This window comes from Thermoanaerobacterium sp. CMT5567-10 (genome assembly GCF_030534315.2).
Lineage (GTDB): Bacteria > Bacillota > Thermoanaerobacteria > Thermoanaerobacterales > Thermoanaerobacteraceae > Thermoanaerobacterium.
This window is the reverse complement of the sequence record NZ_CP130558.2, coordinates 173,015-230,685: the sequence shown is the minus strand read 5'-3', so window position 1 is coordinate 230,685 and position 57,671 is coordinate 173,015. Positions and strand designations below refer to the sequence as shown.

The window sequence follows — 57,671 nt, the reverse complement described above, 5'->3', positions numbered from 1 at the left end:
AAGGTTTGAATCAGGTACAGGTCAATGAAAAAGCAGGCCTTACGTTTGCAGCGGCTTTAAGATCCATATTAAGACAAGATCCTGATATAATAATGATTGGTGAAATAAGGGATAGAGAAACTGCAGAAATAGCCATAAGGTCATCAATTACAGGGCATTTGGTTTTGTCTACGTTACATACAAATGACTCTGCAGGCGCGATAACGAGGCTAATCGATATGGGGATAGAACCTTATCTTGTTTCTTCATCGATTGTTGGCGTTATTGCACAGAGGTTGGCGAGGAAAATATGCAATAACTGTAAGATAGAGTATGAGGCATCTCACAGAGAAAAGCTTATTCTAGGACTAGATACGGAAAAATCTCTTAAATTGCATAAAGGTAGAGGATGTGCCGTCTGTAATAAAACAGGGTATAGAGGCAGAGTTCCAATATATGAAATAATGATGATGACACCTAAGATAAAGGAGCTTACAAATGAAAAGGCTTCGGCAGATGTGATTGCAAATGAAGCTGTTTCAAACGGCATGAATACACTTAGAGAAAGTGCAAAAAAGCTTGTTTTAGATGGTATTACCACAATTGATGAAATGCTTAGACTGACGTATGATGATAGTTATTAAATGAACTTTGATAAGTTATAGATGACTATTTTTAAATTACTTGTTTAAGGTGATAAGATGAAAACAATTGAACTATTGACGTTAGTTGTAAAAAACGGTGCATCTGATTTACATGTAACGGTAGGTGTTCCTCCTGTATTAAGAATCAACGGGCAACTTATAAAGCTTGATTTGCCACAGTTGACGCCGCAAGATACGGAAGAAATCACAAAGGACTTGCTTTCAAGCGATGAACTAAAAAAACTTGAAGAGACAGGTGACATAGACCTTTCGTATTCTGTACAAGGGCTTGGAAGATTTAGAATAAACGCCTATAAACAGAGAGGTACATATAGCCTTGCGATAAGGTCTGTGGCACTAAGAATACCGACTATCGATGAATTGGGGCTTCCAAAGGTTATAAAAGAACTTTCATTGAAAACTCGTGGCCTTATACTTGTAACAGGTCCAACAGGCAGTGGAAAATCTACAACGCTTGCTTCTATGATCGATCTGATAAATGATGTGCGAAATTGCCATATATTGACTCTGGAAGATCCGATAGAGTATTTGCATAAACACAAAAAAAGCATAGTTAACCAGAGGGAGATAGGTCACGATACATTGTCTTATGTTAGTGCATTAAGGGCTGCTTTAAGAGAAGATCCTGATGTTATACTTGTAGGTGAGATGAGAGATTTAGAAACGATACAGATAGCTATAACTGCCGCTGAAACAGGACATCTCGTACTATCTACATTGCATACCATAGGCTCTGCTAAGACTATTGACAGGATTATAGATGTTTTTCCACCACATCAACAGCAGCAGATAAAAGTACAGCTTTCGAATGTATTAGAAGGCATAATTTCACAGCAGTTACTGCCTAAACTTGATAATTCAGGACGTGTTGTGGCAGTAGAGGTAATGATAGCGACTCCTGCTATAAGAAATTTGATTAGAGAAGGTAAATCATTCCAAATCCAATCAATGGTTCAAACAGGAAGTAAATTTGGAATGATGACAATGGATATGTCTATATCACAGCTTTTAAAAAAGAATTTGATTTCGATGGATGATGCATTGACATACTGTGTAGACAGGGAAAACTTTTCAAAATTGGCATTGTAGATATACAAATGTTTGAAAGGATGGCTAATATGCCAACTTATATATATAAGGCAAAGGATATTGATGGAAATCTCATAACAGGCTCACTTGAGCTTGATACATTGTCATCTTGTATAGATAATCTAAGACAGAAAAATTATTACATATTAGATGTTAAAGAAAAAGAAGATAAAAAAGATGTCTTTGAAAGCATAAGTTTTGCACGTAAGGTAAAGGTAAAGGACATAGCGGTTTTTTGCAGACAGTTTGCAGTTCTTATTAATGCAGGGATTCCAATAGTGACATCACTGGCAACTATGGCAGAGCAGGTCGAAAATAAAAAGCTAAAAAAGGCATTGTCAGATGTATATGAAGATGTACAAAAAGGGAAAAGCCTTTCTGAGTCAATGAGAAAACATCCTGATGTATTTCCAATGCTTTTATTTAACATGATAGAAGCAGGTGAAGTAAGCGGTACTCTTGACAATGTCTTAAATGAGATGGCGGATCATTTTGAGAAAGAAAATAATCTAAACCAGAAGGTAAAATCAGCATTGGCATACCCTATGATTGTTTCTATCGTTGCAATATTTGTAGTTATATTTCTTGTGACAAATGTTCTTCCTACATTTGTAAGCATGTTTAAAAATGCAGGTGCACAATTGCCGATGCCTACTTTGATACTTTTAGGGTTAAGTGAATCTATTTCGCATTATTGGTATGTGTATTTAGGCGACATTTTGTTGTTAGCCTTCATGATTGCAAGAGTTTTAAAGACAGAGAGGGGAAAAGAATTTTACGATGCACTTATACTGAAGATACCTATATTTGGGCCTTTAAATATAAAAATAATAACATCTAGGTTTACACGTACACTGTCAACACTTATAAGTTCAGGAATACCGCTTATTGAGGCATTGTCTGTCGTAGAAAAAGTTGTGGGGAATTCAATTGTTGCAAATGGGCTTAAAAAAGCTGAAGAAGATATAAAAAGGGGAAGTAGCCTTGCAGAGCCTTTGAAAAAGATGAATATATTTCCACCCATGGTGATTCAAATGGTAAGAGTAGGGGAAGATTCAGGATCTCTCGACAGTATATTGAAAAAGACGGCAGATTTTTATGACAGTGAAGTTGACACGGCTGTGTCACAGATGACAACTTTGATAGAGCCTTTGATAATAGTCCTATTAGCATCGGTAGTCGGGTTCATAGTAGTATCAATTGTGATGCCTATGTTCCAGATGTATAACTTTGTAGGTCAATAGATAATTTATTGGGAAGGGGGTGAAAAACATGGCATGGTTTGTAAAGGCATTAAATAAAGATGAAAAAGGTTTTACATTGATAGAATTGATTGTAGTAATAGCAATACTAGGAATACTTGCAGCAATTGCAGTACCGAGATATACAGGTACTTTAAATCAAGCGAAAATTAATGCTGATAAAGCAACGGCACAAACTATTGCAGAAGCGGCAGCAAGATGGATAACTGATCACGCAGATGAAAACACACAATTAACAACTGATAAATTAGCAACTGATGGATATCTAGATTCTGACGTTAAACCACAATCTGATAGTGAAGATGATTTCGCTATAAAAATAGACAAGGGTACTAACACTGTAAGTGTATCAATAGGTCAGAATGGTGCAACGTTAGCCACGTCAAAGTACGAAATAATTCAGTAGTTTTTGGGCACTTTAAAGTGCCCCCTATTCTCATATTAGGAGGCAAAAATGTTTATTTTATACCTGCTTATTTTTATATTTGGCACTACAATAGGAAGCTTTTTAAATGTCGTTATATACAGACTTCCAAGGAATGAATCGATAGTGTATCCTCCATCCCATTGTACAAAGTGCAAAAGCGAATTAAAGCCCTATGACTTAGTGCCTGTATTTAGTTACATTATATTGAAAGGTAGATGTAGATACTGTGGTGATAAGATATCCATAAGATATCCTATTGTAGAGCTTACAACAGGACTCATATATTTTATATTATTTATATATTTTGGTATATCTATAAAGTCATTGTCTTACGCATTTTTAGTGTCATTATTGATTGTCATAACATTTATAGACATAGAGCACAAGATTATACCAAACAAAATAATTTTGATAGGCTTGATAGCTGGGGCAATATTTAGAGTGTTGATGTTTAATTATGGAGTATGGGATTATATTGTAGGCTTTTTTTTAGGAGGTGGAGTGCTTCTACTTATATCCTTATTGTCAGGGGGAGGAATGGGGGGAGGAGACATAAAGCTTATGGCATTGATTGGTCTTTTCATAGGATGGAAGCTTACAATATCCACATTATTTATAGCTGTTTTACTAGGTGCCGTTGGAGGTGTATTATTGATTGCCTTAAAAATCAAGACGAGAAGGGATTACATCCCATTTGGACCGTACATAAGCACTGCTTGTATTATCTCTATATTATACGGATATGATTTGCTGAATCTATACATAAAACTTATAAGAGGATGAAAACATGTGGAGAGTTTTAAAAGAAAATGAGAATGGATTGACTTTGATAGAGTTAATAACAGTAGTGTCGATATTTTCTATCATCGTATTGATAACACTCCCTAAGACAGATTTTTTCAGTTCAAAGACATCCCAGATGCGTTTAAGAATGGTGGCGAATGAACTTATAAGCGATATAAGATACGTCCAGTATAAAAATATTCATGAAAATGAAAGTTTGTATTTAATACTACAATCGGACCATAAAGGATATTACATAAAGAAAACTGGTACAATGGTTAAAAAGGTAAAAACAAAAATATTACCTGATGGTATTACTGTATATTGGAATATTAATGAAAACCCTTTAGAAATATCTTTTTCAGATCAAGGTGCTCCAACACCAGGTGGCTGTACAATAAGTTTATTAAATTCAAAAAAAAGGATAGACATAACCATTTTACCTGCTACAGGAAGAGTAATGATAAAGGGGAATTATTGAGGTGAAGTAAGTTGAAATATTTAAAAAATTCATTTGGCATGACACTGATTGAAGTGCTTGTTGCAATAGCGCTATTTTCGATTGCGGCTATACCTCTCTTAGGAGTATTTCATGAGTCAGTAATTACAAATGCAGATTCAAAAATAAGAACTAAAGAAGCTACTATCGCACAAAGTATAGCAGAAGACATAAAGGCAGGAAACACAAATGTGTCTAATTGGAACATACCAAGCGACTATTATCTGATAGAAGATCCAAATCAGTCAAAAGTTGATATGGGAAATGGAGTTACAAAGTACAAAATTAGTATTAGCAAATTGCAATCAAATATGCAACCTTTTGTACTATATGCTGTCGCACCATCTGCAGAAATAACTGGCTATACACCACCTAATATTTATTCTGACAATGGTAATTATGATGATGAAATAAATAGATTGAAAGACATAGTTACTTTAGTAATAGTCGTTGTATGGGCAGCTTTATTTGCTTCTTTTGTTGTACTTCCTAAGTTAGGGTTAAGTGGTGTGATAACAATTGTTAATAATATAATTGATTCATGGAATAAAAATATTAGGACATTAAAAGATATAGCAACAAATGCTGCAAAAAGCGTGAATTTAAAAATTCCTTGGTGGTTAAAATGGTGGTAACAAAAAACAACAATGGTTTTACATTGGTAGAATTATTGGTGACTTTAGCATTATTAGGAATTGTAATTTCGATTTATTCTTCTTTATATTATTCAGGATACAAATCGTATAAAAATACACAATATAATATTGACATTGAACAAAATGTCAGATATGCCATGAATTATATTGTAAATCAGTTAGACAAAGGACCATCATCAATAAATATAATTGATAATGGTCATGGCCTTGTTATAGATGGCAATTATATACAGCTAGACACCAAAGATAATAAGATATATTTAGATCAAAATCGTGGACATGAAATTGCAACAAACATTGTTGAATTTAATGTAATATTAAAGAATAATAAGGTGTTAAATATTGAGATTGTAGGTCAAAATAGTGACGGCACTGGTAGATTTTCATTGACTACTGATATTTTCCCAAGAAAGAGTGTTATAAATGTCCAATAGCAAAGGTTCTGCGCTAATATTTACTTTGATGGTTATTTTAATACTAACCGTTTTAGGCGTTTCTATTTTAGAACTTTCATTAACTGAATTTAAAATTTCGGCTTCATATGGCAATGATGTTTTATCAAGATATGCTGCTGAGGCAGGGCTTGATATTTTAAAATCAGAGTTTAATACAAATCTACTTACTGCGTTAAAAAACAATGCACAAAGAATTATTGATAATAATTACGATATGGAAAAAGGAACTTATAAGGTTAGTATGGATCAATTGTATTCTTTGATATTTAACGATACGAAAAATTATTTATACAGTTACGTTTTTAATAAATATTTAAATGAAGGTAATGTTGCCTTAGGAAATACAGGACAAATTTACAAGATAAGTAGTATTTCATTTAATCAAGAAGAAGGAATGCAATATAATATTCATGTTGAAACTGTTGGTATCTATAGAAATATAAAAAGCTATGGACACGCAGACCTTATTTTAAATCTTCAGGCTACTAGTAATCCAATTACTATTAGCAGTTGGACAATTGACAATATACCACCATCAAATTAAAGGAGAGAATATATATGGAATTAAGAAATTACATGGAAGAAGCAGTAAAAGATACTCTTGACAGTGTATTAAAGGACTTAGATGTGTGTAAATGTGAAAAGTGCAAGCTTGATATAATGGCATTAACACTAAACAATTTACCACCTAAATATTATGATACAGAAAGAGGTGAGCTGTATACGAAGATTAATGAGCTAAAACGGCAATTTGAGGTGGATATTATAAGCAAGATTACACAAGCAGCATATTTCGTAAACGAGCATAAGCACCATGGAGAGGATCATGTATGATCGGTTTTGACATAGGCAGTTTTTACACCAAGATAGGTAATTTTGATAAAAAAAATACAAAATTAAATAATATGATTATCGAAAAGACACCTCATAATTGTATAAATAATGGATATATAAAAGATATTAATATACTTTTTCAATTTTTAAATGAAATTTTGAAGAAGAATTTTCCTAAAGAAAAGAAGCTATTTTTTTGTGTTTCAAGTACGGATATCATAATAAGAGAAATTATAATGCCTATGATGAAAGATGATGAATTAAAAAGCGCTTTAAAATACGAAATTGATCAGTACATACCCAATACAGATGAATACATCGTCGATTATAAGCAAATTGATAATGATGTAGATAGTAAAAAAACAAAAGTCATGATTGTAGCAGCGCCAAAAGAAATGATATCTGAATATGTGAAGTTGACAGATATGCTAAAAATGCGTTTAGAAGTAATAGATGTGTACAGCAATTGTATTTATAAGTCAGTAAATAAATTATGTAAACTTAAAGGCAGTGTTTCGATTGTAAATATAGGTGCTGCGTATACAGATATTACACTGCTAGATGAAGGAAAGTATGCTTTCAGTAGAATAGTACAATTTGGTGGCAATGATATAACTGAGATAATTGCAAATATGTACAATATAGATTTTAGCTCTGCGGAAGAATATAAAAGGACAAAACCTTTTTTAATAGATGATGAACAGTATAGCGATTTAAAAGAACATATCAAGGAACATTTAGATAACAAACTAATCGAGATATCAAGGATTTTTGATTTTTTTGAGTCATCATATCATAAAAGCTTGAATGAGATACAATTAATAGGAGGGACTTCAAAGCTCATTGGACTCGGCAAATATATTGAAGAATATTTTAAAATACCTGTTTCAGCCAGTGATGATGATTTATATACATATTTTATGCCTGTATTAGGATCGATGATTAGGGGTGAATAACTTGAAAGATATAAACCTGATACCTGAGGAAATAAAATTGCATGAATTGAATAGAAAGAGAAGGACAAAAAATCTGATTGGCTTTGTTGTGGTGTTATGCATTATAATGGCTATTTTACTTTTACCCCAAATATACATACGGAACCTCGAATCAGAAAAGGCAGTTCTTAATAAACAATTGAACAATATAAAGGACAAAAAAGATTCATATTCTGAGCTTCAAAATAAAATGAAGTACTATTCGTCAAAACAAGACATTATAAAGAGATTATCGAAAAAGAAAATTGATATTACAGAAATACTTGACGATATTTCATCTAATGTTCCAGATAATGTTTCAATGACAGATATAAAATTTAGTGGTAATGTGATTGTGATAACAGGTGATACATACATGAATAAATATTTATCAGATTTTATGCTTAATATGAGAAAGCTGGATTATGTAGACGATATAAGTTTGCTTGATACAAAAAAGTCTGATAATGGTTTAATTCAATATACTTTGCAAATTATGCTTAAGGTGGTATAATAATATGAAATTGACAGCAAGAGAAAAAGTACTTATAGTCGTTTTGCTGATAGTTGCATCGTTTAGTCTGTATTATCAATTTATTTTAACAACACAGATTGCAGTTATCGATAAATTAAAGCAAGACGTAGTAAACTTAAAAGCGGAAGTGACCAGTTACAATAAAATAAATTTAAATAATATAAAAGACAGTTTAATTAATATTAATCAAAAGATAGAGATTAGCAATGAAGAACTGCCTGATTATGAGAATATAGAGGAATTTATTGTTTCTCTTGATGATGTAATTTCATCTACTGGCGTAAATTTTGAAGAGATAAATTTTAATTCAAATCAGGGTCAAGAGCAGAGTGTAAATAATCAACAAGCTAAAAGCAGTAACAATAAAAATAACTATACGGAAATACCTGTTAATATTAAGGTCACTGGTGGTTATGCAAATATTACTGCTTTCATAAGAGATATTCAGACATTAAAAAGAATTAACGATATAAAATCCTTGGAAATAACCAGTGATAATAAATCTAATGGATTATTACTTAATATGAATATTGTAATTTATTCAATGAATAAAAAAGGGGGAAGTTACTTAGAAGCGCCTTCTATAAAAGGAAAGTCAGATCCTTTCAAACCGTTAATTGAGGAAAATCAAAATCCTCAAAGTTCGAATACTAATCCTAGTGGTCAAAATTCAGTTCAAGGAATTGATATAAATAAGATCATAACAGATAGCATAAACAGTGCATTAAACAGTAGTCTAAAAGTAGCGCCTACTGTCACACCAAACCAACAATAATGAATATTTTATAACATTGAAAATTGGAGGATAAAAGTTTCAATGAAAAATATTGCATTAACAGGATTTATGGCAACAGGAAAGTCAGTTGTAGGTAAGAAGGTTGCAGATATTTTAAGCTTTGGATATATTGATACTGATTGTCTGATTGAAAAAATTTGTGGGATGAAAATACCAGAAATATTCGACAAATACGGAGAGAAATATTTTAGAGGGATCGAAAAAGTTGCAGTTAAAAGAGCATCAAGATTAAAAAATCATGTCATATCTACAGGTGGTGGTGTTGTATTAGATCCGTCAAATATAGTACAATTGAGAAAACACGGTTTTGTTATCTGCTTAAAAGCGAGACCGGAGATAATCTTAAGAAATTTAGGTGATGCTGATAACAGACCAATACTTGCGACAGATGATGTATATGGAAAGATAAAAATGCTTTTAGACGAAAGACAGCATTTTTATGAATTTGCTGATTATACAATTGATATATCGGAAATGGGAATAGACGATGCTGCTTTGGCAGTTGTTGAAGCATATTCTAAGTTAAAAACTAGATAGAGACAAGTTGAGGGCAGATGATTATGAAAATAGTTGTAAAAGTAGGAACAAGTACATTGACATACGAAAATGGGCAGCTTAATTTAGAAATGATGGAAAAAATATCAAGACAGATTTCTAATTTGCAAAATAGAGGCGATAAAGTAATACTCGTTACATCAGGTGCAATTGGTGCTGGGATGGGAAAACTTAATATAACGAAAAAACCAAAAACGTTGCCTGAAAAGCAGTCATTAGCAGCAATAGGTCAAGGCTTGCTTATAGAACTATATGAGAAATTTTTTAATGAGTATGGCAAGACGACAGCACAGCTTTTGCTGACAAAAGATGATTTTTCTATAAGAGATAGGTATTTGAACATTAGCTATACATTGTCAAATTTATTAAAGTATAATGTAGTACCTATTATAAATGAAAATGACACGGTTACTGTTGATGAGATAAAAATAGGCGATAATGATACATTATCAGCACTAGTTGCAAGTATTATTGAGGCAGATCTTCTTATTATATTGACGGATATCGATGGGTTATATGACAAGGACCCTAAAGAACCTAATGCAAAATTAATAGATGTCGTAGAAGAATTTTCAGATAAGCTGTTTGAAATAGCTGGAGGAACTGGTACAAATTTTGGCACTGGCGGTATGTATACAAAAATTCAGGCAGCAAAAATATGCTATAATTCAGGTGTTAAAATGGTTATAGCTAATGGTAAACTTGATAATGTGTTAAATAGAATTGCCAATGGGGAAAAGATAGGCACCCTGTTTATGACAGCTCAAAATCCCATTAGCAATCGAAAAGTATGGATAGCATTTAATGCACATTTGTCTGGTAAGCTGGTTATTGATGACGGAGCAAAACAAGCTATATTAAATAAAGGAAAAAGCTTATTACCTAGCGGCATAATATCTACTACCGGTGAATATTCTGTAGGTGATTGTGTATCGATAGTTGATATTGATGGTAAAGAAATTGCAAGAGGTTTGATTAATTACACAATAGCAGAAGTTGATAAAATAAAGGGATTAAAATCTACTGAGATTGAGAAGATTTTAGGTTATAAAAATTATGATGAAGTTATTCATAGAGACAATCTAGTTGTTATGAGCTAGTTTATACTGTATAATAAAATATTGTTTAAGGAGGCTTAGTACATGGAAGTTGAAATAAAGGCTGATATTGCTAAAAGTGCGTCAAGAAGATTAGCTATGCTTGATGAAAATGTTAAAAATGAAGCTCTTAAAAATATGGCTGATGAGCTTATAAACAGTAAAGACAGAATATTAGAAGCAAATGAGAAGGATATTTTAGCAGCAGAAAATAAAGGCGTTAAAGAATCTTTGATAGACAGGCTTAGATTAAACGAAAAGCGTATAGAAGGCATGGCCAATGGACTTTTAGAAATATCTGCATTACCGGACCCTGTTGGAGCTATAGAGGAAATGTGGAAAAGGCCAAATGGACTTCAGATTGGTAGAATGCGTTGTCCTATTGGTGTAATAGGAATAATTTACGAGTCAAGGCCAAATGTCACAGCCGATGCTGCAGGGCTTTGTTTAAAGTCTGGGAATGCAGTTATATTGAAAGGCGGCAGTGACGCATTAAATTCTAATATAGCTATTGTTGAAGTGATTGCTAAAGCTGCAGAAGAATCTGGAGTTCCAAAAGGTGCAATACAACTTATTGAGAATACAGACAGAGAAGAAGTTAACCGCATGATGAAATTAAATGGCAAGATCGATTTGCTTATACCAAGAGGTGGTGCTAATTTAATTCAGAATGTCATAAAAAATTCTACAGTTCCGGTTATAGAAACCGGTGTTGGCAATTGCCATGTTTTTGTTGATTCATACGCTGATTTAGAAAAGGCTCTCAAAATTATTGTAAATGCAAAAACTCAAAGGCCAGGCGTATGCAATGCCATTGAGAAGGTTCTTATACATAGAGAGATGGCAGAAAAGTTTTTGCCAATCATGGTAGAAAAACTTACATCTTTAGGTGTTGAAATACGTGGCTGTGAAACAACTAGATCGATATGTCCTGATGTAAAAGAAGCAAATGAAGATGATTGGAAAACAGAATATCTCGACTTGGTACTTGCCGTTAAGATTGTAGAAGATGTTGACAGTGCTATTGAACATATAAATAAATATTCCTCTGGACATTCTGAAAGCATAGTGACAGAAAATTATACAAATGCAATGAAATTTATAAAATCTATTGATTCTGCAGCAGTGTACGTCAATGCTTCAACTAGATTTACTGATGGTGGAGAGTTTGGGTTTGGTGCTGAAATAGGCATAAGTACACAAAAGATGCATGCAAGGGGCCCTATGGGTCTTAAAGAATTGACGACATACAAATACGTGATTTTAGGAAATGGGCATATAAGAGAATAAACTTTAAAGTGAGGTTTTTGTGATGAAGAGAGTTCTTATTATACATGGTCCAAATTTAAATTTGACTGGCAGTAGGGAAACGGATATTTATGGAGAAGTTAGTTTTGAAGAAATAAATAATATCATAAAAAGAGAAGCTTCAAAACTTGATCTGGCAGTAAAGATACAGCAATCGAATAGTGAAGGAGAGATAATAGATTTTATTCATTCTGCAAAGAATAATTTTGATGCAATAATAATAAATCCTGGTGCTTATTCACATTATAGCTATGCGATAATGGATGCTATAGGCGCTATAGATATTCCTGTAATAGAAGTACATCTTTCTAATATACAAAAACGTGAAGACTTTAGACACGTTTCAGTGACTGCAACAAGGTGTCTTGGGCAAATATCGGGCTTTGGACCGTACAGCTATGTCCTTGCTTTAAATGCAGTTAAATTATTAGAAGACAATCTAAAGGAGTGATAATTTGAATAATAGATTAGATGCAGCAAAAAGGCTGTTGATTGAAAAAGAGTTGGATGGTTTTATTGTGTTTAAACCTGTAAATGTAACATATTTAACTGGATTTACAGGTGATGATAGCATAGCGATAATAAGCTTAAACGAGTCTTATTTTATAACTGATTCGAGGTATACAGAACAAGCGTCTCATGAAATCGAAGATTTTAAAATAATTGAACACAAATCGGATATATTTGAATCAGTAAAAGACTGTGTAAATATGATGGGCATTAATAAACTTGGATTTGAAGAAAACTATATTATTTTTGAACAGTACAATAAATTGAACAACATGTTGAATGTAGTTATGAAGCCAGAAAATAGCTTTGTAGAAAGTCTAAGAGAAATTAAGGATGATACTGAAATAGAAAACATAAAAAAAGCTCAATTTATTACAGATGAAACTTTCAAATATTTTATTAATTTTGTAAAACCTGGAATGAAAGAAAAAGATGTTGCCATAGAGATGGAATATTACATGAAAAAACTTGGAGCAGATGATAAATCATTTGATTTTATAGTCGCTTCGGGGAAAAGGTCCTCAATGCCTCATGGAAAAGCTTCAGATAAGGTTATTGAAAATGGGGATTTTGTTACTTTTGATTACGGCTGCAAAGTAAATGGATATTGCTCTGACATGACTAGGACAATTGTCGTTGGCAGGGCCAATGAAAAGCAGAGAAAAATTTATAATACTGTTTTAGAAGCTCAAATCAATGCAATTAATAATCTAAAATCGGGTATGATAGAAAAAGATGGAGACTATCTTGCAAGAAAGGTAATTATTGAGAGAGGCTATGGTGATTACTTCGGCCATTCTTTAGGACATGGTGTTGGCCTTGAAATACATGAAAAGCCGTTTATGGGGCCGAGAGGAACTAATTTATTAAAATCAGGCATGGTTGTCACAGTGGAACCAGGGATATATATTCCTGAACTCTATGGCGTTAGAATAGAAGATATGGTATTATTAAAAGAGGGTGGCGTTATTGATTTGACAAATTCGCCAAAAGAACTAATTGAAGTTTAACAAATGATGGAGGGATTTTAATTGGTATCAGCAGGAGAATTTAGAAAAGGAATGACTATTGACATTGATGGTCAGGTTTTTACGGTTGTTGATTTTCAACACGTAAAACCAGGTAAAGGAGCTGCTTTTGTTAGAACAAGGTTAAAAAACGTAATAACAGGAGCTGTCGTTGAAAGAACCTTTAATCCAACTGAGAAAGTTGACGAAGCAGTAATAGAACGAAAGGATATGCAGTATCTTTACAATGATGGAAACCTTTATTATTTCATGGACACTGAGACATATGAGCAAATTCCTTTAAATTACGATAAAGTTGAAGATGCAATGAAATTTTTAAAAGAAAACATGATAGCAACTATAAAATTCTATAAAGGAGAGGCATTTTCAGTAGAACCTCCTACTTTTGTAGAGTTGGAAGTAGTTGAAACTGAACCTGGATTTAAAGGCGATACTGCAACAGGTGGTTCAAAACCAGCTAAAGTTGAAACAGGAGCTATAATACAAGTGCCTTTATTTGTCAATCAGGGAGATGTAATAAAGATAGACACAAGAACATCAGAATATCTGGAAAGAGTATAGTTTTAGCCATTTTAAAAAATAATAGTAAAGGAGGAGGTATGTAAGATGGAGTATTTATATGAGCGCATATCCTATTTACGAGGTCTCGTGGATGGCTTGGAGATTGATGAAAAGACTAAAGAGGGCAGAGTATTGATTGCTATAATCGATGCACTGGAAGACTTTGCAGATGCTATAAATGACTTAGAAGCCTCGCAATCAGAACTTGATGATTATGTAGGCGCCATCGACGAAGATTTGTCAGAAGTGGAAGATGAAATTTACGATGATGAGTCTGACGACGAATATGATTATGTTGAAGTTGAATGTCCAAAATGCCATATGCTTATGAGCGTAGAAGATGAACTTCTTGATGATGAAGATGCAGAAATAGTATGTCCTCATTGTGATGAAACGATCAATGTAAAAGATGTAGTTATTTATGAAGATGATGATAAAGAATAGACCATAGACCAATGTAAAAAATACTCACTAAATTATTTTAGTGGGTATTTTTTTATTCATAAATATATACAGTCGTAAATATAATTTTTATAGAGAGGAGGACATGTAATGATAAACAAAAGCAAAAATTATGATGAGTTACTGTATTCATTGCCATTTACTGTTAGAAATATAATCAACAAACTTGATGATAATTTGAAAGAAAGTTTAGAGGAAATAAGACTCAGAATAGATAAACCATTGATGATTCATGTAGATAATCAAGAAAAATTTCTATCGATTTATGGAAAGATTGTTAACTATCCAAAATTAGCGTACATAGTAACAAATGAAGACTGTGAAAAAGCATTGCAACTTATATCAAAATCTTCAATATATGCTTTCGAAAATGAGATTAAAAATGGATACATAACATTAAAGGGCGGATATAGAGTTGGAATTTGTGGAAAATGCGTTCTTGAAAATGGATCGATAAAAACGATTATAAATATTTCAGGCTTTAATTATAGAATAGTGCGCCAATGTATAGGGGCATCTGATGAAATAATGAAGTATATTATAAAATATCCCAATATTGTGTACAATACGTTGATAATTTCGCCTCCACAATGTGGGAAAACAACATTGCTTAGGGATATAGCCCGCAATATTAGTAATGGGATAAAGAGTTTGGATTTTAATGGAGAAAATGTATCAATAATTGATGAGAGATCAGAAATTGCCGCATGTTTTAAAGGCAATCCACAGAATGATGTAGGATACCGTACTGATGTGTTAGATTCATGTCCAAAACATATTGGGATTTTAATGATGATAAGGTCTATGTCTCCAAAAGTTATAATAACCGATGAGATAGGGAAAATAGAAGATATTTTAGCTATACATGAAGCATTAAATGCAGGAGTAAATATAATTACTACGGTACACGGCAACAATGTAGAAGATATAATGAGAAAAAAATACATATGTGATATGCTAAACAACAGAGAGTTTGACAGGTACGTAATTCTTAGCAGAAAATTAGGGGCCGGTACAATTGATGCCATTCTTGATAAAGAATTTAAGGCTATTTTTAAAGGACCATATAGAAAGGAATGTAGTTTATTATGATAAAAATTATAGGAATGATCATGGTTCTAATTTCATCAGCTTTGATAGGGTATTTAAAATCACTTAAATATACGTTGAGAAGGCGGACAATAAGAGCTATTTTATCAAGCCTTAACATTTTGATTACTGAAATTACATATAACCAAATAACTTTATCAGAAGCATTTGCCAAATTATCAGAAACATCTGAATCAGGTATTGGGAAGCTTTTTTTAATAGCGTCTCAAATTTTAAATTCTAACGAGGGATATACGGCTAGTGAGGCATGGGAAATTGCACTTGATAAGGTGGGAGACCTTAACTTAAATCGAGATGATATAAGAATATTAAAATCGTTTGGAAAAGGACTTGGAAATTCTGATATATATAATCAGGAAAAGAATTTTAAGTTTACATCTGAATTGCTTAAAAAGCAACTTAGTGATGCGGAAGAATTGAGTAAAAAAAATGAAAAACTATATAAAAATCTTGGTGTATTGGTAGGCATAGCAGTAATTATCATATTTTTGTGAGGAGGTTGTAGTTTTGAGCATAGATGTAATTTTTAAGATAGCTGCGATCGGAATTTTAGTAACTGTACTTAATCAAATATTGATTAGATCAGGGAGAGAAGAGCAAGCGATGATGGTTACACTGGCAGGTGTAGTAGTGGTATTGATGATGGTGATAACAATGATAAACAATTTATTTACGGCAGTCAAGAGTATCTTTCAACTGTATTAAAAAGGAGAAAATATACGAAGGGAATTGTTTCTATGGAAATTGTTCAAATTGTAGCCATAGGCATTATATGTATTATTATTCTTTCAATATTGAGAGAAACTAACAAAGACCTTGCAGTGATAATAAGTTTAATTGCCAGCATACTTATATTTTTTATGGTAATTCCTAAAATTAGCAATATAATAACAGTTTTAAATACTATCGCTGATAAAAGCGGCATTAACAATATATATGTTAAAACAATCCTTAAAATAATTGGTATTGCCTATATTGCGGAATTTGGAGTTCAGCTTTCAAATGATGCTAATGAAAAAAATATAGCAACTAAGATAGAGTTAGCAGCGAAAATAATAATTGTCTTTTTATCACTTCCTATAATAATAGCACTTGTTGATACGATAGTCTCTATAATGCCGTGAGGTGAAAAACGTGAGAAAAATTTTATTTTTAATATTAGTTTCAATAATAATATTTATATTTCCAATTAAAACATATGCTGATACGAATGATGATTTGTATAGCCAAATACAAAATGCTGATACTAGTCAAATTGATTCATTGATCAAAGAAATAAACGAGGAAAATGGAAATATATTTCCAATAACAGATGTTAAAACATATATTATAAATGTTTTAAATGGAAAAGAAACATTTAATATAAGAGACATTATCAGCAATATATTAAAAATTCTTTTTAATGAAGTTAAATCATCATTAGATATTTTTATTCAGCTTATATTGTTAGCAATAATTAGTGCGGTATTGACAAATTTAGAAAATTCTTTTGGAAATGATGGCATAAGTCAAATTGCACATATAGCTGTATATGCAGTTTTAGTTATAGTAGCAATAAAAAGTTTCACAAGCGTTTTAAACATCGGAAGAGGTGCAATAGATAGTATGGTAAATTTTATGCAGGCGATTTTGCCAATTTTGATTACAATGTTGGCTTCCGTTGGAGCTTTTGCATCGGCATCTTTTTTTCAACCTGCGTTAATAATGGTAGTGGAATTTACAGCTAAAGAAATCAAGGACTTTATTCTTCCTGCAATACTATTTATGACAGTAGTGAAAGTGATAAGTCGTATTTCCGATAAGTTTACTTTAGATAAGCTTGCAGATTTTTTTAAAACTATTTGTACCGCAGCCATTTCGATTTTACTTAGTATTTTTATAGGTGTTATAACGATTCAAGGGATAACATCATCTATAGCAGACGGTGCAATATCGAGAACGACAAAGTATGCAGTAGGTGCATTCTTGCCTGTTGTTGGCAGTATATTATCAGATAGCATCGATACTATTATGAGCGCATCGCTTTTAATAAAGGGGGCGATAAGTACTTTTGGACTTGTTTCTATAATTTTAATAGCTATTATCCCGATTATTAAGATATTTTCAGTAATGTTAATATATAAATTTTCTGCAGCTGTAATAGAGCCAATAGCTGACAAAAGAATAGTCGATTTTATATCTGATCTTACTACATCTATCGCATATGTATTTGCAGCATTGGTATCTGTAACTGTAATGATGTTTTTATCGATAACTGCTGTAATAAATGCATCTAGTATTAGCATAATGATGAGATAAAGGCTAAAAGGGGATGCATGATGTGGAAATGGTAAAAAATTGGATACTTCAAATAGCATATATTTCAATCTTAGCTATTGTATTCGAACTTTTGATTCCATCTTCGAATATGAAAAAATACGTGAAAGTTGTAATAGGATTGACAATCATGATTGCCATTATCAATCCCATTTTAGGTTTTTTGAAGAATGGAGTTGATATAAATAGTACATTGGAAAAGGAGTATAATTACAACAACATAGATATTAATTCCATGACTAAACAAGCTGAAGTAGAGAGAAATAAGCTTATAGTTGCTGAATACAAAAAAAGATTGAATGAACAAATAAAAGAAAAAGTATTAGATGTAATAGATGCCTCTGATGTAGAAATAGAATCATCAATAAATGAAGATTTAAACGATAAAAATTTTGGTGCCATAAAAAATATACATGTAGTACTTTCAAACGTTAAATACAAAATGGTTAATGATATAAATGACGGAAAAATTATAATAGATACAAGTAAATTTGATGAAAAAGAACAGATATTGGATGACATTAAAAATGATATAAGTAAATTCTATAATGTACCATTAAAGAATATAACTATAGAGGAAAGATAAAAAATGAAAGGGGGATAAATTGTGGATTTGAATAAACTAAAGCAAAAAATTTTGAAGGCGGATAATAAGACCATCCAAGATTTAACAGTAATTTTCATTATTGGTTTGATTATTTTAATAGGGGCCAGCATATTTTTTAAGCCCAAACCTACAAATAAAGATTCAGATAAACAAATGGTTGTAAAACAAGTTACAAATGATGATTATGCAAGTCAACTGGAATTAGAATTAAAGAATATTTTGTCAAAAATTCACGGAGCAGGCAATGTGGATGTTTTAGTTACTTTAGATTCTGATGAAGAAGTAGTAGCGGCTATGGATACAGTTCAGTCAGAAACTACTACAAATGAAAAAGACAGCAATGGTGGAACAAGAACAACCATTCAGAGCGAAACAAATAACAAAATTGTAACATCACAAACTACAAGCGGAGAAAATCAACCGATGATTTTAAAAAAGGTGATGCCAGAGATAAGAGGTGTTGTTGTTGTAGCAGATGGTGCGAAAGATCCCAATGTTCAATATGAACTTATGACATCTGTGGAGACGGCATTGGGAATTCCAGCGTATAAGGTTAAAGTAGTATCTTCAAAATAAAATTTTAGGAGGTTATACTATGATGTATTTAAAGAAAAAATCTATAGCAATTGCATCTTTGGTCTTGCTTATAGCAATAGCTTTTGTTATTAATTATAGCTATCAAAATGGAATAAATAAAAATGCTTCAAGTAAAAGCAATGATTTAAATACGCAAATAATAGATAAAAACCAGGCTTCAAGTTCTACATCCTCAAATAACCAGTCAGAAGCTATGACAGCATTATCGAGTGGATTATTTTCATCATATAGGCAAGACAGAGATGTCAATAGGAGCCGTAGCTTGGAAGCATTGCAAGAAATAGTAAATAATAAAAATACTAGCCAAGAGACTAGAGATGAAGCACAGAAACAGATTATCAAGTTAACTGAAACAAATCAAAAAGAATTGATTTTAGAAAATTTAATTAAAGCAAAGGGATTTCAAGACGCTATAGTATTAATAGACAATAATACAGCGAATGTTATAGTACAAGCAGATAAATTATCTGAAGATGAAGTTGCAAAAATTCAAGATGTAGTTTCACAGCAAACTGGCTTTCCTCTTGACAACATAAAAATCATGAACAGAATGAATTAGTTATAATTGTAAAATACATGGTTGTCTGCTATAATATTTATTGAAAGGAAGTGTTATTATGGAGGAAAATATAAGCCAAGAGCTTGAATTTGGTACAATTAAAATATCAGATGATGTGGTTGCGGTAATAGCAGGATTAGCTGCAACAGAAGTTCCAGGTGTTGCAGGAATGAGTGGTGGTGTTGTAAACGGCATTACTGAAATGCTTGGACGTAAAAATTTATCAAAAGGCGTCAAAGTTCAAGTTGGTGAAAAGGAAGCTGCAGTTGATTTGTATATTGTAGTTGACTATGGGGTAAGAATACCTGAAATTGCATGGAATGTCCAAGAAAATGTAAAAAAGGCGATAGAAACAATGACTGGTCTTAAAGCAGTTGAAGTAAATATACATGTTCAAGGTGTTAACATGGAAAAAGAACAAAAATCTAAAGAACCCCCTAAAGAAAATAAATAGTATTTAAACCCTCTTATCCCAGAGGGTTAATTTTAGTATGGAGGAACAATAAGGTTGAAATTAAAAGTACAAATTGCAATAAGAATAAAATGGCATAGCAAACAAGCCATCTTTTGATGACTTTTTAAAAATTAAATATCGAAGTAAGTGTTAATGCTAAATAGCTGGCTTTATTTTATAGCCTTGAAGTTGAGCTAATAGTATAGCTTGCTCAACCGTAATCTCGCGTTTTGCGGGAAAAGCATCAGATTTTTTATATAATTCAGCATTATATGGTTCTTTCTTCTTCAACATGTTGTATAATGCTGTAAGAAGCATTCTTGCAATAGCAATGATTGCTTTCTTGTGGCCGCGACGCTTTTTGATGCGCAAATAGCGGTTACGAATTTCAGGATGTTTCTCGCTTTTAACTACAGAGTTAGCACACTGCACAAGAAGCGGCTTAATGTAACATCCTGCTTTGGAAACCCGGACAGATTTTTTCTTGCCTGCACTCTCATTGTTAGTTGGAGTGAGTCCAGCCCATGAGCATAAGTGTTTCGCTGAAGGAAAAGCCTCCATATTTACGCCGATTTCAGATATTACAGTAATAGCCGAGAAAATATTTTTAAACGATGGAGCGGTTAGAATTATGTCTAGTTCTTGTTGATAAGGCGCAGCGAGCGCAAGAATTAGTTTTTCTAACTCTGCTTTCCGGGATTCCAAATCTTCAAAATGTCCTTTGATGATCTTTAATTTTCCAGCTTGTTCAGGTGTAATATAACCATCAACAGCGAGTTCCAGCTCAGGGAGTTTTTTTAGCATAGAACCATGAATTAAAGATCCAATATCAAAGGAAGTATCAAGAGGATTTTCTAGAAGCTTATCAATTATCTTTTGAGAACTTTTACCGAAAGTATCTGAAACAATGTTTCCTAACTGTATGTTAGAAACCGTGAGACAATTTTGGAGTCTGTTCTTTTCGCTAGACATAAAGCAAATAAGCTTAAAGCGATAGCGCATTAAGTCACGAAGTTGTCTAATATCAGCGGGAGGCATAAAGCTAGCGGCAACAAGATCATGCTTAAACAGGTCAGCAATCCATTTTGCATCTTTCTTGTCAGTTTTTTTACCACGAATAGCCTTAACATATTTAGGATGTGCAAGTATGATGTTGCAGGAGCTTTCTAATATATTAAACACAGGAATCCAGTATTTCCCGGTAGATTCCATGCAAACATCCTTGCAGTTATTGTCCAAAAGCCATTGTAACAGCTCTCTTAAACCCTTCGTGTAGGTAGAAAAGCGATGGCTTTTATAGGTGGTAATTCCATTAGAATTAGTGGAAGCAATACATGCAACCACAAAGGTTTTGTGTACATCAATTCCACAACAGATTTTATACACGATTTTTAAAGCCATAGGGAACTCCTTTCTAAACCGATAGGTTCTAAAAATTAAAGGGATAGACAGCATTGACTGATTGTCTAGCATTAAACGAGAATGTTTAAACAAAGATAAGGTTACGTGCTCAGTAGCACACTTATTTGTGCTTGGAAAGACAATCTACACATATAAAAATGCGGTCACTACATAAGTGTAGCAAACCACTCACCTCCCCGTGATTTGTAGTTTACTGGTATCCCTATGACATAATTATAGAACAAAATTAGCTCGAAGTGGCACATTTCATTACGTTTTGTGCCTTGAGCGAAGCGAAAGGAATGATTATAAAAATGAAATTAGTTGATAAAATGTTATTAATGATATTTATAATTATCATAATGGCACTATCCATTTTATTCATTGGTTTGGGGTTTAATTTAATTGATCCGTATAAGTTTATAAAAATATTTCAACTTCAAGGTCAAAACTATGTTTACAGTGTATCGGGTATACTTTTAATAATTGCTTGCATAATTTTTATTATGTCTGAATTAAATAAGAAATCTGATTCTGTAGCTTCGATTATTTTAACTAGCAATTATGGAAATATTTCTGTTTCATTTAATACTATTGCTAATCTTGTAGAGAAAAAAGCAAGAACACATGATGGAATAAATACACAAAAGATCTATGTTTCAAAAGTTAATGAGAAAATATCAATTTCTATTGATGTAACTGTTTCATCAGACGTTAATATACCGGAGGTTGCCGAAAAACTACAGAAAGATGTAAAAAGTTATATAGAGAATACGACAGCTGCTTATATCGATAGCGTAAAGGTAAATGTAGTAAATTTGAGTTCAACTTTGAAAATGAGGGTAGAATAATTATGAGCAGAGAAGAATTGCTGGTATTAATTCGTAGACATTTTGGAAAAATAGTAGGGATCGTACTTGGACTAATTATATCTTTATTTATTATCTTTTTAGGCTTTATTAAAACTTTGTTTATTTGTTTATGTATTTTTTTAGGTTATTATATTGGATATAAATTTGATTCTGGGACTTTAAATGATTTTAGTGATTTTATATATAGATTAATTGGAAAATTGAATAAGAGGAGTTGAAAGATGTGAATAGAACTCAAGCAAGAGAGTGGTTAGTAAAACTATTGTATCAATTTGATGTATCAAAGTCTAAACCTTCTGACATTTTAAATAAATTTTTTGAGAATAATGATCCTGAAGAAGAAAAAGATTATATAGAAAAAACATTTTATGGGATAGTTGAGAATGTAAATAATATTGACGATAGGATAAAGAAGTATCTTAAAAATTGGGATATTAATAGAATTGCAAAAATTGATTTGGCAATAATGAGGTGCAGTTTCTATGAAATATTATATTGTGATGACATACCTAATAGCGTTTCTATTAATGAAGCAGTTGAGATAGCAAAAAAGTACAGCACTGAGAAATCACCGTCTTTTATAAATGGAATTCTAGGAAATTTAGTAAAAGATTTTAATAATGATGGTGATAATTATGATAATTGATGGTAAAGTGATTGCAAAAAGAATAAGAGAAAATATAAAAGCAGAAATTCAAGAAAACAATTATAAGCCAAAGCTTGCAATTCTCATTGCTGGAAATGATAGTGCATCTAAAATATATGCAAATGCCAAAGTTAAAGCTTGTGCAAGTGTAGGTATTGACGCTTCAACATATTTTTTTAATGAAAGTGAAGAAGAGAAATTTATAAAGAAGTTGGAGGAATTAAATGTCGATGAGAATATACATGGCATAATTGTAGAAATGCCTCTTCCAAAATCATTTAATGCACAAAAAACTTATGATCTTATTAATCCTCTTAAAGATGTCGATTGCATATCAACTTATAACATGGGACGGTTATTTGCTGGTAATCCTCTTTACTTACCTTGTACACCACGTGCAATATTGGAGATTTTAAAACAACTAGACATAAACTTTACTGGAAAACATGCTGTTATCGTAGGAAGAAGTAATATACTAGGGAAACCAGTTGCTAAGCTTATGCTGGATCTTGATATGACAGTAACTCAGTGCCATTCTAAAACTGTAGAATTACAAAGATACACTAAGATGGCAGATGTGCTTATATTAGCAGCAGGGAAGAAAAATCTTATTAATGGAAATATGATAAAAGAAGGGGCTATTTTAATCGATGCTGGAATAAATGAGTATGACGGTAAGGTATACGGAGACTGTGATTTTCAAAGTGCAGAAAATCGCTGCTTATACATAACACCTGTTCCAGGTGGCGTTGGCCCGGTTACAACTTCTATGGTTTTACTAAATACGTTGGAGGCATATAAGAATGCTATTAAAAACACTTACAGTAAAACAAGTCAATGACTATTTAAAAAGCATAGTTGGCAGTGATATAATATTAAAACATGTAATGATAAAAGGTGAAATATCGAATTTGCATTTTAGGGGACAAGCACTGTATTTTACATTGGTGGACGAATATTCATCTTTAAAATGTGTTATGTTTGAGGAATATATTAATGATTTAAAAATCGACGTAAAAAATGGCATGTCTGTTATTGCAACAGGTAGAATATCTGTTTATGAAAAAAGCGGCGCCTTCGAATTGCTTGTTTCTAAAATTGATGTTGAAGGAGCAGGTGCACTTTTTTTATCCTTTGAAAAATTAAAACAAAAGCTTAGAAACGAAGGATTATTCGATTCTGGTAAAAAGAAACCAATTCCTAAAAATCCTAATAAAATTGGCGTAATAACGTCGCCAACAGGTGCAGCAATCCATGACATAATAAATATTTTAAGACGAAGGAAGCCATCTATAGATATATTGGTGGTTCCTATTTTGGTCCAGGGCAGCTCAGCTTCATTGGAGATTGAAGAAGCAATAAAAAAAGTAAATAGAAGAAATGATGTAGACTTAATTATATTAGGAAGAGGCGGAGGCTCATTTGAAGATTTTTATCCATTTAATGAAGAAAGAGTAGCAAGAGCTATTTATAATTCTAGAATACCTATAATATCTGCTGTCGGACATGAGACTGATTTTACGATTGCTGATTTTGTTGCTGATTTAAGAGCACCGACACCATCTGCTGCAGCCGAATTAGCTGTAACTGATGTTAATTTTTATAATGAAAAAATAGAAAATTATAAAAGGAGTTTATATCATTATGCAATGTCTATAATTATAGATAAAAGGCATCATTTAAATAGTTTAAAAAAATCAATTATGAGTAAAAATCCAATTGTCAAAAATCAGCAGTTAAAAATACGGTTAAATAGTTTAAATAGGATTATGGAAGACAGTATTTACAGCGTTATAAACAATAAAAAGTTTAAATATATAAGTTTGATTGACAAATTAAATACTTTAAGTCCTTTAAATGTTTTAAAGCGTGGTTATACTTTGACAATGGATAAAGATAATATAAGGCCAATTACAAAAGTCGAGAATCTTTCTGCCAATGATAAAATATACGTGTTATTTGAAGATGGTGAAGCTAAATGTACTGTTAATGAGGTGAGAATATATGAGCGATAATATGGATTTTGAGAAAAATATGGACAAGCTGGAGGAGATAGTTAAAAAGCTAGAAAAGGGGAATTTGCCATTAGAAGAATCTTTTAAGCTATTTAAAGAAGGTCTTTTATTATCCCAAAAATTAAATAATGTATTAAATGATATTGAAGGCAAGATTACTATGCTTGTCAATAACGATGAAGAAATACCTTTTAACTTAGAGGAGGACAAAGATGTTTGATGACATTCTAATGGAAAAGATTGAATATATTAATAATGGATTAAATAAGCTATTAGATATAGATGACAAACCAGAAATTTTGTATGATGCAATGAGGTACAGTGTTTTTGCTGGTGGAAAGAGGCTTCGACCAGTATTATGTATATCATCATGCGAACTTGTTGGAGGAGATAGAGATGATGCACTGCCGGTTGCTTGTGCCATAGAATTTATACATACATATTCATTAATACATGATGATTTGCCGGCTATGGATAATGATGATTTAAGGCGTGGAAAACCTACCAATCACAAGGTTTATGGTGAAGCACTTGCAATTCTTGCCGGAGATGCTCTATTAAATTACGGATTTGAGGTATTAATACATCATGCATTAGATTCAACAAATTGCCAAAATATATTAAGAGCAACAGAGGAGGTTGCACATGCTGCAGGATGCCATGGCATGATAGGTGGCCAAGTTGTTGATTTATTGTCTGAGAATAAAGACATAACTGAAGAAGAATTAAAATTTATGCATGATCATAAAACAGGTGCGTTGATAAAGGCTTCTGTTGTTGCCGGTGCAATAATGGGTGGAGCTGATGATGAGACAATTAAAAAATTAAGTGATTATGCTAAATATATAGGTTTGGCATTTCAGATAAAAGATGATATTTTAGATGTTTTAGGTGATGAATCAAAACTTGGGAAAAATGCAAAAAGTGATTTAGAAAACGGCAAGTCAACGTTTGTAAGTGTATTTGGACTTCAGCGATCTATAAGCTTAGTTAAAGAATTAACTGCAAGTGCAATTAGAATATTAGATGATTTTGGAGAGAAGAGCGAATTTTTAAAAAGCCTTACTAAATATATGGCAGATAGAGATAGCTAAAGCATAACATAGGATATGTTAAATTAATATATGTAGTATATTTTTAGACATTATCAACACTCATTAGAAGCAAAAGCTGAACAGTTATGATATTTGATAGTGTTGAATAAAAATGTTATAATCAATATCGACATGAAGTGGTGCAGTATCCTAGTCGGTATTGTTAATTCTGAAGACGGGCCTAAAAATCCGTTAAAGGCATATCGATGAAGTTCCTGGTGCTGGCTTTTGATGCCCAATCGAGGGCTCGTGCTGGGAGTTAAGAAAAGAGGGGCAACCTGCAATGGCATGTGGGCATTGACCCCCTTTTCGTGGAGACCTATTCACGTGGCATGATGCTACGGTATAGGGTGAACCTACCATGCGGTAATAAAGCTGTGGGTAGTGTAGCCTGCCTTGAGTGATTAAGGTGGTTATCAGACTGAACTTTAACTTAACGAGCTCTTAAGTTAAAGCTATTGCTGATGAAACCTTAATTGCAAAAGAGGATAAGAATTAACAAACCGTCGAGGAAAGCTCCTAGGCTGCTCGAAGGAGGCATATTGAGGATTACAGTGTGGACTAAGTGGTAATCCAGTTCTACCATTGGCGACAAGGTAGATTCAGGCTTAAAGGGAAACCGCCAATTGGCGACAGTTGGTGCCTGAATGGGAAATCCTGCTGGACCTAAGCCACAAAATTTACTCAATATGCTACCACTTCAATACATAGGGAGGATTTTTTTAATGCGCTCGAAAAAACTTAATATAAATTATAAATGGACTATAAATGCTTTTATTTTTAGCTTTGTATTGGCAGTTATTATGAATTTTTCTTCAGATATATTATTGAAAAAAAGCAATATAATAATTGCTTTTTTTGTATTATTAGTTATAGTATTTACAGGAATTTTATTTGATATTATAGGTATTGCTGTGGCAACTGGATTTGAAGAGCCCTTTCATTCGATGGCGTCAAATAAAGTTTTTGGTGCAAAACAATCTATCAAATTGATACGAAATGCAGATATTGTTTCAAATTTTTGCAATGATATAATCGGCGATATATGCGGAATTGTGTCTGGGGCTGCTTTAACCAGTATTATTACAAAATTATCTTTGTCTGATGCAAGAAGTACTGTATACGCAACTATATTTGGAGGGATATTATCTGCTGTAACAATTGGGGGTAAAGCTTTAGGGAAAAATTTTGGTATGCATGAGAGCCAGTCTATCATATTTGCTGTTGGTATATTTCTAGCCTGGATTGAAAAATATACAGGTATAGATTTTTTTTCTTCTAATTCTAAGAGAAATAAAACTAGAAAGTGAGTGGGCGAAATGCTCGAAAGAATTAATACACCAAATGATATTAAAAAATTCAGTTTAGCTGAACTAGAAGATTTATCAAAAGAGATACGTAGTTTTTTAATAAAACAAATATCAAAAACAGGTGGACATCTTGCATCAAATCTTGGAGTTGTTGAGTTAACAATTGCACTTCATTATGTATTTGATTCACCTACAGATAAAATTATTTGGGATGTTGGTCACCAGAGCTATGTACATAAGATTTTAACTGGAAGGCGTAATTTATTTGGTGGGTTAAGAAAATTTGGAGGATTATCAGGATTTCCAAAAAGAAACGAAAGTGTACATGATATATTTGAGACAGGCCACAGCAGTACATCTATATCTGCCGCTTTAGGAATAGCAAAAGCGAGGGATCTAAATAAAGAGAAATATTCTGTAATATCTGTTATTGGAGATGGGGCACTTACTGGTGGCATGGCTTTTGAGGCTTTAAACGATGCTGGCAGGTCAAAAACTAATCTAATCGTAATATTGAATCACAATGAAATGTCAATATCAAAAAACGTTGGAAGTCTTTCGCTGTATTTAAGCAAATTGAGAACGGATCCCAATTATTTTAAGTTAAAACGGGATTTGGAAAATATATTAAATTTGATACCGCCAATAGGCAAAAGCATTCACAAGTCTATAGAGAAGATTAAAGATTCCATAAAACAATTGTTTGTCCCCGGTATGTTTTTTGAAGAGATGGGATTTACATATTTAGGACCTATTGATGGCCATGATATTGATTCTCTAATTGACGTATTAAAAAGGGCAAAAAAAATGGAAGGGCCGATATTTATACATGTAATAACAAAGAAAGGCAAAGGCTATGAGTTTGCTGAAAAAAACCCTGATAAATTTCATTCAGCAGCTCCATTTAATATTATTACAGGTGAGTTTAGGAAGAAAAATTATGATACATATTCTGATGTATTTGGTAAAACTTTAACAGATTTGGCTACGAAAAATGATAAGATTGTAGCGATAACCGCTGCAATGCCTGACGGTACGGGATTAAGCTATTTTGCTAAAAAATTTCCCAATAGATTTTATGATGTAGGAATTGCAGAGCAACATGCAGCCACATTCGCAGCAGGTATGGCCATCAATGGTTATAAGCCATATTTTGCTGTATATTCAACGTTTTTGCAAAGAGCATTTGACCAAGTAATACATGATATATGTATACAAAATTTGCCTGTAGTTTTGGCGATAGATAGAGCAGGTCTTGTTGGAGAAGATGGTGAAACACATCAAGGTGTGTTTGATGTTTCATTTCTAAGGATGATACCGAACATGACTATTATGGCCCCTAAAGATGCCAATGAATTTGTTGAAATGATTAAATTATCAAGTATGATGCAGGGACCTTGTGCAATAAGGTATCCAAAAGGAAATGCAGGTGACTATGATGCAAAAAGAAAAGTGAGTTTTAAAATAGGCAAAGCTGAAGTTATACAGGAAGGTAGTAATGTGGCTATTTTTGCACTTGGTAGGATGGTTAACGTTGCAATAGATGCTATAGATAAACTTCAAAAAAATTCTGTAAATCCATATCTAGTAAATTTAAGATTTGCAAAGCCCCTTGATGTTGAGACGATATTGAAGATTTCAGAAAAAGTTGATTATATATTTACTGTTGAAGATAATGTAATAGTAGGCGGAGTAGGTAGTGCCATATTAGAACTTTTAAGCGATAACAATATTTATAAAAAGTTCTATAGATTTGGTTTTCCAGACAAATTTATTGAGCATGGCGATGTGGGTAGTCTATTTAAAAAGTATGGATTAGATAGTGATTCTCTGGCAGAAAAAATTATTGAATTGGTGATATCATGAAAGGGAAAGAAAGAGCAGATATATTATTAGTAAGTAAAGGCTTTTTTACATCTCGAGAAAAGGCTAAGGCTTCAATTATGGCAGGAGAAATATTTGCAGATGGCAAAAGGGTAGATAAGGCTGGAGATTTGATTAGTGTTAATTCAAAACTGGAAGTAAAAGGTAAACCCAACCCTTATGTTAGTCGTGGAGGCTTAAAACTTGAGAAAGCGATAAAATATTTTAAAATTGATGTAAAAGATAAAATCGCAATGGATGTTGGAGCATCTACTGGTGGGTTTACAGATTGTTTATTAAAAAATGGAGCTAAAAAGGTATATGCTATTGATGTTGGATATGGTCAGCTAGACTGGAACTTAAGAAATGATAAACGTGTTATAAACATGGAAAGAACTAATATACGTTATCTTAATGATTTACCTGATGTTGTCGATATAGTGACTATAGATGTGTCTTTTATATCACTTGCAATTGTAATACCATCAGTTAAGAAATTTTTAAAAGACGGTGGTGAATTGATATCCCTCATTAAACCTCAATTTGAAGCAGGGAGAGAAAAAGTTGGTAAAAATGGTGTTGTTAAGGATAAAAATGTCCATATAGAAGTTATAAAAAAAGTTATAGATGTATTAGAAAGACTATCGTTTGGTATACATGGAATTACTTTTTCTCCTATAAAAGGCCCAGAGGGAAATATTGAGTATTTAATTTATGCAAAAAATAATGATACTAATTTCATTGAAATTGATGTTGAAAAATTAGTAGAAATGTCGCATGATGTACTTAATAAAAATAAAAAGTTATAAAAAGAAGGATATTTAAAAGTTTTGTAGAATTATGAATTTAAGTTTTTAAATATGTGGTGATGGAATGAAAAATATTTGTGTTATACCTAATGTACACAAAGACAAAAACTTAAGGATGACCCAAAATCTTGTCAGTTGGATTATTGAACATGGTAATAATCCCGTTTTAAATGAAGTTATTGCATCGAAAATTGGTTATGACGAATATGGAAAAAATACTTCAGAAATTTTTGAAATCAGTGATTTCATTGTAGCTTTGGGTGGCGATGGTACGATTTTAAACGTTGCCAGACAATGTGCATCATTTTCGACTCCAATTCTCGGCGTTAATTTAGGGCATCTGGGATTTTTAGCAGAGGTTGACAATGAAAATATATATGAAGCTGTGGAAAAGATAATCAAAGGTGAATTTTCAATTGATAAAAGGATGATGTTGGAAGCAAGTGTTGTTAAAGATAATATGGAGGTAGTTAATTTTATTGCTTTAAATGATATTGTTGTAACTAGGGGTTCTTTTTCGAGGATGGTAAAATTAAAAGTATTTGTAAATGAACAATATGTCAATACTTATTTGGCTGACGGAATTATTATATCCAGCCCAACAGGTTCGACTGCGTATTCTTTATCTGCAGGAGGACCTATTGTGTATCCAAACCTAGAATTGTTTGTCATAACGCCAATATGTCCTCATACATTGCATTCGCGCTCAATAATTGTATCAGAAAAAGATAGAATAAAGCTTGTAATAGTGGGAGAGAATCAAGATGTAATGATAACAACCGATGGACAGCAAGGTTATAAACTAGACAGTGGTGATAATATTTATATAAGAAAGAGTAATAAATATACTAATTTGATACGACTTAAAAACACAAATTTTTTCGATTTATTGCGTAGCAAATTATCAGAAAGAAATATTAACACATGACGAGGAGTGTTAGAATGATGAAATTAGCTAGACACGCAAAAATTCTTGAGATAATAAGCAAAAATGAAATTGAAACTCAGGAAGAGCTGGCTGATGCTCTTCAAAAAGAAGGGATAAAAGTAACTCAAGCGACAGTATCCCGTGATATTAAAGAATTGAGGCTTATAAAAGTATTGAGCGCTGATGGTAAAAAATATAAGTATGCATCTATGAAAAATCCGGATAATAAAGTTACTGACAAATTAGTTGCACTTTTGTCTGGAATTGTAAGCATAGATTATGCCGGAAACACAATAGTCATTAAGACACTTTCCGGCACGGCACCTGCGGCTGCGGAAGCATTGGATACATTAAACTGGAATGAAGTTGTGGGAACACTTGCTGGTGACAATACCATATTTATGTTAGTAAGATCGGAAGATTCCGTAAAAGAAATTATTGATAGAATTAATGAGTTAATTAAATGAATAGTTTTTGAGGGGGATTATGATGATCCTTGCACTGAGCATAAAAAATATAGCGCTAATTGAAGAAGCTGAGATAAAATTTGAAGATGGTTTAAACATACTTACTGGAGAAACAGGTGCCGGTAAATCTATTGTTATTGATTCAATGATGCTTTTGCTAGGTGGAAGGGCAAATAAAGACATAATACGGAATGGTACTCAAAAGGCGACTGTGGAAGGTATATTTTTAATAAATTCCCACAGGGACTTAATACATAACATTCTTGATGAAGCTGGTATCGAATATGAGGAAGATGATACTCTGATAATAAGTAGAGATATAACTGAAAATGGAAGAAATTATTGCAGAGTTAATGGCAGAATTGTTCCATTATCTATTTTGAATAAACTTGGAACGTATTTAGTAGACATTTTAGGGCAGCATGAGCACCAGTTTCTTCTTGATAACAGTAAACATATGGCGATATTAGATAATTTTCAAGATAAAAATTTTTTTAAGACAAAAAATATTATTAAGGATTTGCTGGGGAAATATAATTCTTTAAATAATAAATTAAAAGAATTTAATTTGGATGATAAAGAAAAAATATCAAGAATAGATCTTCTAAAATATCAAATAAATGAAATTGAATCAGCTAACATCAAACCAGAAGAAGAGGATGATTTGATTGAAAAGCGCAATATATTGATAAACTCTGAAAAACTATTTAATTATATGAATGAGTCGTATAATTTACTTTACAAAGGTATAGAAGATAATACTTCTATCATTGATAATCTTAGTACTGTTTTAAAAAATTTAGATACTTCATCACGAATAGACAAAAAGCTTGAGAAGTTGAAAGATATGATTGAAAGTATTTTATATACATTGGAAGATTGTTCTTTACAAATAAGAGATTATGTAGAAAATATTGACTTTAATGCAGAAAATTTAAATGAAATAGAAAAAAGATTAGATTTGTTAAATAATCTTAAAAGAAAATATGGACGAACGATAGAAGAAATAATTAAATATAAAGAGGAAAAAAATAATGAATTGTTAAAATTGTTAGATGCGGAGAAAGAAATTAATAAAATAAATGAAGAAAAAGAAAAAATAATGGCTAAGATAAAGGAATTGTCTGATGAATTACATCTGAAAAGAAAAAATGTGGCAGATTTTCTAGAAAAGAAAGTCAGTACTGTATTAAGTGAGCTGAATATGCCTAATACAATATTCAAAGTTGATATCAGAAAGAAAGATGTACCAAACGAAAATGGAATGGACGATGTAGAATTTTTGATTTCAACTAACATTGGAGAACCATTAAAACCACTTGAAAAGATAGCATCTGGTGGTGAGTTATCTAGGATAATGCTGGCTCTTAAAACAATTTTAGCAGATTTTGATGGTATTTCAACGTTGATATTTGACGAAGTTGATACGGGAATTAGTGGTAAAGCGGCACAGGCAGTTGCAGAGAAAATGGCTTTAATATCAAGAAATCATCAAGTTATATGCGTTACACATTTGCCTCAAATAACATCTATGGCTGATGCACATTATAAAATTACAAAAGAAGTTAATAAAGATAAAACATATATAAAAATTGAAAAGCTTAATTACGAAGGAAAAATAAAAGAATTATCACGAATAATAAGCGGTTCAATTATGACAGATACGACTTATAATCATTCAAAAGAATTAATTGATTTGGCACAGAAATATAAAAATTCTATAAGTCAAAGATAGATATACGGGTTTAAGACCGTATTTTTTTATTTTTTGAAAAAAGTTATTAATTAACTTAGAAATCTAGCTTTTTATTGACAGTATATAAATCATATTAAAAGGTTAATTTAAACTTAGCAAAATTAAATGAGGGAGTGATTAAATTGAAATGGAATAAATTTAAATATTTAATTTTTATTTTTTATCGGCTTTAATAATATATGTTAATTATATACCAGCAATTAAAGGTATTTGCCAAACTCCCAATTATTTTAAAATTTTTGAAGGAGAAAAGGTAAATTTTAATTTTAATTTACCTCTTAAAGTCGGCTTTTATACAGACAAAAAAGGAATTGTTAAAATTATTAATAACGACAATAAAAATATCCTAAATTTGGGAAGACCATTTTATGTGGAAACATTAAATCGAGGAAAAGTAAATATAAATCTTAAACTATTTGGCATTTTGCCAATAAAAAATGTTTCTGTCGATGTTATACCAACGATAAATGTCATTCCAGGAGGGCAATCAATAGGAGTCAGACTCAATACAAAAGGAGCACTTGTAGTTGGATACGCAGATATAATAGGCACAGATGACAGAATTTATAGCCCGTATAGAGAGGGCAAAATACAAATAGGTGACATTATACTGGAGGTTAACAATATAAAGATTAGCTGTGCTGATGATATCACGAATATTATAAATAATCAAAAAGATTTGCCTGTAACTTTAAAGATAAATAGAAAAGGTAATATTGTATATGCTAAAATACACCCTGTGTTGGCTAAAGAAGATGAAAAATACAAGTTAGGATTGTGGGTGAGAGATCACACTGCTGGAATCGGAACACTAACATTTTATTCTGCAGATAAAAGATTTTATGCAGCTTTAGGGCATGCAATTACAGACATTGATACAGGAGATATATTATCTGTGAATAATGGCCAAGTGATGAAATCTAGAATAGTGTCTATAAGCAAGGGGAAAAGAAGCAGTCCTGGAGAGTTAAGGGGGATATTTTTAGAAGAGGTTGATAATATAGGAAATATTGAAAAGAATACTGAATATGGAATATACGGCAAAGTATATGATAGTATAAATGACATAGTTAGAAAACCGATACCAATAGGTTTTCAATCTCAAGTTAAAGAGGGCCCAGCAAAAATTTTAACGACAATTGATAATACAGGAGTTAAAGAATTTGATATACAAATTGTAAAAAAAGTTGAGCAGAAAAATCCAAATCAAAAAGGAATGATTATTAAAGTTATAGATAAAAATTTGCTAAATAAGACAGGGGGAATAGTACAGGGGATGAGTGGAAGCCCAATAATACAAAATGGAAAGCTTATTGGTGCAATAACACATGTATTTGTTAATGATCCTTCGAAAGGATATGCTGTCTATGCAGAATGGATGATAAATGAAATGAAAAATTTATAAAGTGACAAAAATGTATTTAATAATTAGGGGAAGAAAATTTTCCCTAATATTTTTATTGTTAAAAGAAGGAAATTAAATTTTTTTGTAGAATATTATAAAATAGATTTGTTTTTTATAAATAAAAAAGGATAAAAAAGGCATAAGGAGGGGCGTTTCTTGTTAAGAAAAATTAAACTAGGGATTTGTGATGATAATAAGGAATTTGTTAGTATCATGGTGGACTATTTATCGACGAAAGAAAATATCGAGATAATAGGCACATCGAATGACGGCAATCAAGCAATAAATTTAATACAAAATAATGAATTGGATTTATTAATTTTAGATATTATAATGCCGTATTTAGATGGTATTGGAGTATTAGAGAAACTAAATGAATTAAAAATTAAAAAGCCAAAAATATTAATACTTTCAGCAGTAGGACAAGAAAAAATTACACAGAGGGCAATAAGTCTTGGGGCAGATTATTATATTTTAAAACCATTTGATTTGGAGTTACTTTCAAAGAGAATAATAGAAATAATGGAATTTCAAACAGATGTGGTTACAAAAGCTATTATGCCAGTTATGGGAGAAAAAAGGTCAGCTGATTTGGAGACTTTGATTACACAGGTTATACATGATGTAGGGATTCCAGCTCATATCAAAGGCTATTTATACTTAAGAGACGCGATTACATTGGTTATTAATAATATTGAATATCTAAACTCAGTAACAAAATTGTTATACCCTAAAATAGCAGAAAAATATGAGACGACTCCCAGCAGAGTAGAACGAGCAATTAGACATGCGATTGAAGTTGCGTGGAGCAGGGGTAAAGTTGATGTTTTAAATGACTTATTTGGTTATACAATAAATGACGAAAAAGGTAAGCCAACAAATTCTGAGTTTATAGCACTTATCGCTGATAAATTAAGATTAAGTTTAAAGGTGAGTTAATAAAGTACGGTGATACTTTCACCGTATTTTATTGTTTTACCTTGTTTAAAATTGTGCTATAATAAACAAAGAATAAATGTATGGAGGTCAAACCATGCAAATTACAGGCACAGTTAAAATAGATAAAAAAACGAAAAATCTTGCGAAGCGTATAGGACCTGGCGAAATTGCTGTCATAGATCATGTAGATATTGATGAAATTGGTGCAGAATCTCTAATTGAAAAGAAAATTTTAGCAGTAATAAATGCAAATAAGTCAATAAGCGGCAGATATCCAAATTTAGGCCCATCGATTATAGATAAGGCTGGTATACCAATTATTGATGAAGTTGGTGAAGATATATTTGATTTATTGAAAGAAAATGACAGAATCACCATTATTGATAATGAAATATATAAGGATGGAAAATTAATAAAAAAAGGTAAATTATTGACGCACGATGTTATTAACTATAAAATGGAGGAATGTAAAGAAAATCTTGAGATAGAGCTAGATAAATTTATCGAAAACACACTTGAATATGCTAAAAAAGAAAAATCATTTATTTTAGGTAATATTGAGATACCCGATGTAAAAACAAAATTTAAAGATAGGCAGGCATTGGTTGTTGTTAGAGGCAAGGATTATAAAGAAGATTTATATACTATTAGACAGTATATAACTGATGTAAAACCGATTCTAATAGGTGTTGATGGTGGTGCTGATGCAATACTTGAATTTGGATTGACTCCTGATATTATAGTAGGCGATATGGATAGTGTTAGCGATAAAGCATTGAAACAAGCGAAAGAAATTGTAGTTCATGCATATCCTAATGGTAAATCTCCAGGATTAGAGAGAGTAAAGTCTTTAGGTCTTGATGCCTATATCTTTAAAGCTCCAGGAACAAGCGAAGATATTGCAATGCTTTTAGCATATGAAAAAGGAGCAGATTTAATAGTTGCAGTTGGCACACATTCAAGTATGATTGACTTTTTGGAAAAAGGGCGAAAGGGAATGTCCAGTACATTTCTTGTAAGGCTTAAAATAGGTTCTAAACTTATTGATGCAAAAGGTGTTAACAAGTTATATAGAGAGAATTTTAGGTTATCTTATGTTTTCAGCATTATTTTCGCAGCAATGGTTCCGCTCAGTGTAATAGCTTATTTTTCACCGCCTATGCAGCAGCTTTTAAAGTTGTTGCAATTGAGGATAAGGCTTTTAATAGGATTTTAGGAGGAGATTTATGAACGTTAATATTAGATACTATGTTTTAACGATAGCAGCAATTTTTATGGCATTAGGTATTGGTATATTTATAGGATTTATGCTTGACGGGCAAAAAGTTTTTTCAGAACAGCAGGATACAATTATAAATCAGTTGGAGCAAAAATTTAAAGATATTCAGACAGAAAATTCTAATTTAAAAGACAACGTTCAAAGCTTAAATAAACAGCTTGACTATATGAATCAGTACAATAAAATAGTATTTCCAGAACTTGTCAAAGGACGTTTAAATGGCGTAAAAGTAGCAATAATCGAAACGAATAATGATTTTATATATCCAGGTTTGCGAAATGCATTGATGAAAGCAGGTGCGACAATTAGTTCAATTACGATATTTAAAGATAATTTAAATGATTTAGATGAATCTGATAAAACAGATCTGCTTAACAACCTATCTAAATATGGAAATGTCGACAGCAATCATCTTATAGAATCTTTATCACAGAAATTAACAGATGTTATAATTTCGGGACAAGATGCTGAGCTAATAACATATCTGAAAGATAAAGGATATATTGATTTTACTGGAACACCTGGAAGTACGGATTTTATAGTGTTAGCGGGGGGTAGCAATCTTAAAAACAACAACTTAAATATAGTAGATATACCAATTATTAGGCAGGCTAAGATTTTAAATGTGCCAATTGTTGGAGTAGAGCAAAGTGATGTAAAATACTCTTATGTGGACGCGTATAGAAAACAGCATTTATCAACAGTTGACAATATAGATACAATTATAGGGCAAACTTCTTTAATAATGGTTATGCAAGGTAAGGATGGAAATTATGGAGTAAAACCAGGTGATACATCTATTATGCCAGATTCATTTATAGAACCAACACAGCAGAGTCAAAATAGTACTACAAATTCAAATGAGGTGAAATGATGGCCGTTAGTGTTTTGATACCTGCCTTTAATGAAAGCAATAGGATTGTTGACACGATAAGAGGGATGGAAAATATAGAAGAAATTGATGAGATCATAGTTGTAAATGATGGTTCAACTGATGATACTGCTGATAAGGCAAAAAAAGCTGGAGCAAAAATAGTCAATATTAAAAATAATTCAGGAAAGGGAAGGGCATTAAAAGAAGGATTAAAATATGTAAAAAATGATGTGGTTGCATTTATAGATGCAGATGTAGGTTTAACATCGAGGGAGGTAATAAAGCTTATTAAACCTGTCGTAGATGGGGAGGCGGATGTGACTGTTGCAAGGTTCCCAAAAGTCAAGGTAAAATCTGGCTTTGGTTTCGTCAAAAAACTTGCAAAATATGGAGTGAAATTACTGACAGGCTACGATTTTGACTCAACGCTTTCTGGTCAGAGGGTATTTAAAAAAGAAGTGCTTGATAAAATTAAGAGATTTTACAGCGGTTATGGAATAGAGGTTGGAATGACAATCGATATTTTAAATATGGGATATAAAATTAAAGAAGTTGATGTAGATATGACTCATTCTGTCACCTTAAGAGACATTAAAGGTTTTATTCATAGGGGTAGGCAGTTCATTGATATTTTAAAAGTGCTTTTAATAAAGGCTTTTTTTAAGGACAGGTGATAATGTGGCATCCTTATTCTTTTTGGCTATTTCTTTGTTATTTATGATAATAATTCAAAAATTTATTTTTCAAATATTAGACAAAGATGTTTGCTTAAAACCAAATTACAAGAAAATATTAATTCCTGTTTGTGGCGGCATTGCATTTGTACCAACAATTTTTGTCAGCAGTATGATTTTAACATTAATTGGTTTCAATGACAGCAAAATGCCTATTTATTTGCTTTCGATAATTTTGATGTCTTATGTTGGACTGATTGATGATTTGTTAGGAGATCGAAGCGTAACCGGATTAAAAGGACACATAAAATCATTGCTTCATCTTAAATTAACTACCGGTGGCCTAAAAGCGATAACTGGGTTGATTGTATCGTTATACATAAGTATAAATTTAAGCAACAGAATAATTGATATATTGGTAAATACGATAGTAATATCATTGTTTACTAATTTTTTAAATTTACTCGATTTAAGACCAGGAAGAGCATGTAAAGCATTTTTATTTTTCTCAATAATATTTTTGATAGCGGCTTCAAGAGGCCCACAGCTTTTGATGATAGTTTTAGGTTCAGTGTTGGCTTTTTTGCCGCTGGATTTAAAGGGAAAGATTATGCTTGGGGATACTGGTTCTAACATTCTAGGGCTTACGCTTGGTATATCAAGTATTTTATTGTTTGATTTTAATGTGAGATTAATTATAATGATATTCTTGATTTTAGTTCACATTGTTACTGAAAAATATTCTTTAACAAAAATAATCGAGGGGAATAGATTTTTAAATTTTTTAGATATGATTGGCAGAGGACGTGACTAATAAAATGATTTTTATCAATAAAGGGATTGTGAAAAATATTATATCAAAAAGAGATGATATCAGTTTTGTAGAAGTTGATGTATATGGAGTTACAACGAAAGCAATTAATTATAATGAGATTACTGGCGAAATAAATGTTGATGATGTAGTATATATAAATCAAACGGCGAGAAATTTAAATTTAGGCACAGGTGGCTATGATTTTGTAATTTTAAATACAAAATATGATAATCTTGATTTTCAAAAGATTGGACATATAATGAAATTGCGATATACCCCCATGCAGATTAATGTATTATCGGTGGAAGAACAAGATAGTCCGTATCATGATATCTTTAATAATTTTAAAGACTTAGGTGGCATGCCTGTAATCGTTGGTGAGCTTCATAGCATGTTGGCTCCAACAGCTGTAGTTTTGAAAAGATTGAAACCGGCGATAAAAATATCATACATAATGTCTGATTCGGCTTGTCTGCCAATTTCTTTCAGCAATACAGTTAGGTATTTAAAAGAAAAGAATATCATAGACAGTACAATTACTATGGGACATGCTTTTGGTGGTGATTTTGAGGCTGTCAATATTTATTCGTCATTGATATGTGCTAAAGAAATTGTAAAGAGTGATGTAGCAATAGTTGCTATGGGACCCGGCATAGTTGGAACGGGAACAAAGTATGGTTTTTCTGGAATAGATCAAGCTAGTATAATAGATGCAATAAACAAGCTGAAAGGTATCCCAATTTTGATACCACGAATTAGCTTTAATGATAAAAGAGAAAGACATATTGGTATAAGCCATCATACCGCTACTGTAATTGAGCTATTGAATAGTTCTTGCAACTTGACTATGCCTATATTAGATAATGAAAAACAATTGATTTTGGAAAAACAATTAAAAGAAAACCATGCATTTGATAAAGTTAATAAATATTTTATCGACTCTAAAATTACTAGTGATATTTTATTGGAAGTAAAAGATTTAAAGTTTACGACAATGGGAAGAACAATCAATGAGGAAAAAGAATTTTTTGATGCATGTGGTGCGGCCGCAATTTATTGTTCTAAATTACTTGGAATTAATTAATTCATTAAATGTTTTGTATTTTAGAGAAAGTTTATTGAGCAGCTTAATAAGCTCACAGAACTTCCCCTTGAAGTAAATTTTATTTTCATATATGATCATTAAATTCATCTCCTTTGTTTTCATATTATGCAATTTAAGCGAAAAATATTCTTTATAGAAAGGATGTATAAAATGGATTTAAATGAACCAACTAAAAATTCGAATACAATATTTTCTGGTAGAATAATAAATCTAAGGATTGATGATGTTGTATTGCCTAATGGAAAAGTTGCAAAAAGGGAGATAGTGGAACATGGGGGTGGCGTTTCTATATTGGCTATAAATAAAGATGGTAAAATAATAATGGTGAAGCAATATAGGAAGCCTGCCGAAAAAGTGCTGTTAGAGATACCAGCAGGGAAATTAGATATTGGAGAAAAACCTGATGAGTGTGCAAAAAGAGAACTGATGGAAGAAACAGGTTATATAGCAAAGGAACTGAAACATCTTTTTTCATTTTATCCATCTCCAGGTTTTTCTACTGAGGTTTTGCATTTATATTTAGCAGATGATTTAGAAAAAGGTATGCCTCATACGGACGCTGATGAATTTTTAGATGTTTATGAGTATAGCGTTGATGAGATAAAAGAAATGATTAAAAATGGTTTAATAGAGGATGCTAAAACTTTAATAGCACTTTTGTATTATATCAAATGAAAAGAGGTATTTGAATTGTACTACAATGCTGATTTACATGTTCATTTGGGAAGAACGAAAAGTGGAAAACCTGTTAAGATAACTGCATCGCCAAGTTTAACAGTAGAAAATATATTTGAAAAATGTATAGAAAAGGGTATAGATATTGTAGGAATCGTAGATTGTGCAGTACCTGAGATTTTGGATGAATTGGAGGATTTGGTTAAAAATGATGTACTAAGACAGTTAGATGGCGGAGGGCTTATATACAAAGATAAGATTGTTTTACAATTAGTAAGTGAGATAGAGGTCGGTGGTGAATTAGCGGGTTCACCACATTTATTATGTTTCTTAAAAGACATTGAATCAATGAGAGTTTTTTCTAATATATTGTCTAAGTATATCAATAATATAAACTTAAGTACACAGAAATGCAGGCTAAATAGCATAGAAATATTAAAGATAGTAAGAGATTTCGATGGATTTGTCGTGCCTGCTCATGTATTTACGCCGTATAAAAGTTATTATGGGAATACGACTGATAGATTAAGTCGTGTATTTGAAAAATATTATGATGAAATCTTTGCTATCGAGCTTGGTTTAAGTTCTGATACATATTTGGCTGATATGATCAGTGAATTAAGCTACAAAGTTTTTTTAAGCAATTCAGATGCTCATTCTCTGCAAAAAATAGGAAGAGAATTTAATGTTTTTGACTTACCAAGTCCTGACTTTAAAAGCGTAAAATTGACGCTTAAATCTAGAAGTGGCATCATAAGAAACTATGGTTTAAATCCTGCATTAGGTAAATATCACAGGACATTTTGCCTTGACTGCAGTAAAATTTCGAACACAAATCCTCCTATTCACAAATGCGCGTATTGCAACAGTGAAAATGTAGTATTTGGTGTTTTGGATCGAATATATGAAATAAAGGATCAAAAAATATTGCATCCTGCATTTAGACCGGAATATATCTATCAGATTCCACTGGAATTTATACCCGGAATTGGTCCTAAAACAGTGAAAAAGCTCTTGTATGAAGCTGGAAATGAGATATATGTTTTACATGAAGCACCTTTCGAACAATTAAGAAAATGTATAGGTGAAAAATTGGCAAAGAATATTGTAGATGCAAGATATGGAAATGTAAAAATAAAAGCAGGTGGTGGCGGCATTTATGGTAAAATAATTTAAGCTAGTCATATTGTCCTTCTTCAAAGCATAAATTTAAATATAATTTAAGGCAGGAGGAGGACGTTGCCTTGAAAGTTTTAAAAGAAAAAATTTCTAAACATATAAAAGATAATTCTATCCTATATATAATTATTTTAATGTCTTTTATGATTGGAATAGCGTCTGGCTCTTTTACAATAAATACATTAAATGATATACAGAAAGAAAATATGATGAAATATATAAATAATTTTTATGTGATAATTAGTCAAATGAAAATAATTCCTATTGAAATATTTAAACAATCTGTATTAAATAATTTTGAAACAACTTTCGTGCTTTGGCTGTTAGGGGCTACAATTATAGGAATTCCTTTTATATTTCTCGTTGTTGGTGTTAGGGGATTTTTATTAGGATTCTCTATTGGTTTTCTAATTAATCAATTGAAATACAAAGGCATAATATTTGCTTTAATTGCCATACTACCACAAAATATTTTAGTTTTAATTTCATTATTTTTTATTTCAGCAACCTGTATAAATTTTTCTATGTATATATTAAAAAACCGAAGATTTAATATTAATGATTTATTCTCTCAATTTGTCACATATACACTCATAATATATTCTGCTTTTTCATTAATGATAGTAGGTGGTGTATTTGAAGCTTATATAACACCAAATATTTTATATTTATTAAAAAATATTATTCAATTAAGATGAAGGAAAATTAAAAGTTTTGTTGAATATTTATTATAATCAAATATAATAGGGGTAATGTTGATGGTAAGTGTTGTACAAGCTTTTATTGATTTTCTTAAAAACAATAAAAAGTTAAGCGATAATACTATAGATTCATACAAAAGAGATATTACACAATTCTTAGAGTATTTAGAAAAAATTAATATTGGATGTTTTGAAGTTAAAAAGGCTACGATTATTAATTATATGAATTTGTTAAAACATAAGAACAGATCACAAGCTACTATCTCAAGACATCTTTCATCTATAAAATCATTTTATCAATATTTATTCATGAATAGATTAATTGATGAAGAACCAGCATATACTTTAGATGCACCAAAATTAGAAAGAAAAGTTCCTGTAACATTGTCAATTGATCAAGTTGACAAATTATTATCATATGAATTTGAAAAAAGCGAAAAAGGTTTAAGAGATAAAGCAATAATAGAAGTTCTATATGCAACAGGGCTAAAAGTATCAGAATTAATATCACTGCGCATAGATGATGTTAATCTTAATTATGGTTACATATATTGCAAAAGCACAAAAGAAAGATTTATACCAATTGGTGATTCTGCAGTAGATGCACTTCAAAATTATATGTCTGTAAGAGAAAATATTAAAAATAATGACTATCTCTTCTTAAACATGAGAGGTAAGGCACTAACTCGCCAGGGATGTTGGAAAATTATAAAAGAGTATACAGATATAGTTAATCCAGGATTTGATATAACTCCTAGTATACTGAGAAAATCTTTTGCCAAGCATATGTTGGAAAATGGGGCAGATATAAGAAGTGTACAAGAAATGCTTGGATATAAATCGACTGGTTCAAATGAATTAATATCATTAATTGCAAAATCAAAAATTAAAGAAGTATACAAAAGGTCACATCCTCGTGCATAAAAATTTTAGAATAATTATCCCTCCTTAAGAAAAAATAATTTTAAGAGGAGGGATACAATGTTAAAAAAGATAGTCTCATTTATCTTGATATTTACATTGATTTATACAATAATAACAGAAGATATTGCATATGCTGATAATTTTGATCTTAAGTCTAAGTCAGCCATTCTTATGGATGCAAGCACAGGAAAAGTATTGTATGAGAAAAATAGTCATGAAGAATTACCTCCTGCAAGTGTTACTAAAGTAATGACAATGCTTTTAGTAATGAAAGCATTAGATTCTGGCAAAATTAAGACTACTGACAAAGTTGTAACAAGCGAACATGCTTTTGATATGGGAGGAACACAAATATACTTAGAAATCGGTGAAGAAATGACAGTAGACGATTTATTAAAGTCTGTCGCTATGAATTCGGCTAACGATGCTTCAGTAGCACTGGCAGAATATATCTCTGGTAGTGAAGAAAAGTTTGTAGAAGAGATGAATAAATGTGCTAAGGAGCTTGGAGCAAAAAATACTAATTTTAAAAACGCTTCAGGGTTGCCTGAAAAGGATCATTATACTTCTGTTTATGACATTGCATTAATTTCGAGAGAGCTTGTTAAACATAAAGGAATATTTAAATATTTGACAGATAAAATAGATTCAGTTAGAAATGGAAAATTTAGTTTAGCAAATACTAACAAACTATTGTGGAGATATCAGGGAGCTGACGGAATAAAAACTGGTTCTACTTCAGAAGCTTTGTATTGTTTATCTGCAACAGCAAAAAGAGGTGATACACGATTTATAGCAGTGGTATTCGGTGCACCAGATTCTAATACTAGATTCAAAGAAGCTTCAAAGCTTTTAGACTATGGATTTGCGAACTTTGAAACGAAAAAAGTAGTTGAATCAGGAAAAACTTATGGCGCAGTAAAAGTATTAAAAGGAGAAAAAGATTATATAAATGCTGTTGCTAATAGTGATGAATATGTCTTGTTGAAAAAAGGTGAATCTAAAAATATAAAACAAGAAATTAGCATAAATAAATACGTAGAAGCTCCAATTAAAGTCGGTTCTAAAATCGGAACAATCAAAATCTACAATGGAAATAATCTGATTAAAACGGTGCCTTTGATTTCTAATCAAAATGTTAAAAAATCAAATATATTTGATAATTTGAGAAAAGTTTATAGATCATGGATTGAAAAAAACTAAAAGCGAATAAGCTTTTAGTTTTTTTGTATATTATATAGAAAAATATTACAAAAAAGGAGGAAATTGAACTGTTATGTAGAATATATATAGATGGAGGGATAAAAATGGATATAAATTTTATGAAAAAAAATGATATATTAATAGTTAAAGTAAAGGGAGAGTTAGATCATCATACCTCAGATATTTTTAAAGAATCTATAAATAACGAATATCAAAAAGGCTATAAAAATATTATACTAGATTTAAAAGATTTAAATTTCATGGACAGCTCAGGCATAGGTATGATTCTTGGAAGGTATAAGATGGCAAAAGATAAACATGGTACATTAGCAATTGTAGGAGCTAATTCACAACTTTTGAAAGTTATAGAGTTGTCTGGAATTTTAAGAGTTATAAACTGTTATAAATCAATTGAAGAAGCTATTGAAAGCATGCAAAGGGGGATATAAATGAGCTATTCAAATAAAATGGAATTGAAATTTTTAAGCAAGTCACAAAATGAATCTTTTGCACGAACAGTTGTCGCTGCTTTTGCAGCTCAGTTGGATCCTACAATTGAGGAAGTAGCAGATATTAAAACGGCTGTTTCTGAAGCTGTGACAAATTGCATAATTCATGGATATGAAAATAAGATAGATTATATAATTTTAAAAGCGGAGATAGAAGGCAATAAATTAATAGTAGAAGTAATTGACAATGGAGTTGGAATAGAAGATATTGAAAAAGCCATGGAACCTTTATATACAACGAAACCTGACGAAGATAGATCGGGAATGGGTTTTACAGTTATGCAGACATTTATGGATGAATTAGAAGTTGAGTCGGAAAAAGGCAAAGGTACCAGAGTTAAAATGGTTAAATACATCAATACAAATAAATGAGGTGCTGCTATGATAGAAAAAGATAGTGAAAGGAATGAAGATGTAAATGAACTTATAAGAAAATCTAAAAATAATGACAAATTATCGCTGGAAAAGTTGTTAAAGGAAAATAGTGGTCTTATCTGGAGTATTGTAAAAAAGTTTTCTAATAGGGGATATGAAGCGGAAGACCTCTATCAAATTGGGTGTATAGGATTTGTTAAAGCTATAAATAAATTTGATGAGTCCTATAATGTAAAACTGTCTACATATGCTGTTCCTATTATACTAGGCGAAATTAAAAGATTTTTACGAGACGATGGTCTTATAAAAGTGAGTCGGTCATTGAAAGAGTTGTCGAATAAGGCTTATTATATAAAAGATGAATTAGAAAAAGAATTAAATAGAGAGCCAACTATTCAAGAAATTGCGTCTAAACTTAATGTTACAGCCGAAGAAATTGCGATGGCATTTGAATCAACAGCAACTGCTGAATACTTGTATGACAATTCACAGCACAACGAAGATGATAACATGCTTTTGATAGAGAAAATAGGCAGTGAAGATAATGAGTATGATATTGAAGATAAACTTGCACTGAGAATGGTTCTTAAAAAATTAAATTCAAGAGAAAGACAGATTATAGTTCTGAGATATTTTAAAGATATGACACAAACTGAAGTGTCAAAGATTCTTGGAATATCGCAGGTGCAAGTATCAAGAATTGAAAAAAAAGTGTTAAAAAAATTAAAAGAACAACTTCAAGAAGTGTAAAATGTGTTACACTTCTTTTTTGTATTAAAAAATATATATTTTCACATAATATTATTGTGTTGAGGTGTTACAAATGAAGAAGTTCATAATAATAATTTCAATTGTTTTTTTAACACTATCTGCAATTTACTTTTTAAAATATAATACAACAAAAAAAGTACCTGATAGTGCAATATTAGTTTATTTAAAGGAGGAATTAAAATGGCTGTAGTAAAAATCTTAAATGTAGTTGGAGATTCAACAAAAAGTTGGGATGATGCCATACAAAATGCAGTTGCAGAAGCGGCAAAGACGGTTGATAATATTTCAGGAATAGAAGTGTTAAACCAAACTGCCAATGTAAAGAACGGCAAAATTGTTGAATATAAAGCTAATATACAAATAGCATTTAGAGTGGATAGATAAATAGTGGGCAACCATACAAGGTGCCCACTAAATGGAGGTATAGCAATGGAGAAGGATGTTAAGAAACAACAGGAATACAAAGATATTGCCCAGAAATATGAACCTAAGCCAACATTGATAAAAAATATTATATGGGCTTTTGTTGCAGGCGGATTAATATGTGACATTGGTCAATTTTTTCTCAATTTGTTTGTCTCACGTGGCATGAGCCCTGAACAAGCAGGTACTCCTGTTGCAATAATAATGGTTTTTTTAGGTTCATTTTTTACAGGAATAGGCATTTACGACGATATTGGGCGCTTTGCTGGTGCAGGTTCGGTCGTGCCTATAACAGGCTTTGCAAATTCAATTGTTGCGCCAGCGATGGAGTTTAAAAGAGAGGGATTTGTATTTGGCGTTGCTTCTAGAATGTTTAATATAGCTGGACCAGTAATTGTTTATGGTGTTGGAACATCAATTGTTGTAGGACTGGTGTATTATTTTCTGAAATAAAGGGTGATAAACTATGGCACAAAAGAAAATGGGTTCTCAAACTGTTAAATTTGTAAATCCGCCATCTATAATATCTTCAGGTACTATTGTAGGTCCAAAAGAAGGGCAAGGACCTTTAAGAGACTATTTTGATATGATTTTAACCGATGATACTTATGGTGAAAAGAGTTGGGAAAAGGCAGAGTGTAAAATGTTTCAGGATTCAGTTAATTTAGCTTTAAAAAAAGCAAGTTTAAATATTAACGATATAGATTATTTAATAGGAGGAGACCTACTAAATCAAATAATCACTTCTAGTTTTGCTGCAAGGCAATTTAATGTGCCAACATTTGGTTTGTATGGAGCTTGTTCCACAATGGCAGAAGGACTGTCAATAGGTTCTATGCTAATAGACGGTGGTTTTGCAGATTATGTAATTGTAACAACATCAAGTCATTTTTCTACTGCAGAAAGGCAATATAGATTTCCTTTGGAGCAAGGTGTACAAAGGCCATTTACGGCACAGTGGACAGTGACAGGTTCAGGCTCATCACTGTTATCTTCTACTGGCAGTGGTCCATATATAACACATGTTACTACTGGAAAAGTTGTGGATTTAGGGATGAAAGATGCTAATAATATGGGTGCTGCGATGGCACCTGCTGCAGCCGATACCATAATAACACATTTTAACGATACTGGTTTTACTATAAACGACTATGATTTAATAATAACAGGCGATATGGCAAGAGTGGGAAAAAGCATTTTAATGGAGCTACTCAATAAAGACGGTTTAAATATAGAAGATAAATATAAGGACTGTGGAATAGAAATATACGATGAATCGCAGGATGTGCATTCTGGTGGTAGTGGAGCTGGATGTTCGGCAGTTGTTTTAAATGGATGGCTGTTGAGTCAGATTAAAAATGGAACTTTTAACAGAGTTTTGTTTATAGCAACAGGTGCGCTATTGTCCCCCACAAGTACACAGCAAGGAGAGTCAATACCTGGTATAGCACATGCTGTTACTATTTCAAGATACACATAGGAGGCTGGTATAATGGATTATATACGTGCTTTCGTTGTTGGGGGATTAATATGCGTTATTGCTCAAATACTGATGGACAAGACAAAGTTAACGCCTGCTAGGATTTTAGTTCTTTATGTAACAATTGGTGCTATACTAGGTGGTTTCGGAATATATAAAAAATTAATAGATTTCGGTGGCGCAGGTGCAACTGTACCACTTTTAGGCTTTGGAAATTCGCTAGCACAGGGTGCGATTAAAGCAGTAAAAAAAGACGGGATTATAGGTGCTTTTACAGGAGGATTGACAGCGACGGCTGGAGGTATTTCGGCAGCAGTTTTTTTTGGCTATTTATTTTCAATAATATTTAATCCAAAAACAAAGAAATAAGTTAAGAATGTATAATTTATTCCTTAGCATAATTCTAATGATTATGCTTATTTTTTTATCTAAATATGATATAATAATTTAAGTATAATTGCTAGAAAGAAGGGTTTTTATATAGAGAAGGATATACTTTTAATTCTTAGAAAAGTATCAGAAGAAATGGGTGTCAAATCTTATATAGTTGGAGGATATATTAGAGATAAGATTCTGAATTTAGAGAGCAATGATATAGACATTACAGTTGAAGGTGATGGAATAAGATATGCATTAATGTTAAACAAAATTTTAAATGGGAAAATTGAAATACATGAAAAATTTAAAACGGCAAAAATACAAGCTGATAAATACACATTTGATGTCGTTTCAGCAAGGAAAGAGTATTATACTCATTCTGGAATTTTGCCTGATGTAGAATTAGCGGATATAGTTGAGGATATCAAAAGAAGAGATTTTACTATTAATATGCTGGCATTTGATATAAAAGAAGGCATGATAATTGATTTATGCAATGGTCTAGATGATATTAAAAATAAACTAATTAGAGTTATACATGATAAAAGTTTTAATGATGACCCAACGAGGATATTTAGAGCATTAAGATACAGCGTTAGATTAGATTTTAAATTAGAAGAACATACTGAACTTTTGCTAAAACAATCGATTGCGAATGGTGATATTGACAATCTTTCAACAGATAGAATTATGAATGAGATTTATTTGATTTTAAAGGAAAAAAATCCAGAATCCATTGTGAAATTGATGAAATATTATGAGATTGACAAAAAAATATTTGACGGAGTAGATATTAATATTAAAAATTTGAATACATATGCAAAATATGGTGATGTCTTGTTATACAGATTTCTTTTGTTTTTTTATAATGTTAAAAAGGATGATTTTGATTATTTGAAAGAAAAGTTTAATTTTAAACGTCAATATTCTAAGGGATTATCGGATCTTATTGAGATTAAAATGAATTTATACACATTAAAAGATGATATAGCGGTGTACAATTTATTTAAAGATAAAAAAATTGAGGCAATAAGTGCGATATATACAATGGAGGGTGAAAATATTAAAAAAATTGTTGATAGGCATTTTGAAGTGATTAGATCTTTAAAGTTAGAAATAAACGGTGATGATATAAAGGAGTTAGGACTTGAGCCATCACCTGTATACAAAAAAATATTGGACAAAATTTATTATGATAAATTAAGCGGTAAAATAATAAGTAAAGAAGATGAGTTTGAACGACTAAAACAGTATGTGAAAAAAGTTAAACGAGGTGAAAAAATATGAATACAATATTAAGCTATTTGATAAGAATACCGGCATTGATAATTGCTATGAGCTTCCATGAGTTTAGTCATGGATATGTAGCTGATAAACTTGGTGACCCGACCCCTAGACAAAATGGCAGGTTGACATTGAATCCACTTGCACACATAGATCCTTTGGGATTACTTATGTTATTTGTCATATATTTTGGATGGGCAAAGCCTGTACCGATAAATCCGTATTATTTTAAAGATAGGAAAAAAGGAGTTTTATATGTTTCTTTGGCAGGACCTCTCTCAAATGTTTTTCTGGCATTTACAACGCGAATTTTAATGGTTTATTTTGACAATATACCAATAGTTGGACTTTTTTTAAATGTATTATATGAGTACAATTTAGTTTTTGCAGTATTTAATATAATTCCTGTTCCACCATTGGACGGGTCAAAAGTTTTATGGAGTCTTCTTCCACAAAAAGAAGCATATATTTTTTCACAGTATGAGCAATATGGACAGATCGCATTACTTCTGCTACTATTTACTGGAATAATAAATGTTGTAATGACACCGTTGATGATGGGTTTGGACAGGGTAATTTCTACAATAATTTTATTTCCGTTTGGAGTGGGATAATGTACAAAGTAAAAATTAAAACTTTTGAAGGTCCATTTGACCTTTTATTTCATCTAATAGAAAAGAACGAAATAGACATTAAAGACATTCCTATAGCCAGTGTTTTTGAACAATACATGGAGTACTTGAATGCAATGCAAGAAATGGATTTAGATATAGCTACTGAATTTATTTTGATGGCAGCGACGTTACTTGAGATAAAATCAAGTATGCTTTTGCCAAAAGCGCAGCCTGAAGGTAAGCAATTGGAGCTAGATGAGGCAGACCCTAGAGAAATACTTGTAGAAAGGTTAATTGAATATAAAAAATATAAGGTTGTCGCAAATAAATTAAAAAGTTCAAATGTGTATGGGCTTAAGTTTTTTAGAGAAGAACCTGAAATAAAATACATTGATAAATCATTATTACTTAATTACTCTGCTGATGACTTAAAAAAAGCTTATATCAAGATTTTGAAAGGGGCAAACAGCGACGTAATTCCAATTAAATATACAAAAGACCAATTTACAGTTGAAGATAAAATTAAGGAATTCCTTAAAAATTTAATCTTTACACCAATTATGAAATTTAGCGAGTTTGTATTTAATCGACACAAGGTGGAAAAAGTAGTTTCGTTTATGGCACTTTTGGAGCTTGTTAAATTAAATAAAGTTGTAGCAGAACAAAAGAAAATATTTGGAGATATTATTATAAAAAAACTAAAGAGGTGAAAAAATGGATATAGATTGTATAATTGAGTCAATCTTATTTGCTGCTGGACGACCAATAAAGATAAAGACATTGAGTGATGTCTTGAATGTTTCTGTAGATGATGTTAAGGAATCTTTTTATAGATTGAAAAACAGTTATGTCTCCAATAATAGAGGAATAGATGTTGTTATGATTAATGATTCTATCGCTATGTGCTCAAATGAAAAGTATGCGGAATATATAAAAAAAGCTTTAGGGCTTGACATAAAACAGGGCCTTTCCCAAGCTGCATTAGAAGTTCTTTCAATAATTGCGTACAATCAACCTATTACAAGAATAGATATCGAGAAAATAAGAGGTGTAAAGTGCGAGAAGGCAATTAATACTCTTTTGGAATTTAATTTAATCAAAGAAAATGGAAGAGTAAATGCTCCCGGTAGAGCTATACTTTATTCTACTACAGATGACTTTTTGAAGTACTTTAATTTACCTTCTTTAAAAGATTTACCACCATTAGATGATGTCATATAGTATTTTTATTTTAATTATTGAAAACAATAAAACTGAGAAGGTGAATTGATGTTTTCTTTTTATATATTGCTAATTATAGTTTTGATTATAGTGATATATACATTACCTATGACGATTAAAATATGTTTTTACAATTATGGCAGCAATTTTATTTTAAATATATACTTATATATACTGCGATTTATTAGGATAGGCTTTTTCGATATTAATTATAAAAGAATTGATGAAAATGATAGGATAGAAATGTCGTTAAGATTATTTGGAATAAAATTACTTAGCACGGTGGTTGATGTAGCTAATTTGACAATTAAAGATAAAAAGCCAGTTATAAAATATGAAATACATAAAGCATTTTTTTTAAAATTCCCCAAAAAAACTGGAGAGAAAAAAATGTTTAGTTTTCACGATATATCTAGAATGTCAAATCTGTTTTACTCAAATAAGAATGTTATCTATGAAACGAGTTTAAATATAAAAAAATCCATAGTGATTCGAAAATTTAATTTAAATATAAAAGAAGGTTTTAACGATGCAGCTTTAACGTCTATTTTATATGGGATAATTAATAGTGTGGTTTATACCATAGTTGTTCCCATTTATTGCAATATTAGATTTTTGAACAAGCCATCTATATCAATAAGTCCATATTTTGGAAGAAATATTCTTGAAAGCAACTTTAATTGCATATTAGATTTTAGATATGGTAATATTATAGTTAATAGTATAAAATTTATTAAGAATTTTAAATGGAGGTGATCAGGATGAGTGATCATCCAATTGAAGGGTTAATGAAAACAACGATGGAAAGTCTGAAAGACATGATAGATGTTAACACTATAGTAGGTGATGCAGTTGAAGCACCAGATGGAACTGTTATTATTCCTATTTCAAGAGTGACTTTCGGCTTTGCGGCTGGTGGTGGAGAATTTCAAATGACACAAAATAAAGATAAAGAACAAAATCAGCAGGATAATCAGGAGTCAAAAATGCCATTTGGTGGTGGTAGTGGTGCAGGCGTTTCATTGCAACCCGTCGCTTTTATGGTTGTCGGACAAGGTCAGATAAGGCTTTTACCTGTCAATCAAAATGCGATGGTTGAAAGAATTATTGATTTAGCACCTAAATTAATGGAAGAGCTACAAAATGTTTTTAATAAAAACAAAACGTATAAAAAATCAACACCGATAACAGTAACAAATAATGTAGATTAATATTAATTAAAATGTGGGTCATAATGTGAGGTATTAACTTTCAAGGAGGACAGTGATGAAAAAGACACTTTTATTTTTACTAATTTTTACTTTCCTTATGACCCCGATAAACGTAAACGCTGAAAATATAGAACCGCCACAAATTGCAGCGAAGGCTGCGATAGTTATGGATCAGAAATCTGGTAGAATTTTGTACGAAAAAAACATAAATGAAAAACTTCCTATGGCAAGCACTACTAAAATTATGACTCTACTACTAGCGTTAGAATACGGAAATTTAAACGATATTGTAAATGTCAGTAAAAGAGCAGCTAGTGTAGGAGGTTCTTCAATTTGGCTTGCTCCAGGTGAAAAACTTTCGCTTATAGATTTATTGTATGGTTTAATGCTCAATTCTGGAAATGATGCTGCAACAGCTATTGCTGAACATATTGGCGGTAGTGTGGAGAAATTTGCGGAGATGATGAATAAAAAGGCAAAAGATATTGGTGCATACAATACAAATTTTGTTACGCCATCTGGTCTTGATATCGGAATCAACAACCATTATACAACCGCTTATGATTTAGCATTAATTACAAGGTACGCTTTTAACAATTACAGCAAATTTGCGGAAATTGTTTCGACTAAAGAAAAGACGATACCTTGGAGTGGACGGGATTACGATAGATATTTGAGAAATAAAAATAAAATGCTTTGGCAATATGAAGGCGGGGATGGTGTAAAAACAGGATTTACTAATAAGGCCGGCAGATGTCTCGTCGCTTCAGCAACTAGAGATGGTCACAGGCTTATATCTGTAGTTCTAAATAGCGGTCCTATGTGGGAAGATTCACAAAAAATTTTAGATTATTCTTTTGAAAAGTACAAGCCATTAAAAGTTGCTTCAAAATGTCAGGTATTAAAAACAATAAGTGTTATCAATGGCAAAGAGAAATATTTGCCGCTTCAGTACAATGATGATTTTACGTTGCCCGTATCAAAAGAAGAAATTTTAAACATAAAAGTTGAATATAATATCCCTAAATCAATAAAGGCACCTATAGGTATAGGTGAAAAAGTTGGAATAGCCAAAGTATTATTAAATGATAAACAAATTGTTACGATAGATGTAGTTGCAGGAAAAACGATTGACGAAAGGGATTATAACTACAATCTAAAAACAATAATTAAAAACTGGGTAAATATTTTTCAAGCAGAAAACTCTTAGCATTTTGCTAGGAGTTTTTTTGTAACCATTTTTTTATTTGAGAATACCATAAATATGTGAAATTTTTCTTTAGGAGATGGTGTAATGGCAAGTCCAAGGCTGGAATGTATTGACATTGGCAGTGATTATTGCCCTTGCTACTTGGCAGAATTAGATGAATGCATAGTGTGTTCTCAATTGCAAGGTAAAAAATTTTGTGACTGTAATTGGAAGGGTGTATGCGTATTTCAAGAGTTTGTTTGGTCAAAAAGAAAGGCTAAAGCAAAGAGAAATACAATGGTTTCAAATATAATAGACAAGCAAAAGATAAATGAAAATTTATTTATATTAACATTATCTGTACCTAATAAAATGGCTAGGGACTTGAACGAGCCAGGCTCATATATTTTTCTAAGGAATGAGTTAAGTCCATCATTTTTTGATACTCCGATGTCTATAATGTATACGGATGAAATTAACGGTTTTGTGAAAGTAGCAATCCAAATTAATGGTCCCAAAACAAGTTTAATTGATTTAAGTGAAAAAAGGATATGTATTAGGGGACCTTATTGGAATGGATTATTTGGACATAAGTATATAAAAGGTCTTAAAAATTCAAAATGCTTAGTAGTATTGAGAGGAATTGCACAGGCACCAGGAGTTATTGTTATTAATAAATTGTACAGAAATAACAATAAAATCACAGTAATAATCGATAAGGGTAAAACAGGACAATTTTTTATTAGCCAATACCTGGATCAGCTTAATTTAAATATAATAACAACAGATATTTTAAGTGCTGAAGGGCAGGAAATTTTGAAGAATGCTATTGCAGACAATGATTTGAAGTTGATATACAGTGGAGGCTCTAATGAGCAGCACCTTAATATATTTAATTATATGAATTTATACAACAATGAGGCTTATCTTGCAGTATCAAATAACAATACAATATGCTGTGGAGAAGGAATCTGTGGCAGTTGCGAAGTTCAAATAGATGGACAAAAAGTAAGATCTTGCAAAGTACAACTTGATGTAGAAAAGGCAATTGAAAGGAGAATTTTGTATGGTTAAAGTTGTTGTTATTGGGGGAGGCTGGGCAGGATGCGCAGCGGCTCTCACAGCAAAAAAAGCTGGAGCAGATGTTGTACTTCTTGAAAAAACTGATATGCTGTTAGGATGTGGACTTGTTGGAGGAATTATGAGAAATAACGGAAGATATACAGCAGCAGAAGAAATAAAATATCTTGGTGGACATGAGTTAATAGAAATAACTGATATGTGTGCTAGACATACAAATGTTGATTTTCCAGGACATAAGCACGCAAACTTATATGATATTACGAAAGTAGAGCCTGCAATAAGAAACATGCTTTTTAGTAAAGGAATTAAGATTAAATTTATATCAAGAGCAGCTGACGTATTAATGGAAAGCAATACAAAAATCAAAGGAATAGTTTTGGCTGATGATTCTGTTGAATGTGGAGATGTTTTTATTGAAACTACAGGATCGACAGGTCCTATGGGGAATTGTTTAAGATATGGCAATGGTTGTTCTATGTGCATATTAAGATGTCCATCATTTGGACCGAGAATTAGCATAAGCTATAGAGCAGGTATTGACGATATTTTGGGAATGAGATCGGATGAGGTATATGGTGCATTTAGTGGTTCTTGTAAGCTAAACAAAGATTCATTAAGTGATGAAATTAGAGAAAAACTTGATAAAGACGGTGTTGTAGTATTGCCTGTTCCAGAAGAAGATGTTAATATGGAAAAATTAAAATTAAAAGTGTGTCAGCAATATGCACTTCCTGAATATGCAAAAAATGTTGTGTTGTTAGATACAGGTCATGCTAAATTGATGACGCCGTTTTATCCCCTAGACAAATTGAGAAAAATACCGGGGCTTGAAAGAGCTAGATTTGAAGATCCATATTCAGGAGGAAAGGCTAATTCTATCAGATATTTATCTATTGCTCCAAGAAATAACAGTATGAAAGTTAAGGGATTAGATAATTTGCTATGCGCAGGGGAAAAATCAGGGTTGTTTACCGGCCATACTGAGGCTATGGTGACTGGTTGTTTGGCTGGACACAATAGCGTTAGATTATCGCTGGGCATGCCTCTACTTGAGCTGCCAAGGAATTTGGCATCTGGTGACCTTATCGCATATGAAAATGAATGTATTGAAACTAAAGAAGGTTTAAAAAATCGGTACACTTTTGCAGGAGGTAAGTATTTTGAACGAATGAAATCATTAGGATTATATACAACTGATACTAATGTAATTAAAGAAAAGATAGAAAGAGACAATCTAATAGGAATATACGATGAAAAACTAGTCTAAGCGAGCTTTACGCTCGCTTAATATATTGTCTTTTAATAAAAAAAATGTTATATTATAAACGTTAAGTTGGGATATCCATGATTGCAGGTGTAATAATTATTATGGAAAGATTGCAAAAGTATTTAGCCGAATGTGGTATTGCATCGAGAAGAAAATGTGAGCAATTAATTCTTGATGGAAAAATTAAAGTTAATGGTACTGTTATAAAAAATCTTGGCATTAAAATTGATCCAGATAAAGACATTGTTGAATATAATGGGAGAGTAGTTGCAAAAGTTCAACACAATATTTACATTATGTTAAATAAACCAACTGGATTTATAACAACAGTTAAAGATCAATTTGGAAGGCCATCGGTCCTTGATATAATTAAAATTAAAGATAGAATATATCCAGTAGGACGTTTAGACTACAATACTTCAGGATTACTTTTGTTAACAAACGATGGGGACATAGCAAATAAACTTATGCATCCTAAACATGAAATTGATAAAGTTTATATTGCTAAAATAAGAGGTATACCTGATGATAAAGATCTGGATAGATTTAGAAATGGACTGTTATTAGATAATCGCTTAACAGCAAAAGCCAAAATTGAAATATTAAAAAAAATAAATAATGATGCTCTTGTAAAAATAGTTATACATGAAGGACGCAACAGGCAGATTAGAAGAATGTGTGAATTGATAGGTCACCCTGTTATGACATTAAAGAGGATTAAGATAGGAGATTTAGAGCTAGGAAATTTAAAAGTAGGGCAGTGGCGCTATTTAACCGGTGAAGAAGTTCAATATTTAAAAAACTTATAAAGAGAG

At 31.6% G+C, this 57,671-nt stretch carries 73 protein-coding genes (1 of these 73 cut by a window edge); 72 read left to right on the top strand and 1 reads right to left on the bottom strand.

Annotation, left to right across the window (positions count from 1 at the left end):
- The 29 genes from Q2T46_RS01280 to Q2T46_RS01140 form a co-directional block, all read left to right on the top strand.
- Positions 1–623, top strand: partial view of a GspE/PulE family protein gene (locus Q2T46_RS01280; protein ID WP_303264597.1) — the end only. It extends 1,072 nt beyond the left edge of the window; the window shows 623 of its 1,695 coding nt (coding positions 1,073–1,695); the start codon falls outside the window, past its left edge; the stop codon is at positions 621–623.
- A gap of 57 nt (positions 624–680) precedes the next feature.
- A complete protein-coding gene (locus Q2T46_RS01275) occupies positions 681–1,733 on the top strand; it encodes a type IV pilus twitching motility protein PilT (protein ID WP_303264598.1) in 1,053 nt (350 codons plus the stop codon).
- Between the two features lie 29 nt (positions 1,734–1,762).
- Positions 1,763–2,977 carry a type II secretion system F family protein gene (locus Q2T46_RS01270; protein ID WP_303264599.1) on the top strand — a complete coding sequence of 405 codons (1,215 nt, stop codon included), beginning with the start codon at positions 1,763–1,765 and terminating at the stop codon, positions 2,975–2,977.
- Positions 2,978–3,005: 28 nt separating this feature from the next.
- Positions 3,006–3,401 carry a type II secretion system protein gene (locus tag Q2T46_RS01265; protein ID WP_132775288.1) on the top strand — a complete coding sequence of 132 codons (396 nt, stop codon included), beginning with the start codon at positions 3,006–3,008 and terminating at the stop codon, positions 3,399–3,401.
- 48 nt (positions 3,402–3,449) lie between these two features.
- Positions 3,450–4,205: an A24 family peptidase gene (locus tag Q2T46_RS01260; RefSeq protein WP_303264600.1), complete on the top strand. Its 756-nt coding sequence runs from the start codon at positions 3,450–3,452 to the stop codon at positions 4,203–4,205.
- A 4-nt stretch (positions 4,206–4,209) separates the two neighbouring features.
- Positions 4,210–4,686, top strand: coding sequence for a prepilin-type N-terminal cleavage/methylation domain-containing protein (locus Q2T46_RS01255; RefSeq protein WP_303264601.1), 477 nt, complete (start codon positions 4,210–4,212; stop codon positions 4,684–4,686).
- A gap of 38 nt (positions 4,687–4,724) precedes the next feature.
- Positions 4,725–5,339 carry a prepilin-type cleavage/methylation domain-containing protein gene (locus tag Q2T46_RS01250; protein ID WP_399387800.1) on the top strand — a complete coding sequence of 205 codons (615 nt, stop codon included), beginning with the start codon at positions 4,725–4,727 and terminating at the stop codon, positions 5,337–5,339.
- Positions 5,330–5,794, top strand: coding sequence for a PilW family protein (locus Q2T46_RS01245; RefSeq protein ID WP_303264603.1), 465 nt, complete (start codon positions 5,330–5,332; stop codon positions 5,792–5,794). Before Q2T46_RS01250 ends, Q2T46_RS01245 begins: the two co-directional genes overlap by 10 nt.
- Positions 5,784–6,359 (top strand): pilus assembly PilX N-terminal domain-containing protein, encoded by a 576-nt coding sequence (locus Q2T46_RS01240; protein WP_303264604.1) that lies wholly within the window; start codon positions 5,784–5,786, stop codon positions 6,357–6,359. The genes Q2T46_RS01245 and Q2T46_RS01240 overlap by 11 nt, the downstream gene beginning before the upstream one ends.
- A gap of 14 nt (positions 6,360–6,373) precedes the next feature.
- Positions 6,374–6,649: a late competence development ComFB family protein gene (locus Q2T46_RS01235; protein WP_303264605.1), complete on the top strand. Its 276-nt coding sequence runs from the start codon at positions 6,374–6,376 to the stop codon at positions 6,647–6,649.
- On the top strand, positions 6,646–7,605 hold the full coding sequence (gene pilM, locus Q2T46_RS01230; protein ID WP_303264606.1) for a pilus assembly protein PilM: 960 nt from the start codon (positions 6,646–6,648) through the stop codon (positions 7,603–7,605). The genes Q2T46_RS01235 and pilM overlap by 4 nt, the downstream gene beginning before the upstream one ends.
- 1 nt (position 7,606) lies before the next feature.
- On the top strand, positions 7,607–8,137 hold the full coding sequence (locus Q2T46_RS01225; protein ID WP_209454759.1) for a PilN domain-containing protein: 531 nt from the start codon (positions 7,607–7,609) through the stop codon (positions 8,135–8,137).
- A gap of 4 nt (positions 8,138–8,141) precedes the next feature.
- A complete protein-coding gene (locus Q2T46_RS01220) occupies positions 8,142–8,933 on the top strand; it encodes a type 4a pilus biogenesis protein PilO (protein ID WP_303264608.1) in 792 nt (263 codons plus the stop codon).
- A 42-nt stretch (positions 8,934–8,975) separates the two neighbouring features.
- Positions 8,976–9,491, top strand: a complete 516-nt coding sequence (locus tag Q2T46_RS01215) for a shikimate kinase (RefSeq protein ID WP_303264609.1) — start codon at positions 8,976–8,978, stop codon at positions 9,489–9,491.
- Positions 9,492–9,514: 23 nt separating this feature from the next.
- A complete protein-coding gene (gene proB / locus Q2T46_RS01210) occupies positions 9,515–10,609 on the top strand; it encodes a glutamate 5-kinase (RefSeq protein WP_303264610.1) in 1,095 nt (364 codons plus the stop codon).
- 42 nt (positions 10,610–10,651) lie between these two features.
- On the top strand, positions 10,652–11,896 hold the full coding sequence (locus tag Q2T46_RS01205) for a glutamate-5-semialdehyde dehydrogenase (protein ID WP_303264611.1): 1,245 nt from the start codon (positions 10,652–10,654) through the stop codon (positions 11,894–11,896).
- A 22-nt stretch (positions 11,897–11,918) separates the two neighbouring features.
- The gene (gene aroQ, locus Q2T46_RS01200) at positions 11,919–12,365 is read left to right on the top strand and encodes a type II 3-dehydroquinate dehydratase (protein WP_015311534.1); all 447 of its coding nucleotides are present in this window, start codon (positions 11,919–11,921) and stop codon (positions 12,363–12,365) included.
- A gap of 4 nt (positions 12,366–12,369) precedes the next feature.
- A complete protein-coding gene (locus tag Q2T46_RS01195) occupies positions 12,370–13,434 on the top strand; it encodes a Xaa-Pro peptidase family protein (protein WP_303264612.1) in 1,065 nt (354 codons plus the stop codon).
- Positions 13,435–13,455: 21 nt separating this feature from the next.
- On the top strand, positions 13,456–14,013 hold the full coding sequence (gene efp, locus Q2T46_RS01190; protein ID WP_209454766.1) for an elongation factor P: 558 nt from the start codon (positions 13,456–13,458) through the stop codon (positions 14,011–14,013).
- 45 nt (positions 14,014–14,058) lie between these two features.
- The gene (locus tag Q2T46_RS01185; RefSeq protein WP_303264613.1) at positions 14,059–14,457 is read left to right on the top strand and encodes a CD1247 N-terminal domain-containing protein; all 399 of its coding nucleotides are present in this window, start codon (positions 14,059–14,061) and stop codon (positions 14,455–14,457) included.
- Positions 14,458–14,565: 108 nt separating this feature from the next.
- A complete protein-coding gene (spoIIIAA, locus tag Q2T46_RS01180) occupies positions 14,566–15,567 on the top strand; it encodes a stage III sporulation protein AA (protein WP_303264614.1) in 1,002 nt (333 codons plus the stop codon).
- Entirely contained in the window at positions 15,564–16,079 is a 516-nt protein-coding gene (gene spoIIIAB / locus Q2T46_RS01175; RefSeq protein WP_303264615.1) for a stage III sporulation protein SpoIIIAB, read from the top strand. Before spoIIIAA ends, spoIIIAB begins: the two co-directional genes overlap by 4 nt.
- Before the next feature lie 13 nt (positions 16,080–16,092).
- Complete coding sequence (gene spoIIIAC / locus Q2T46_RS01170; protein ID WP_094398066.1) at positions 16,093–16,290, top strand: stage III sporulation protein AC; 198 nt, start codon at positions 16,093–16,095, stop codon at positions 16,288–16,290.
- Between the two features lie 32 nt (positions 16,291–16,322).
- The gene (spoIIIAD, locus tag Q2T46_RS01165; RefSeq protein ID WP_303264616.1) at positions 16,323–16,709 is read left to right on the top strand and encodes a stage III sporulation protein AD; all 387 of its coding nucleotides are present in this window, start codon (positions 16,323–16,325) and stop codon (positions 16,707–16,709) included.
- Positions 16,710–16,719: 10 nt separating this feature from the next.
- A complete protein-coding gene (gene spoIIIAE / locus Q2T46_RS01160) occupies positions 16,720–17,883 on the top strand; it encodes a stage III sporulation protein AE (protein WP_303264617.1) in 1,164 nt (387 codons plus the stop codon).
- Between the two features lie 13 nt (positions 17,884–17,896).
- Positions 17,897–18,487 (top strand): stage III sporulation protein AF, encoded by a 591-nt coding sequence (gene spoIIIAF, locus Q2T46_RS01155; RefSeq protein WP_303264618.1) that lies wholly within the window; start codon positions 17,897–17,899, stop codon positions 18,485–18,487.
- A gap of 21 nt (positions 18,488–18,508) precedes the next feature.
- Positions 18,509–19,084 (top strand): stage III sporulation protein AG, encoded by a 576-nt coding sequence (gene spoIIIAG / locus Q2T46_RS01150; protein WP_303264619.1) that lies wholly within the window; start codon positions 18,509–18,511, stop codon positions 19,082–19,084.
- 19 nt (positions 19,085–19,103) lie between these two features.
- Positions 19,104–19,664, top strand: a complete 561-nt coding sequence (locus tag Q2T46_RS01145; protein ID WP_303264620.1) for a SpoIIIAH-like family protein — start codon at positions 19,104–19,106, stop codon at positions 19,662–19,664.
- A gap of 58 nt (positions 19,665–19,722) precedes the next feature.
- Positions 19,723–20,118: an Asp23/Gls24 family envelope stress response protein gene (locus Q2T46_RS01140; RefSeq protein ID WP_013297786.1), complete on the top strand. Its 396-nt coding sequence runs from the start codon at positions 19,723–19,725 to the stop codon at positions 20,116–20,118.
- A 156-nt stretch (positions 20,119–20,274) separates the two neighbouring features.
- Here the strand turns inward: Q2T46_RS01140 and Q2T46_RS01135 are convergent, their stop codons facing one another.
- The gene (locus tag Q2T46_RS01135; RefSeq protein ID WP_045408655.1) at positions 20,275–21,519 is read right to left on the bottom strand and encodes an IS110 family transposase; all 1,245 of its coding nucleotides are present in this window, start codon (positions 21,517–21,519) and stop codon (positions 20,275–20,277) included.
- A gap of 284 nt (positions 21,520–21,803) precedes the next feature.
- Between Q2T46_RS01135 and amaP the strand changes: the two genes are divergently transcribed.
- The 43 genes from amaP (at position 21,804) to Q2T46_RS00920 (ending at position 57,665) form a co-directional block, all read left to right on the top strand.
- Complete coding sequence (gene amaP, locus Q2T46_RS01130) at positions 21,804–22,370, top strand: alkaline shock response membrane anchor protein AmaP (RefSeq protein ID WP_311062294.1); 567 nt, start codon at positions 21,804–21,806, stop codon at positions 22,368–22,370.
- A 2-nt stretch (positions 22,371–22,372) separates the two neighbouring features.
- Entirely contained in the window at positions 22,373–22,609 is a 237-nt protein-coding gene (locus Q2T46_RS01125; RefSeq protein WP_303264622.1) for a DUF2273 domain-containing protein, read from the top strand.
- 5 nt (positions 22,610–22,614) lie between these two features.
- Positions 22,615–23,037, top strand: a complete 423-nt coding sequence (gene nusB / locus Q2T46_RS01120; RefSeq protein WP_303264623.1) for a transcription antitermination factor NusB — start codon at positions 22,615–22,617, stop codon at positions 23,035–23,037.
- Positions 23,027–23,878, top strand: a complete 852-nt coding sequence (locus Q2T46_RS01115) for a bifunctional 5,10-methylenetetrahydrofolate dehydrogenase/5,10-methenyltetrahydrofolate cyclohydrolase (protein ID WP_303265724.1) — start codon at positions 23,027–23,029, stop codon at positions 23,876–23,878. The genes nusB and Q2T46_RS01115 overlap by 11 nt, the downstream gene beginning before the upstream one ends.
- Positions 23,841–25,052: an exodeoxyribonuclease VII large subunit gene (gene xseA, locus Q2T46_RS01110; protein WP_303264624.1), complete on the top strand. Its 1,212-nt coding sequence runs from the start codon at positions 23,841–23,843 to the stop codon at positions 25,050–25,052. Before Q2T46_RS01115 ends, xseA begins: the two co-directional genes overlap by 38 nt.
- Positions 25,042–25,272, top strand: coding sequence for an exodeoxyribonuclease VII small subunit (xseB, locus tag Q2T46_RS01105; protein WP_303264625.1), 231 nt, complete (start codon positions 25,042–25,044; stop codon positions 25,270–25,272). The genes xseA and xseB overlap by 11 nt, the downstream gene beginning before the upstream one ends.
- Positions 25,265–26,146, top strand: coding sequence for a polyprenyl synthetase family protein (locus tag Q2T46_RS01100; protein ID WP_303264626.1), 882 nt, complete (start codon positions 25,265–25,267; stop codon positions 26,144–26,146). Before xseB ends, Q2T46_RS01100 begins: the two co-directional genes overlap by 8 nt.
- A 725-nt stretch (positions 26,147–26,871) precedes the next feature.
- On the top strand, positions 26,872–27,456 hold the full coding sequence (locus Q2T46_RS01095; protein ID WP_303264627.1) for a hypothetical protein: 585 nt from the start codon (positions 26,872–26,874) through the stop codon (positions 27,454–27,456).
- 9 nt (positions 27,457–27,465) lie between these two features.
- Entirely contained in the window at positions 27,466–29,322 is a 1,857-nt protein-coding gene (dxs, locus tag Q2T46_RS01090; protein WP_303264628.1) for a 1-deoxy-D-xylulose-5-phosphate synthase, read from the top strand.
- On the top strand, positions 29,319–30,128 hold the full coding sequence (locus Q2T46_RS01085) for a TlyA family RNA methyltransferase (protein WP_303264629.1): 810 nt from the start codon (positions 29,319–29,321) through the stop codon (positions 30,126–30,128). The genes dxs and Q2T46_RS01085 overlap by 4 nt, the downstream gene beginning before the upstream one ends.
- Before the next feature lie 64 nt (positions 30,129–30,192).
- Entirely contained in the window at positions 30,193–31,056 is an 864-nt protein-coding gene (locus Q2T46_RS01080; RefSeq protein WP_303264630.1) for an NAD(+)/NADH kinase, read from the top strand.
- Between the two features lie 14 nt (positions 31,057–31,070).
- On the top strand, positions 31,071–31,523 hold the full coding sequence (locus Q2T46_RS01075; protein ID WP_303264631.1) for an arginine repressor: 453 nt from the start codon (positions 31,071–31,073) through the stop codon (positions 31,521–31,523).
- Between the two features lie 22 nt (positions 31,524–31,545).
- The gene (gene recN / locus Q2T46_RS01070) at positions 31,546–33,258 is read left to right on the top strand and encodes a DNA repair protein RecN (RefSeq protein WP_311062293.1); all 1,713 of its coding nucleotides are present in this window, start codon (positions 31,546–31,548) and stop codon (positions 33,256–33,258) included.
- Between the two features lie 163 nt (positions 33,259–33,421).
- Positions 33,422–34,684: a SpoIVB peptidase gene (gene spoIVB / locus Q2T46_RS01065; protein ID WP_311062443.1), complete on the top strand. Its 1,263-nt coding sequence runs from the start codon at positions 33,422–33,424 to the stop codon at positions 34,682–34,684.
- A 213-nt stretch (positions 34,685–34,897) separates the two neighbouring features.
- The gene (gene spo0A, locus Q2T46_RS01060) at positions 34,898–35,623 is read left to right on the top strand and encodes a sporulation transcription factor Spo0A (protein ID WP_398506846.1); all 726 of its coding nucleotides are present in this window, start codon (positions 34,898–34,900) and stop codon (positions 35,621–35,623) included.
- Positions 35,624–35,717: 94 nt separating this feature from the next.
- The gene (steA, locus tag Q2T46_RS01055; RefSeq protein WP_303264633.1) at positions 35,718–36,839 is read left to right on the top strand and encodes a putative cytokinetic ring protein SteA; all 1,122 of its coding nucleotides are present in this window, start codon (positions 35,718–35,720) and stop codon (positions 36,837–36,839) included.
- Between the two features lie 10 nt (positions 36,840–36,849).
- Positions 36,850–37,776, top strand: coding sequence for a copper transporter (locus Q2T46_RS01050; RefSeq protein WP_303264634.1), 927 nt, complete (start codon positions 36,850–36,852; stop codon positions 37,774–37,776).
- Positions 37,776–38,450: a glycosyltransferase family 2 protein gene (locus tag Q2T46_RS01045; RefSeq protein WP_303265726.1), complete on the top strand. Its 675-nt coding sequence runs from the start codon at positions 37,776–37,778 to the stop codon at positions 38,448–38,450. Before Q2T46_RS01050 ends, Q2T46_RS01045 begins: the two co-directional genes overlap by 1 nt.
- A gap of 43 nt (positions 38,451–38,493) precedes the next feature.
- Complete coding sequence (locus tag Q2T46_RS01040; protein ID WP_311062292.1) at positions 38,494–39,264, top strand: UDP-N-acetylmuramyl pentapeptide phosphotransferase; 771 nt, start codon at positions 38,494–38,496, stop codon at positions 39,262–39,264.
- A 4-nt stretch (positions 39,265–39,268) separates the two neighbouring features.
- Positions 39,269–40,348: a DUF3866 family protein gene (locus tag Q2T46_RS01035; protein ID WP_303264636.1), complete on the top strand. Its 1,080-nt coding sequence runs from the start codon at positions 39,269–39,271 to the stop codon at positions 40,346–40,348.
- Between the two features lie 171 nt (positions 40,349–40,519).
- Positions 40,520–41,044: an NUDIX hydrolase gene (locus Q2T46_RS01030; protein ID WP_303264637.1), complete on the top strand. Its 525-nt coding sequence runs from the start codon at positions 40,520–40,522 to the stop codon at positions 41,042–41,044.
- Positions 41,045–41,059: 15 nt separating this feature from the next.
- Entirely contained in the window at positions 41,060–42,220 is a 1,161-nt protein-coding gene (locus Q2T46_RS01025) for an endonuclease Q family protein (protein WP_303264638.1), read from the top strand.
- 68 nt (positions 42,221–42,288) lie between these two features.
- Positions 42,289–42,921, top strand: a complete 633-nt coding sequence (gene spoIIM / locus Q2T46_RS01020) for a stage II sporulation protein M (protein ID WP_303264639.1) — start codon at positions 42,289–42,291, stop codon at positions 42,919–42,921.
- 57 nt (positions 42,922–42,978) lie between these two features.
- A complete protein-coding gene (locus Q2T46_RS01015) occupies positions 42,979–43,848 on the top strand; it encodes a site-specific tyrosine recombinase (protein WP_303265727.1) in 870 nt (289 codons plus the stop codon).
- Positions 43,849–43,905: 57 nt separating this feature from the next.
- Positions 43,906–45,051, top strand: coding sequence for a D-alanyl-D-alanine carboxypeptidase family protein (locus Q2T46_RS01010; protein ID WP_303264640.1), 1,146 nt, complete (start codon positions 43,906–43,908; stop codon positions 45,049–45,051).
- 104 nt (positions 45,052–45,155) lie between these two features.
- The gene (locus tag Q2T46_RS01005) at positions 45,156–45,500 is read left to right on the top strand and encodes an anti-sigma factor antagonist (RefSeq protein ID WP_303264641.1); all 345 of its coding nucleotides are present in this window, start codon (positions 45,156–45,158) and stop codon (positions 45,498–45,500) included.
- Positions 45,501–45,932: an anti-sigma F factor gene (gene spoIIAB, locus Q2T46_RS01000; protein ID WP_303264642.1), complete on the top strand. Its 432-nt coding sequence runs from the start codon at positions 45,501–45,503 to the stop codon at positions 45,930–45,932. It begins immediately after the preceding gene.
- Between the two features lie 9 nt (positions 45,933–45,941).
- Positions 45,942–46,685 carry an RNA polymerase sporulation sigma factor SigF gene (sigF, locus tag Q2T46_RS00995; RefSeq protein ID WP_015311560.1) on the top strand — a complete coding sequence of 248 codons (744 nt, stop codon included), beginning with the start codon at positions 45,942–45,944 and terminating at the stop codon, positions 46,683–46,685.
- A gap of 73 nt (positions 46,686–46,758) precedes the next feature.
- Positions 46,759–46,896 (top strand): hypothetical protein, encoded by a 138-nt coding sequence (locus tag Q2T46_RS00990; RefSeq protein ID WP_155812170.1) that lies wholly within the window; start codon positions 46,759–46,761, stop codon positions 46,894–46,896.
- On the top strand, positions 46,887–47,090 hold the full coding sequence (locus Q2T46_RS00985) for a dodecin family protein (RefSeq protein ID WP_013297816.1): 204 nt from the start codon (positions 46,887–46,889) through the stop codon (positions 47,088–47,090). Before Q2T46_RS00990 ends, Q2T46_RS00985 begins: the two co-directional genes overlap by 10 nt.
- Positions 47,091–47,135: 45 nt before the next feature.
- Positions 47,136–47,582 (top strand): stage V sporulation protein AC, encoded by a 447-nt coding sequence (spoVAC, locus tag Q2T46_RS00980; RefSeq protein ID WP_303264643.1) that lies wholly within the window; start codon positions 47,136–47,138, stop codon positions 47,580–47,582.
- Between the two features lie 13 nt (positions 47,583–47,595).
- The gene (gene spoVAD / locus Q2T46_RS00975) at positions 47,596–48,609 is read left to right on the top strand and encodes a stage V sporulation protein AD (protein WP_303264644.1); all 1,014 of its coding nucleotides are present in this window, start codon (positions 47,596–47,598) and stop codon (positions 48,607–48,609) included.
- 12 nt (positions 48,610–48,621) lie between these two features.
- Positions 48,622–48,978, top strand: a complete 357-nt coding sequence (gene spoVAE, locus Q2T46_RS00970) for a stage V sporulation protein AE (protein ID WP_013297819.1) — start codon at positions 48,622–48,624, stop codon at positions 48,976–48,978.
- Positions 48,979–49,134: 156 nt separating this feature from the next.
- Positions 49,135–50,274, top strand: coding sequence for a CCA tRNA nucleotidyltransferase (locus tag Q2T46_RS00965; RefSeq protein WP_303264645.1), 1,140 nt, complete (start codon positions 49,135–49,137; stop codon positions 50,272–50,274).
- A complete protein-coding gene (locus tag Q2T46_RS00960; protein WP_303264646.1) occupies positions 50,271–50,885 on the top strand; it encodes a site-2 protease family protein in 615 nt (204 codons plus the stop codon). Before Q2T46_RS00965 ends, Q2T46_RS00960 begins: the two co-directional genes overlap by 4 nt.
- The gene (locus tag Q2T46_RS00955) at positions 50,885–51,595 is read left to right on the top strand and encodes a ScpA family protein (protein ID WP_303264647.1); all 711 of its coding nucleotides are present in this window, start codon (positions 50,885–50,887) and stop codon (positions 51,593–51,595) included. The genes Q2T46_RS00960 and Q2T46_RS00955 overlap by 1 nt, the downstream gene beginning before the upstream one ends.
- Positions 51,596–51,599: 4 nt before the next feature.
- Positions 51,600–52,106, top strand: a complete 507-nt coding sequence (gene scpB, locus Q2T46_RS00950; RefSeq protein ID WP_013297823.1) for an SMC-Scp complex subunit ScpB — start codon at positions 51,600–51,602, stop codon at positions 52,104–52,106.
- Between the two features lie 48 nt (positions 52,107–52,154).
- Positions 52,155–52,862, top strand: a complete 708-nt coding sequence (locus Q2T46_RS00945; RefSeq protein ID WP_094398042.1) for a DUF2953 domain-containing protein — start codon at positions 52,155–52,157, stop codon at positions 52,860–52,862.
- Positions 52,863–52,867: 5 nt separating this feature from the next.
- Complete coding sequence (ytfJ, locus tag Q2T46_RS00940) at positions 52,868–53,317, top strand: GerW family sporulation protein (RefSeq protein WP_013297825.1); 450 nt, start codon at positions 52,868–52,870, stop codon at positions 53,315–53,317.
- A 55-nt stretch (positions 53,318–53,372) separates the two neighbouring features.
- Positions 53,373–54,527 (top strand): D-alanyl-D-alanine carboxypeptidase family protein, encoded by a 1,155-nt coding sequence (locus tag Q2T46_RS00935; RefSeq protein ID WP_303264648.1) that lies wholly within the window; start codon positions 53,373–53,375, stop codon positions 54,525–54,527.
- Between the two features lie 84 nt (positions 54,528–54,611).
- Positions 54,612–55,580, top strand: coding sequence for a sulfide/dihydroorotate dehydrogenase-like FAD/NAD-binding protein (locus tag Q2T46_RS00930; protein ID WP_303264649.1), 969 nt, complete (start codon positions 54,612–54,614; stop codon positions 55,578–55,580).
- Positions 55,573–56,856 (top strand): FAD-dependent oxidoreductase, encoded by a 1,284-nt coding sequence (locus Q2T46_RS00925; protein WP_303264650.1) that lies wholly within the window; start codon positions 55,573–55,575, stop codon positions 56,854–56,856. The genes Q2T46_RS00930 and Q2T46_RS00925 overlap by 8 nt, the downstream gene beginning before the upstream one ends.
- 101 nt (positions 56,857–56,957) lie before the next feature.
- Positions 56,958–57,665, top strand: a complete 708-nt coding sequence (locus tag Q2T46_RS00920; protein ID WP_303264651.1) for a pseudouridine synthase — start codon at positions 56,958–56,960, stop codon at positions 57,663–57,665.
- The last annotated feature ends 6 nt before the right edge of the window (positions 57,666–57,671 follow it).

Bases quoted from the DNA above. Each gene is read 5' to 3' on its own strand.
- Q2T46_RS01275 (WP_303264598.1), top strand. From the start codon at position 681: ATGAAAACAATTGAACTATTGACGTTAGTTGTAAAAAACGGTGCATCT.
- Q2T46_RS01270 (WP_303264599.1), top strand. From the start codon at position 1,763: ATGCCAACTTATATATATAAGGCAAAGGATATTGATGGAAATCTCATA.
- Q2T46_RS01265 (WP_132775288.1), top strand. From the start codon at position 3,006: ATGGCATGGTTTGTAAAGGCATTAAATAAAGATGAAAAAGGTTTTACA.
- Q2T46_RS01260 (WP_303264600.1), top strand. From the start codon at position 3,450: ATGTTTATTTTATACCTGCTTATTTTTATATTTGGCACTACAATAGGA.
- Q2T46_RS01255 (WP_303264601.1), top strand. From the start codon at position 4,210: ATGTGGAGAGTTTTAAAAGAAAATGAGAATGGATTGACTTTGATAGAG.
- Q2T46_RS01250 (WP_399387800.1), top strand. From the start codon at position 4,725: ATGACACTGATTGAAGTGCTTGTTGCAATAGCGCTATTTTCGATTGCG.
- Q2T46_RS01245 (WP_303264603.1), top strand. From the start codon at position 5,330: ATGGTGGTAACAAAAAACAACAATGGTTTTACATTGGTAGAATTATTG.
- Q2T46_RS01240 (WP_303264604.1), top strand. From the start codon at position 5,784: ATGTCCAATAGCAAAGGTTCTGCGCTAATATTTACTTTGATGGTTATT.
- Q2T46_RS01235 (WP_303264605.1), top strand. From the start codon at position 6,374: ATGGAATTAAGAAATTACATGGAAGAAGCAGTAAAAGATACTCTTGAC.
- pilM (WP_303264606.1), top strand. From the start codon at position 6,646: ATGATCGGTTTTGACATAGGCAGTTTTTACACCAAGATAGGTAATTTT.
- Q2T46_RS01220 (WP_303264608.1), top strand. From the start codon at position 8,142: ATGAAATTGACAGCAAGAGAAAAAGTACTTATAGTCGTTTTGCTGATA.
- Q2T46_RS01215 (WP_303264609.1), top strand. From the start codon at position 8,976: ATGAAAAATATTGCATTAACAGGATTTATGGCAACAGGAAAGTCAGTT.
- proB (WP_303264610.1), top strand. From the start codon at position 9,515: ATGAAAATAGTTGTAAAAGTAGGAACAAGTACATTGACATACGAAAAT.
- Q2T46_RS01205 (WP_303264611.1), top strand. From the start codon at position 10,652: ATGGAAGTTGAAATAAAGGCTGATATTGCTAAAAGTGCGTCAAGAAGA.
- aroQ (WP_015311534.1), top strand. From the start codon at position 11,919: ATGAAGAGAGTTCTTATTATACATGGTCCAAATTTAAATTTGACTGGC.
- Q2T46_RS01185 (WP_303264613.1), top strand. From the start codon at position 14,059: ATGGAGTATTTATATGAGCGCATATCCTATTTACGAGGTCTCGTGGAT.
- spoIIIAA (WP_303264614.1), top strand. From the start codon at position 14,566: ATGATAAACAAAAGCAAAAATTATGATGAGTTACTGTATTCATTGCCA.
- spoIIIAB (WP_303264615.1), top strand. From the start codon at position 15,564: ATGATAAAAATTATAGGAATGATCATGGTTCTAATTTCATCAGCTTTG.
- spoIIIAD (WP_303264616.1), top strand. From the start codon at position 16,323: ATGGAAATTGTTCAAATTGTAGCCATAGGCATTATATGTATTATTATT.
- spoIIIAF (WP_303264618.1), top strand. From the start codon at position 17,897: ATGCATGATGTGGAAATGGTAAAAAATTGGATACTTCAAATAGCATAT.
- Q2T46_RS01145 (WP_303264620.1), top strand. From the start codon at position 19,104: ATGATGTATTTAAAGAAAAAATCTATAGCAATTGCATCTTTGGTCTTG.
- Q2T46_RS01140 (WP_013297786.1), top strand. From the start codon at position 19,723: ATGGAGGAAAATATAAGCCAAGAGCTTGAATTTGGTACAATTAAAATA.
- Q2T46_RS01135 (WP_045408655.1), bottom strand. From the start codon at position 21,519: ATGGCTTTAAAAATCGTGTATAAAATCTGTTGTGGAATTGATGTACAC.
- Q2T46_RS01125 (WP_303264622.1), top strand. From the start codon at position 22,373: ATGAGCAGAGAAGAATTGCTGGTATTAATTCGTAGACATTTTGGAAAA.
- Q2T46_RS01115 (WP_303265724.1), top strand. From the start codon at position 23,027: ATGATAATTGATGGTAAAGTGATTGCAAAAAGAATAAGAGAAAATATA.
- xseA (WP_303264624.1), top strand. From the start codon at position 23,841: ATGCTATTAAAAACACTTACAGTAAAACAAGTCAATGACTATTTAAAA.
- xseB (WP_303264625.1), top strand. From the start codon at position 25,042: ATGAGCGATAATATGGATTTTGAGAAAAATATGGACAAGCTGGAGGAG.
- Q2T46_RS01100 (WP_303264626.1), top strand. From the start codon at position 25,265: ATGTTTGATGACATTCTAATGGAAAAGATTGAATATATTAATAATGGA.
- Q2T46_RS01095 (WP_303264627.1), top strand. From the start codon at position 26,872: ATGCGCTCGAAAAAACTTAATATAAATTATAAATGGACTATAAATGCT.
- dxs (WP_303264628.1), top strand. From the start codon at position 27,466: ATGCTCGAAAGAATTAATACACCAAATGATATTAAAAAATTCAGTTTA.
- Q2T46_RS01085 (WP_303264629.1), top strand. From the start codon at position 29,319: ATGAAAGGGAAAGAAAGAGCAGATATATTATTAGTAAGTAAAGGCTTT.
- Q2T46_RS01080 (WP_303264630.1), top strand. From the start codon at position 30,193: ATGAAAAATATTTGTGTTATACCTAATGTACACAAAGACAAAAACTTA.
- Q2T46_RS01075 (WP_303264631.1), top strand. From the start codon at position 31,071: ATGATGAAATTAGCTAGACACGCAAAAATTCTTGAGATAATAAGCAAA.
- recN (WP_311062293.1), top strand. From the start codon at position 31,546: ATGATCCTTGCACTGAGCATAAAAAATATAGCGCTAATTGAAGAAGCT.
- spo0A (WP_398506846.1), top strand. From the start codon at position 34,898: ATGGTGGACTATTTATCGACGAAAGAAAATATCGAGATAATAGGCACA.
- steA (WP_303264633.1), top strand. From the start codon at position 35,718: ATGCAAATTACAGGCACAGTTAAAATAGATAAAAAAACGAAAAATCTT.
- Q2T46_RS01050 (WP_303264634.1), top strand. From the start codon at position 36,850: ATGAACGTTAATATTAGATACTATGTTTTAACGATAGCAGCAATTTTT.
- Q2T46_RS01045 (WP_303265726.1), top strand. From the start codon at position 37,776: ATGGCCGTTAGTGTTTTGATACCTGCCTTTAATGAAAGCAATAGGATT.
- Q2T46_RS01040 (WP_311062292.1), top strand. From the start codon at position 38,494: ATGATAATAATTCAAAAATTTATTTTTCAAATATTAGACAAAGATGTT.
- Q2T46_RS01035 (WP_303264636.1), top strand. From the start codon at position 39,269: ATGATTTTTATCAATAAAGGGATTGTGAAAAATATTATATCAAAAAGA.
- Q2T46_RS01030 (WP_303264637.1), top strand. From the start codon at position 40,520: ATGGATTTAAATGAACCAACTAAAAATTCGAATACAATATTTTCTGGT.
- Q2T46_RS01010 (WP_303264640.1), top strand. From the start codon at position 43,906: ATGTTAAAAAAGATAGTCTCATTTATCTTGATATTTACATTGATTTAT.
- Q2T46_RS01005 (WP_303264641.1), top strand. From the start codon at position 45,156: ATGGATATAAATTTTATGAAAAAAAATGATATATTAATAGTTAAAGTA.
- spoIIAB (WP_303264642.1), top strand. From the start codon at position 45,501: ATGAGCTATTCAAATAAAATGGAATTGAAATTTTTAAGCAAGTCACAA.
- sigF (WP_015311560.1), top strand. From the start codon at position 45,942: ATGATAGAAAAAGATAGTGAAAGGAATGAAGATGTAAATGAACTTATA.
- Q2T46_RS00990 (WP_155812170.1), top strand. From the start codon at position 46,759: ATGAAGAAGTTCATAATAATAATTTCAATTGTTTTTTTAACACTATCT.
- Q2T46_RS00985 (WP_013297816.1), top strand. From the start codon at position 46,887: ATGGCTGTAGTAAAAATCTTAAATGTAGTTGGAGATTCAACAAAAAGT.
- spoVAC (WP_303264643.1), top strand. From the start codon at position 47,136: ATGGAGAAGGATGTTAAGAAACAACAGGAATACAAAGATATTGCCCAG.
- spoVAD (WP_303264644.1), top strand. From the start codon at position 47,596: ATGGCACAAAAGAAAATGGGTTCTCAAACTGTTAAATTTGTAAATCCG.
- spoVAE (WP_013297819.1), top strand. From the start codon at position 48,622: ATGGATTATATACGTGCTTTCGTTGTTGGGGGATTAATATGCGTTATT.
- Q2T46_RS00965 (WP_303264645.1), top strand. From the start codon at position 49,135: ATGGGTGTCAAATCTTATATAGTTGGAGGATATATTAGAGATAAGATT.
- Q2T46_RS00960 (WP_303264646.1), top strand. From the start codon at position 50,271: ATGAATACAATATTAAGCTATTTGATAAGAATACCGGCATTGATAATT.
- Q2T46_RS00955 (WP_303264647.1), top strand. From the start codon at position 50,885: ATGTACAAAGTAAAAATTAAAACTTTTGAAGGTCCATTTGACCTTTTA.
- scpB (WP_013297823.1), top strand. From the start codon at position 51,600: ATGGATATAGATTGTATAATTGAGTCAATCTTATTTGCTGCTGGACGA.
- Q2T46_RS00945 (WP_094398042.1), top strand. From the start codon at position 52,155: ATGTTTTCTTTTTATATATTGCTAATTATAGTTTTGATTATAGTGATA.
- ytfJ (WP_013297825.1), top strand. From the start codon at position 52,868: ATGAGTGATCATCCAATTGAAGGGTTAATGAAAACAACGATGGAAAGT.
- Q2T46_RS00935 (WP_303264648.1), top strand. From the start codon at position 53,373: ATGAAAAAGACACTTTTATTTTTACTAATTTTTACTTTCCTTATGACC.
- Q2T46_RS00930 (WP_303264649.1), top strand. From the start codon at position 54,612: ATGGCAAGTCCAAGGCTGGAATGTATTGACATTGGCAGTGATTATTGC.
- Q2T46_RS00925 (WP_303264650.1), top strand. From the start codon at position 55,573: ATGGTTAAAGTTGTTGTTATTGGGGGAGGCTGGGCAGGATGCGCAGCG.
- Q2T46_RS00920 (WP_303264651.1), top strand. From the start codon at position 56,958: ATGGAAAGATTGCAAAAGTATTTAGCCGAATGTGGTATTGCATCGAGA.